The organism is Streptomyces roseochromogenus subsp. oscitans DS 12.976 (genome assembly GCF_000497445.1).
Lineage (GTDB): Bacteria > Actinomycetota > Actinomycetes > Streptomycetales > Streptomycetaceae > Streptomyces > Streptomyces oscitans.
In genome coordinates this window covers 9,382,916-9,439,868 of sequence record NZ_CM002285.1, presented here as the reverse complement: position 1 = coordinate 9,439,868, position 56,953 = coordinate 9,382,916, and the positions used below count along the sequence as shown (strand labels likewise).

At 67.9% G+C, this 56,953-nt stretch carries 48 protein-coding genes and 9 pseudogenes (1 of these 57 only partly in view); 22 read left to right on the top strand and 35 right to left on the bottom strand.

The window, feature by feature from the left end; all coding sequences use genetic code 11:
• Positions 1-16: 16 nt before the first annotated feature.
• Positions 17-1,781: pseudogene (locus tag M878_RS90470) on the top strand (hydroxysqualene dehydroxylase); the annotation flags it as partial.
• A gap of 182 nt (positions 1,782-1,963) precedes the next feature.
• Here M878_RS90470 and M878_RS90465 read toward each other — a convergent pair.
• Positions 1,964-2,806: a S1 family peptidase gene (locus M878_RS90465; RefSeq protein ID WP_031227319.1), complete on the bottom strand. Its 843-nt coding sequence runs from the start codon at positions 2,804-2,806 to the stop codon at positions 1,964-1,966.
• A 186-nt stretch (positions 2,807-2,992) separates the two neighbouring features.
• Between M878_RS90465 and M878_RS90460 the strand changes: the two genes are divergently transcribed.
• On the top strand, positions 2,993-3,586 hold the full coding sequence (locus M878_RS90460; RefSeq protein ID WP_023553690.1) for a lytic polysaccharide monooxygenase auxiliary activity family 9 protein: 594 nt from the start codon (positions 2,993-2,995) through the stop codon (positions 3,584-3,586).
• A gap of 826 nt (positions 3,587-4,412) precedes the next feature.
• Here the strand turns inward: M878_RS90460 and M878_RS90455 are convergent.
• From M878_RS90455 to M878_RS98030, 6 genes and pseudogenes are all read right to left on the bottom strand, one after another.
• A complete protein-coding gene (locus tag M878_RS90455) occupies positions 4,413-5,159 on the bottom strand; it encodes a G1 family glutamic endopeptidase (RefSeq protein ID WP_023553689.1) in 747 nt (248 codons plus the stop codon).
• Positions 5,160-5,365: 206 nt separating this feature from the next.
• Complete coding sequence (locus M878_RS92725) at positions 5,366-6,142, bottom strand: G1 family glutamic endopeptidase (protein WP_023553688.1); 777 nt, start codon at positions 6,140-6,142, stop codon at positions 5,366-5,368.
• A gap of 184 nt (positions 6,143-6,326) precedes the next feature.
• Positions 6,327-6,736 (bottom strand): annotated as a pseudogene (locus M878_RS90445) (transposase family protein).
• Positions 6,737-6,993: 257 nt separating this feature from the next.
• Entirely contained in the window at positions 6,994-7,413 is a 420-nt protein-coding gene (locus M878_RS98035) for a hypothetical protein (protein ID WP_158692873.1), read from the bottom strand.
• Between the two features lie 210 nt (positions 7,414-7,623).
• Positions 7,624-8,631 (bottom strand): zinc-binding alcohol dehydrogenase family protein, encoded by a 1,008-nt coding sequence (locus M878_RS90435; protein WP_209445688.1) that lies wholly within the window; start codon positions 8,629-8,631, stop codon positions 7,624-7,626.
• A 75-nt stretch (positions 8,632-8,706) separates the two neighbouring features.
• Positions 8,707-9,252, bottom strand: a complete 546-nt coding sequence (locus M878_RS98030) for a hypothetical protein (protein ID WP_158692872.1) — start codon at positions 9,250-9,252, stop codon at positions 8,707-8,709.
• A gap of 245 nt (positions 9,253-9,497) precedes the next feature.
• On the opposite strand from M878_RS98030, the gene M878_RS99150 reads away from it, so the two are divergent.
• Positions 9,498-9,797: a GPP34 family phosphoprotein gene (locus M878_RS99150; RefSeq protein ID WP_023553682.1), complete on the top strand. Its 300-nt coding sequence runs from the start codon at positions 9,498-9,500 to the stop codon at positions 9,795-9,797.
• Positions 9,798-10,175: a GOLPH3/VPS74 family protein gene (locus M878_RS99145; RefSeq protein ID WP_023553681.1), complete on the top strand. Its 378-nt coding sequence runs from the start codon at positions 9,798-9,800 to the stop codon at positions 10,173-10,175.
• 34 nt (positions 10,176-10,209) lie between these two features.
• On the opposite strand, the pseudogene M878_RS000000100830 reads toward M878_RS99145, so the two are convergent.
• Positions 10,210-10,341: pseudogene (locus M878_RS000000100830) on the bottom strand (IS630 family transposase); the annotation flags it as partial.
• Between the two features lie 208 nt (positions 10,342-10,549).
• On the opposite strand from M878_RS000000100830, the gene M878_RS90420 reads away from it, so the two are divergent.
• The 3 genes and pseudogenes from M878_RS90420 (at position 10,550) to M878_RS90410 (ending at position 13,107) form a co-directional block, all read left to right on the top strand.
• A complete protein-coding gene (locus tag M878_RS90420) occupies positions 10,550-11,578 on the top strand; it encodes a S66 family peptidase (RefSeq protein WP_037730281.1) in 1,029 nt (342 codons plus the stop codon).
• Between the two features lie 46 nt (positions 11,579-11,624).
• Positions 11,625-12,537 (top strand): annotated as a pseudogene (locus tag M878_RS90415) (IS256 family transposase); the annotation flags it as partial.
• Between the two features lie 81 nt (positions 12,538-12,618).
• Positions 12,619-13,107, top strand: a complete 489-nt coding sequence (locus M878_RS90410; RefSeq protein ID WP_158692871.1) for a hypothetical protein — start codon at positions 12,619-12,621, stop codon at positions 13,105-13,107.
• A gap of 146 nt (positions 13,108-13,253) precedes the next feature.
• On the opposite strand, the gene M878_RS90405 is transcribed toward M878_RS90410, so the two are convergent.
• The 3 genes from M878_RS90405 to M878_RS90395 form a co-directional block, all read right to left on the bottom strand.
• Complete coding sequence (locus M878_RS90405) at positions 13,254-13,511, bottom strand: transposase (RefSeq protein WP_023553677.1); 258 nt, start codon at positions 13,509-13,511, stop codon at positions 13,254-13,256.
• A gap of 73 nt (positions 13,512-13,584) precedes the next feature.
• Positions 13,585-13,878: a ribosomal protein L7/L12 gene (locus tag M878_RS90400; protein WP_023553676.1), complete on the bottom strand. Its 294-nt coding sequence runs from the start codon at positions 13,876-13,878 to the stop codon at positions 13,585-13,587.
• Between the two features lie 16 nt (positions 13,879-13,894).
• Positions 13,895-15,511 (bottom strand): ISL3 family transposase, encoded by a 1,617-nt coding sequence (locus M878_RS90395; protein ID WP_280923698.1) that lies wholly within the window; start codon positions 15,509-15,511, stop codon positions 13,895-13,897.
• Positions 15,512-15,633: 122 nt separating this feature from the next.
• Here M878_RS90395 and M878_RS90390 point away from each other — a divergent pair, with 122 nt between their 5' ends.
• On the top strand, positions 15,634-16,023 hold the full coding sequence (locus M878_RS90390) for a VOC family protein (RefSeq protein ID WP_031227314.1): 390 nt from the start codon (positions 15,634-15,636) through the stop codon (positions 16,021-16,023).
• A gap of 811 nt (positions 16,024-16,834) precedes the next feature.
• On the opposite strand, the pseudogene M878_RS50365 reads toward M878_RS90390, so the two are convergent.
• Positions 16,835-17,119 (bottom strand): annotated as a pseudogene (locus M878_RS50365) (transposase); the annotation flags it as partial.
• 178 nt (positions 17,120-17,297) lie between these two features.
• On the opposite strand from M878_RS50365, the gene M878_RS90385 reads away from it, so the two are divergent.
• The 3 genes from M878_RS90385 to M878_RS90375 all read left to right on the top strand — a co-directional run bounded on the left by M878_RS90385 (position 17,298) and on the right by M878_RS90375 (position 20,811).
• Positions 17,298-17,618: a hypothetical protein gene (locus tag M878_RS90385; protein ID WP_023553671.1), complete on the top strand. Its 321-nt coding sequence runs from the start codon at positions 17,298-17,300 to the stop codon at positions 17,616-17,618.
• Positions 17,619-18,625: 1,007 nt separating this feature from the next.
• Positions 18,626-19,804, top strand: coding sequence for a Cmx/CmrA family chloramphenicol efflux MFS transporter (locus M878_RS90380; RefSeq protein WP_023553670.1), 1,179 nt, complete (start codon positions 18,626-18,628; stop codon positions 19,802-19,804).
• Entirely contained in the window at positions 19,801-20,811 is a 1,011-nt protein-coding gene (locus tag M878_RS90375; RefSeq protein WP_031227312.1) for an IS481 family transposase, read from the top strand. Before M878_RS90380 ends, M878_RS90375 begins: the two co-directional genes overlap by 4 nt.
• Positions 20,812-21,102: 291 nt before the next feature.
• Here M878_RS90375 and M878_RS90370 read toward each other — a convergent pair whose 3' ends face one another.
• Genes M878_RS90370 through M878_RS90360 form a run of 3 tightly spaced genes read right to left on the bottom strand, consistent with a single transcriptional unit; the run spans position 21,103 to position 24,983 of the window.
• Complete coding sequence (locus tag M878_RS90370) at positions 21,103-22,254, bottom strand: 3-oxoacyl-[acyl-carrier-protein] synthase III C-terminal domain-containing protein (RefSeq protein ID WP_023553668.1); 1,152 nt, start codon at positions 22,252-22,254, stop codon at positions 21,103-21,105.
• Positions 22,255-22,295: 41 nt separating this feature from the next.
• Entirely contained in the window at positions 22,296-23,369 is a 1,074-nt protein-coding gene (locus tag M878_RS90365; protein WP_023553667.1) for a methyltransferase, read from the bottom strand.
• Between the two features lie 21 nt (positions 23,370-23,390).
• Positions 23,391-24,983, bottom strand: coding sequence for an HAL/PAL/TAL family ammonia-lyase (locus M878_RS90360; protein WP_023553666.1), 1,593 nt, complete (start codon positions 24,981-24,983; stop codon positions 23,391-23,393).
• Positions 24,984-25,332: 349 nt separating this feature from the next.
• Between M878_RS90360 and M878_RS50360 the strand changes: the two genes are divergently transcribed.
• Genes M878_RS50360 through M878_RS90350 form a run of 3 tightly spaced genes read left to right on the top strand, consistent with a single transcriptional unit; the run spans position 25,333 to position 27,877 of the window.
• The gene (locus M878_RS50360) at positions 25,333-25,932 is read left to right on the top strand and encodes an NADPH-dependent FMN reductase (RefSeq protein ID WP_245238335.1); all 600 of its coding nucleotides are present in this window, start codon (positions 25,333-25,335) and stop codon (positions 25,930-25,932) included.
• A 48-nt stretch (positions 25,933-25,980) separates the two neighbouring features.
• Positions 25,981-26,388 carry a MoaF N-terminal domain-containing protein gene (locus tag M878_RS90355; protein ID WP_158692869.1) on the top strand — a complete coding sequence of 136 codons (408 nt, stop codon included), beginning with the start codon at positions 25,981-25,983 and terminating at the stop codon, positions 26,386-26,388.
• Positions 26,381-27,877 (top strand): AMP-binding protein, encoded by a 1,497-nt coding sequence (locus M878_RS90350; RefSeq protein ID WP_023553663.1) that lies wholly within the window; start codon positions 26,381-26,383, stop codon positions 27,875-27,877. The genes M878_RS90355 and M878_RS90350 overlap by 8 nt, the downstream gene beginning before the upstream one ends.
• On the opposite strand, the gene M878_RS90345 is transcribed toward M878_RS90350, so the two are convergent.
• The 5 genes from M878_RS90345 to M878_RS90325 all read right to left on the bottom strand — a co-directional run bounded on the left by M878_RS90345 (position 27,822) and on the right by M878_RS90325 (position 33,386).
• Positions 27,822-28,706, bottom strand: a complete 885-nt coding sequence (locus M878_RS90345) for a LysR family transcriptional regulator (RefSeq protein ID WP_023553662.1) — start codon at positions 28,704-28,706, stop codon at positions 27,822-27,824. The two genes, M878_RS90350 and M878_RS90345, sit on opposite strands and share 56 nt — an antisense overlap.
• 117 nt (positions 28,707-28,823) lie before the next feature.
• A complete protein-coding gene (locus M878_RS90340) occupies positions 28,824-29,915 on the bottom strand; it encodes a prephenate dehydrogenase (protein ID WP_031227308.1) in 1,092 nt (363 codons plus the stop codon).
• A gap of 82 nt (positions 29,916-29,997) precedes the next feature.
• Positions 29,998-30,813 carry an NAD(P)-dependent oxidoreductase gene (locus M878_RS90335; protein WP_023553660.1) on the bottom strand — a complete coding sequence of 272 codons (816 nt, stop codon included), beginning with the start codon at positions 30,811-30,813 and terminating at the stop codon, positions 29,998-30,000.
• A 12-nt stretch (positions 30,814-30,825) separates the two neighbouring features.
• Entirely contained in the window at positions 30,826-32,106 is a 1,281-nt protein-coding gene (locus M878_RS90330) for an acyl-CoA dehydrogenase family protein (RefSeq protein WP_078630532.1), read from the bottom strand.
• A complete protein-coding gene (locus M878_RS90325) occupies positions 32,103-33,386 on the bottom strand; it encodes a multidrug effflux MFS transporter (RefSeq protein WP_063750635.1) in 1,284 nt (427 codons plus the stop codon). Before M878_RS90325 ends, M878_RS90330 begins: the two co-directional genes overlap by 4 nt.
• A gap of 141 nt (positions 33,387-33,527) precedes the next feature.
• Between M878_RS90325 and M878_RS90320 the strand changes: the two genes are divergently transcribed.
• Positions 33,528-34,049: a MarR family winged helix-turn-helix transcriptional regulator gene (locus tag M878_RS90320; RefSeq protein ID WP_023553657.1), complete on the top strand. Its 522-nt coding sequence runs from the start codon at positions 33,528-33,530 to the stop codon at positions 34,047-34,049.
• A 16-nt stretch (positions 34,050-34,065) separates the two neighbouring features.
• Here the strand turns inward: M878_RS90320 and M878_RS98025 are convergent, their stop codons facing one another.
• On the bottom strand, positions 34,066-34,209 hold the full coding sequence (locus M878_RS98025) for a hypothetical protein (protein WP_023553656.1): 144 nt from the start codon (positions 34,207-34,209) through the stop codon (positions 34,066-34,068).
• A gap of 339 nt (positions 34,210-34,548) precedes the next feature.
• Positions 34,549-35,333: pseudogene (locus M878_RS90315) on the bottom strand (transposase).
• A 548-nt stretch (positions 35,334-35,881) separates the two neighbouring features.
• Here M878_RS90315 and M878_RS90310 point away from each other — a divergent pair.
• Positions 35,882-36,163, top strand: coding sequence for a hypothetical protein (locus M878_RS90310; protein ID WP_023553653.1), 282 nt, complete (start codon positions 35,882-35,884; stop codon positions 36,161-36,163).
• 11 nt (positions 36,164-36,174) lie between these two features.
• On the opposite strand, the pseudogene M878_RS95645 reads toward M878_RS90310, so the two are convergent.
• Positions 36,175-36,380, bottom strand: a pseudogene (locus M878_RS95645) (ATP-binding cassette domain-containing protein); the annotation flags it as partial.
• A gap of 162 nt (positions 36,381-36,542) precedes the next feature.
• On the opposite strand from M878_RS95645, the gene M878_RS98020 reads away from it, so the two are divergent.
• The gene (locus M878_RS98020; protein WP_158692868.1) at positions 36,543-37,355 is read left to right on the top strand and encodes a hypothetical protein; all 813 of its coding nucleotides are present in this window, start codon (positions 36,543-36,545) and stop codon (positions 37,353-37,355) included.
• Positions 37,356-37,385: 30 nt separating this feature from the next.
• Here M878_RS98020 and M878_RS98015 read toward each other — a convergent pair whose 3' ends face one another.
• The 7 genes from M878_RS98015 to M878_RS000000100825 all read right to left on the bottom strand — a co-directional run bounded on the left by M878_RS98015 (position 37,386) and on the right by M878_RS000000100825 (position 44,582).
• On the bottom strand, positions 37,386-37,535 hold the full coding sequence (locus M878_RS98015; RefSeq protein WP_023553651.1) for a hypothetical protein: 150 nt from the start codon (positions 37,533-37,535) through the stop codon (positions 37,386-37,388).
• A gap of 284 nt (positions 37,536-37,819) precedes the next feature.
• Complete coding sequence (locus tag M878_RS90305; RefSeq protein ID WP_023553649.1) at positions 37,820-38,521, bottom strand: metal-dependent hydrolase; 702 nt, start codon at positions 38,519-38,521, stop codon at positions 37,820-37,822.
• Between the two features lie 74 nt (positions 38,522-38,595).
• On the bottom strand, positions 38,596-39,099 hold the full coding sequence (locus M878_RS90300) for an LURP-one-related/scramblase family protein (RefSeq protein WP_023553648.1): 504 nt from the start codon (positions 39,097-39,099) through the stop codon (positions 38,596-38,598).
• A gap of 936 nt (positions 39,100-40,035) precedes the next feature.
• Positions 40,036-40,143 carry an ALQxL family class IV lanthipeptide gene (locus tag M878_RS99140; protein ID WP_023553646.1) on the bottom strand — a complete coding sequence of 36 codons (108 nt, stop codon included), beginning with the start codon at positions 40,141-40,143 and terminating at the stop codon, positions 40,036-40,038.
• A gap of 5 nt (positions 40,144-40,148) precedes the next feature.
• Positions 40,149-42,917, bottom strand: a complete 2,769-nt coding sequence (gene lanL, locus M878_RS90295; protein ID WP_078630530.1) for a class IV lanthionine synthetase LanL — start codon at positions 42,915-42,917, stop codon at positions 40,149-40,151.
• 55 nt (positions 42,918-42,972) lie between these two features.
• On the bottom strand, positions 42,973-43,968 hold the full coding sequence (locus M878_RS50345) for a radical SAM protein (protein WP_031227303.1): 996 nt from the start codon (positions 43,966-43,968) through the stop codon (positions 42,973-42,975).
• Positions 43,969-44,177: 209 nt separating this feature from the next.
• Complete coding sequence (locus tag M878_RS000000100825) at positions 44,178-44,582, bottom strand: hypothetical protein (RefSeq protein ID WP_023553642.1); 405 nt, start codon at positions 44,580-44,582, stop codon at positions 44,178-44,180.
• Between the two features lie 1,002 nt (positions 44,583-45,584).
• Here M878_RS000000100825 and M878_RS90285 point away from each other — a divergent pair.
• On the top strand, positions 45,585-46,340 hold the full coding sequence (locus M878_RS90285) for an IclR family transcriptional regulator (RefSeq protein WP_023553639.1): 756 nt from the start codon (positions 45,585-45,587) through the stop codon (positions 46,338-46,340).
• Between the two features lie 649 nt (positions 46,341-46,989).
• On the opposite strand, the gene M878_RS90280 is transcribed toward M878_RS90285, so the two are convergent.
• On the bottom strand, positions 46,990-48,492 hold the full coding sequence (locus M878_RS90280) for an ArnT family glycosyltransferase (protein WP_023553638.1): 1,503 nt from the start codon (positions 48,490-48,492) through the stop codon (positions 46,990-46,992).
• A gap of 1,306 nt (positions 48,493-49,798) precedes the next feature.
• On the opposite strand from M878_RS90280, the gene M878_RS90270 reads away from it, so the two are divergent.
• The gene (locus M878_RS90270; protein WP_023553636.1) at positions 49,799-50,767 is read left to right on the top strand and encodes a TolB family protein; all 969 of its coding nucleotides are present in this window, start codon (positions 49,799-49,801) and stop codon (positions 50,765-50,767) included.
• 711 nt (positions 50,768-51,478) lie between these two features.
• On the opposite strand, the pseudogene M878_RS000000102060 reads toward M878_RS90270, so the two are convergent.
• Both M878_RS000000102060 and M878_RS50330 read right to left on the bottom strand, forming a co-directional pair.
• Positions 51,479-51,960, bottom strand: a pseudogene (locus M878_RS000000102060) (winged helix-turn-helix domain-containing protein); the annotation flags it as partial.
• Positions 51,957-52,832 (bottom strand): hypothetical protein, encoded by an 876-nt coding sequence (locus tag M878_RS50330; protein ID WP_023553633.1) that lies wholly within the window; start codon positions 52,830-52,832, stop codon positions 51,957-51,959. The gene M878_RS50330 and the pseudogene M878_RS000000102060, both read right to left, overlap by 4 nt.
• Before the next feature lie 152 nt (positions 52,833-52,984).
• On the opposite strand from M878_RS50330, the gene M878_RS92700 reads away from it, so the two are divergent.
• Positions 52,985-53,365 carry a transposase gene (locus M878_RS92700; protein ID WP_023553632.1) on the top strand — a complete coding sequence of 127 codons (381 nt, stop codon included), beginning with the start codon at positions 52,985-52,987 and terminating at the stop codon, positions 53,363-53,365.
• A gap of 720 nt (positions 53,366-54,085) precedes the next feature.
• Positions 54,086-54,601 carry a hypothetical protein gene (locus M878_RS50325; protein ID WP_158692866.1) on the top strand — a complete coding sequence of 172 codons (516 nt, stop codon included), beginning with the start codon at positions 54,086-54,088 and terminating at the stop codon, positions 54,599-54,601.
• A gap of 750 nt (positions 54,602-55,351) precedes the next feature.
• On the opposite strand, the gene M878_RS90250 is transcribed toward M878_RS50325, so the two are convergent.
• Positions 55,352-55,603, bottom strand: coding sequence for a competence protein CoiA family protein (locus M878_RS90250; protein ID WP_023553629.1), 252 nt, complete (start codon positions 55,601-55,603; stop codon positions 55,352-55,354).
• Between the two features lie 367 nt (positions 55,604-55,970).
• Positions 55,971-56,391 (bottom strand): annotated as a pseudogene (locus tag M878_RS90245) (IS30 family transposase); the annotation flags it as partial.
• 70 nt (positions 56,392-56,461) lie between these two features.
• Between M878_RS90245 and M878_RS90240 the strand changes: the two are divergent.
• A protein-coding gene (locus M878_RS90240; protein WP_023553627.1) for a trypsin-like serine peptidase crosses the window boundary here: on the top strand, positions 56,462-56,953 show its 5' portion. 378 nt of this gene lie beyond the right edge of the window; 492 of the gene's 870 nt are visible here — the first part of the coding sequence; it begins with the start codon at positions 56,462-56,464; the stop codon falls past the right edge of the window.

The following is a 56,953-nucleotide window of genomic DNA, read 5'->3' as shown; positions in this document are numbered from 1 at the left end:
TGCCAGGGAGCATACGGGTACCACGAGACGCGCGTTCGTCAAGGGCGCTGCGGTAGCGGGGGCCGCCGCCGCTGTGGGGGCCGGGACCACCGTCCCGGCCCTCGCGCGCGAGCTGAGCGCCGGGGCGGAAGCGCAGTCGGTCGCGGTGTTCGGGGCCGGGGTGGCCGGGCTGACCGCCGCGCACGAGCTCGCCAAGCGTGGCTTTCGGGTCACCGTCTACGAGCGGCGCGCCCTGGGCGGCAAGGCGCGCAGCATGGACGTGCCCGACAGTGCCAGGGGCGGCCGGTCGCCGCTCCCCGCCGAGCACGGCTTCCGGTTCATCCCCGGGATCTACCACAACCTGCCTGACACCCTGCGGCGTATCCCCTTCCCGGGCAACCCGCACGGCGTCCGGGACAACCTGGTGGCTCCCAAGGAGATGATGTTCGCACGGACCGGGTACGAGGACCTGCGCCTGCCCCTACCGTGGTCGGGGATACCGCAGCCACTCACCCCGGATGCGCTGCGGCGCGTGCTTGAGGGGTTCTTCGGCACGTTCGGACGCCTTCCGCCTCGGGAGGTGGCCTACTTCGTGGGCCGTCTGCTCACCTTCCTCACCAGTTGCGACGAGCGCCGCAACGACCAGTGGGAGGCCACCCCCTGGTGGGCCTACACACGGGCTGCCCAGATGTCGTATGAGTATCAGCGTCTCCTAGCCGTGGGAGTCACCCGCAACATCGTGGCCACCAAGGCCGAGGAGTCGAGCACCCGCACAGTGGGCTCGCTGCTGGAGGCGTTCATCTTCAACGCTCTCGGCCGGGGTGCCGACGGCCCGCTCGACCGGATCCTCAACGCGCCCACCAACGAGGCGTGATCGACCCGTGGGTGGACCATCTGCGTTCACTCGGCGTGCAGTTCCGCGTCGGCTGGACGCTGCGGGAGTTCGCCTACGACGGTGCCGAGGTGACGGCTGCCCTCGTCGAGGACCCGGAGGGGGTGCGACGCAACGTCAGTGCCGACCACTACGTGTGTGCGCTCCCGGTTGAGCATGCCCGGCTCACCTGGAGTGCCGCCATGCGCGCCGCCGACCCGCAGCTCGCCCGCTGCGACAAGCTTCGCACCGACTGGATGACGGGCATTCAGTTCTATCTTACGGAGCGGCCGGACACCGTCCGAGGGCATCTCGACTGTATCGACTCGCCCTGGTCGCTCACCGCCATCGCGCAGGCGAGGCACTGGCCGCACCGCGACTTCCGTGCCGACTACGGCGACGGCAGCGTGGTGGACTGCCTCTCGGTGGACATCTCCGAATGGGACAAGCCCGGTATCCTGTATGGCAAGACGGGCAAGCAGTGCACCCGTGAAGAGGTCGCCCGCGAGGTGTGGGACAGCTGAAGGCTGCGCTCAACGACACTGGCAAGACCGTCCTCAGCGACCGCACGCTGCACTCGTGGTTCCTGGACCCGGGCGTGTCGGACATCGGCACACCGCACCCGCGTAACGACGACGAACTGCTCATCCACCCCGTCGGCACCTTCCACAACCGGCCGTCGGCCGCCACCGAGATCCCCCACTTCTATCTGGCGGGCGACTATGTCGCCGTCCCCATCGACCTGGCGACGATGGAAGGCGCCAACGCATCGGCCCGGCTGGCCACCAACGCTCTGCTCGACCACGTCGGTTCACCAGCCCCGCGCTGCACCGTCACCCCGCTGTACAGTCCGCCGGAGCTGGCCTTGGTCAAGAACGACGACAGGCTGCGCCACCAGCTCGGTCTGCCCAACATCTTCGACGTGGGCTGACCTGCCATCGCCGCCCCCTCACCGCAAGCACGCCGGGAAGAGCCTCAGGGAGGCCCTCAGCCGCCTTCCACCACGGGGTGATTCGTGTCCGGCCCCACTGTCCATGAGGGTCAGTCCTCCCGTGCCGCGCAACGTTGGAGGGAACGCCCTGGCGCTGCGCTCGCCAGGGCGTTCCGGACGTGTTACGGCTTCGGGAGGGCGCAATTCGGCAGGGTGAGGTCTATCTGGTTGCCAGAGCCCACGCAGGGGGCGATCAGGTACGTCTCCTCGGCGTAGCCGATGCCCTGGTGGATGGTGACGTTGCCGTTCTGGTCCACCTCACAGGGGTTGTCCAGGGTGCACTGCCCGCCGTTCTCGTTGGTGGTGTTGTTGACCGCCACCACCTGGCCGGTCGAGGTGTCTATGACCGGTGAGCCCGAAGTACCGCCGATCACATGGCAGTCCGGGGTGTACCGCACGGAGTCCTTCCAGGTCCAGTCGGCCTCCTTCACCTCGTAGGCGAAGCCGTCTATCGTGCAGGAGTAGGTGGACTGCCAGTACCCGGAGACCACCTCGATGTTGTCCCCCTGCACCGGGTGCGTGGTGGCCAGCGGCAGCGCGTCGATCTGGTACTGCTGGCGGATCTGGGCGTAGGTGCTGCTCAGTTGGTACAGCGTTATGTCGGTGTCGGTCATCGTCGCGTACACCACTTTGGTGGCCTGTAGCGTGCCGGCCTGGTTTCCGCCTGCGTCCAGCAGCGTGAACGTCCGGCTGGACGGCTGGTCGGTGATGACCTGACCCGCGGCGGGCATTCCGCTCTCCAGGCAGTGCCCGTTGGTCATGACCATCGCCGGGTCGTCATCCGCCGCGGCGGGGGTCCGTATGACGGACCCGGAGCAGTCGTCCAGCGCCACGGTCCCGGCGAAGCTGACCTGCGCGTCCGCTGGCCTTGCCGCGGCCTCGGCAGGTGCGGCGGTCACGCCGAACAGCGTGACGACGGCGAGACATCCTGCCGACAAAGCGGCGATGAGAGAAGGCCTGTTCATGTGGGGGGATCCTCTCCGTACCCGGAACGCTTCCGGATTTGGCATGCACATTGTCGGATGGTGGAGCCGGGAAGAGAACCCCTATGGACATGACCGCCCGTCAGGCCTATCGTGCGTATTGGTCCGGACCAATCGCTGGGCGCTCGCGCCACCCCTGGACCCCCACGTTTTCACAGGAGTTGCGCCATGCGCGGAAAGCTCGGTGCGGTGATCGTCGGACTCGGTGTGCTTGGGGCCTCCGCGCTGGCCACCGGTAGTGCGAGCAGTCATGGGTACATCAGTCAGCCACCCAGCCGGCAGGCGCTGTGTGCCGAGGGGACCGTGAGTGACTGCGGGGACATCCAGTACGAACCGCAGAGCGTCGAAGGGCCAAAAGGGTTCCCGGAAACGGGGCCGCCGGACGGCGCCATATGCAGCGGCGGGAACAGTCGGTTCGCGCAGCTCGATGACCCACGGGGCGGGCAGTGGCCCGCCACCCAGCTCACCGGTGGACAGACCTACGACTTCACCTGGACCTTCACCGCCCGGCACGCCACCACAGACTTCGAGTACTTCGTCAGCAACGACAGCTACGACCCCACCAAGCCGCTGACCCGCGCGGAACTGCAACCACAGCCCTTCCTGACCGTCCCGTACGACGGCGAGCCGCCGTCCAGTGACACCGTAACCCAGCAGGGCACCGTCCCCACCGGGCTCACCGGCAAGCACCTCATCCTCGCGGTGTGGAACATCGCCGACACCGGCAACGCCTTCTACGCCTGCTCCGACGTGCAGTTCTAACACCCGGGCCGGTTACGAGGGCCAGTGTGACAGCGCTCCTGAGACCGCGTCAGCCGGTCCAGAGCAGGGAGAGCAGCGTGATCCGCTCGGTGTACGGGTTCACGAACAGCACGGCCAGGCCAGCGCTGCCGAACTAGGCCTGCCGGGTGGTCTTGTCGTCGATGCCGTACGGCTCTCGTGTCCAGCAACGGCCTCAGCTTGTGGGGCTACAACGCCACCAAGAGCTACGATCTGGCCTCTGGCAACGGCACTATGAAGGTGGCCAGGTTCGTCCCCGCCCTCGCGGCAGCGGCCGGCAGGCGCAAGCCATCCAGGTCGAATAGTCGTAGGGTTCGACGAGGTGCTGCTGTCCGGCGAACCAGACGGTAGCCAGGAGTGAGGCGGCGGTGTCCCGCAAGGCCGCAGCGCCAAGACGGCTGCCACTGCTCCGGCCAACGAGCCGCTGGCTCCACAGGGCACGGAATAGGCCAGCGCGCCGTTACGCGGCGGTAGCCGTGCTGGTCGGCGGGGTGTTGGGGAGTAGCGCGCGGGGTCGGGTTGGCGGCTGGCGTCGGTAATCCGGGCTCGACGGAAGGCGATGATCACGTCTTCGAGTGCGACGTGTTGCTTGCGGCGGTACCAGGGGGCGGCTGCGCGGCGGGCTTGGACGTCGCTGTCGGTGTTCCCGGCGGGGCGTACCAGAGCACGAGTACGGTCTGGCAGATGAGTTGGAAGGGGACGGTGCGTTCGACCGCTGTGCTGGTGCGGCTGCGGGCCTGGCCGGTGCCGAGCAGGTTCGAAGAGCGACGGACGGCGGGGGCTGCCGGGCGCCCCCGCCGGTCGTCGGTCAGTAGCGGACCGCGCCGGGCCTGGAGGCGTGCGGCGCACGGGGGCCGGCTCCGCCCGGCGTCATGGTGAACGAGCCGCCCTGCAGCGGACCGGGTGTGTAACCGCCGCTGGTCAGGGACTGCGGGCCGAACGAGTCGAACGACTTGCCGTCGACCGTCACATTGGAGAAGTCCAGCCGGTCGAAGGACGGGTAGCTCTGGGTCGGCGACTCGATGACGGCCTCGGCGCTGACGTTCTGTGCGTCGATGGACTGGTCGACGTGCTCCGTCCACCCCTGGGTCGTGTCGCTCAGGGTGAGCGTGTAGGTGCTGTCGCCGTGGGAGACCACCGAGGCGGTGATGGTGTCGCCCTCCGACACGGAGTCGTTCCAGTAGACCGGAGCGGCCGGGTACATCTCGTACCAGGCGGATAGCACGGGGGAGCCGCTGGAACAGTCGGTCTGCACACCGGTCTGCTCGACGGTCTGCGAGCCGTAGCCGTCGATGCCCACCCAGGGGGCGAACAGGTCGTTGGACGAGTTGCAGGTCGCGTGTGGCTCGACCCAGGAGCCGCTGATCGTGGAGAAGGATCCCTGGGCCACGTAGCCGCCCCAGAGACTGTCCTTGATGCGGGGGGAGTTGGGGCCGAAGGCGTGGGCGGTGGCGGTGCTGGCGCCCACCGGTGCCAGCGCGGCGGTGAGCAGCAGGACGGTGGCGGTGGCCCGCGCGGTTCTGGATCTGCCGGCAGCGCCGATGGATATGCCCATGGGGCACGCTCCTTGGGAGAGAGAAGTGCATGTGGGGGTTGGCCGACCGACCGGGGCTCATGGTCGGCTTGTCGGGTGCGCCCCTCAATGGACGGCGCACAACCGGGTTATGGCGGGAACATGCCATGATGGCGGAACGGTGGTTCAAGAAGGGGCGGCGTCGGACTTCTCACCGACGGTGTGCGCCGGCGGCTGTCGTGGGTGGCTCAGCGAACGGCCCGGCTCCTGGCCGCGAGTGAATTGGCCTGCCAGCTCACAGCGAAGTCAGTGCCGTTGCTCAGATCGCTGGTGGTGGCCAACGTGTCCCCGTTGCGGGCGAGGTCGATGCGCCGGGCGTTCATCTCGCCGATCGGTTTGCCGTCGACGAGCGATCCGGTGAAGTTCTCGGTGCTGAAGTCCGGCAGTGACGCGTACCGTCCGCCACTGTATCCGGGAGTCTCACCTACCACTTCCGCGCTGGCGTTGCTCGCGCCGGAGGCGCCTTGGACGACCTGGTCCTCGCGCCAGCCCGCCGTCTTGTCCTCGATGTACAACTCGTAGTTGGTGCCGCCCTGGTAGGTGACCTTGGCATAGAAGGTGTCACCCGGTTTGACAGGGTCGTTGTAGGGGTTGATCGGATTGTCCGGGTACGTTTCCCACCAGGCGTAGTAGTCGGCCCGGCCGTTCTGGCAGTCCGCTCCGGTTCCGGTCTGCTCGACGGTGCGGCTGCCCCAGCCGTCGAGGCCGACCCAGAAGACGACGGAGCCGTCGCCCCGCGAGCAGTCAACGGGGCTCTGCGTCCAGGTGGATTCGACGCTGCTGTAGCCGCCGCCCGAAGCGGCGTAGCCGAACCAGTTCGGGCTGGTGGCACCGGTGCTGTCGGGGCTGGCCGGGTTGAGCACGAGCGGGTCGGCCGCGGCGGTCGCCGGCATGCCGGCGCCGAGGAGGCTCGCCGTCATGATGACTGGCGCCAGGCATATGCCGAGCTTGCCTGAAGGTCTCATGAGGCTCCTTGTGTGTGGGGGTCTCCATGTTTTGTCGCGAACATGGCAACACATGGCGCCTCTACCGTCCGCGCACGTCCCTCGGACGTCAAGGATTCAATCAGGCCACAACCAACCGCACCGGCCTCTGGAGCACTTCGACGCCCGTAGTACTTCTGAAACCCAGAGGCCTATTCACAGGGCCTCACCAGCCCTTCTTGTAGAAGGCGAGGGCGGTGACGGTCCTGGCGATGGCGGGGAAGCGGGTGAGGGGGCCGCGGTAGCGGGTGGCGAGGATCTTCCAGTCCTTCAGGTGCGCGATCGCGCGTTCGACGGCGGCACGGAGCTTGCCGAAGCTCCGGTTGAACACCTTGTCTCCAGCGGGGCGTTCTGACCAGGGGGTTTGCGCCGTCCGGTGAGCATGCCGGAGCCGACGTAGCCCAGGTCGCCCACATTCTCCCGGCCGGCGAAGGCGTCCGGGAAGTGGGACTGGCGCCAGGCGTACACGTCATGCCGCGAGCCCGGCACCGGAGCGGAGACCGCGAGCAGGTCCCCGGCGAGGGTGGCGGCGACCTGCAGGTTGAAGCCGGTGTCACGGTGCTTGCCGGAGAACATCGTGGTGCCCTCGCTCGCCCACACACGCCTCATTTGACTTGACACGCACCGGTCGGAGAGACCTGGAGGCCGTGCGTGTACTTCACTGCATGACCCTATTGAGCCCGGGAGGGCCGATGCTCAGCACTCCGAACGTGGACAAGGCCTGGAAAGGCATGACGAGGTCATTCCCGGCCCCGCAGGCGCCAGGCCAGTCCTGGAGTGCAACGGGGGCGCTGTTCGGGTCGGTTCCGGGCGGGCCGAGAGGCACGGGCCTCTCAAGAGTGGACACCTGGTCGTCGTACTGGCTGGGTGAGATCGCCGAGACCATCGACGGCCGCGACGACGCAGCCAAGCGCGCACGCTTCACCAGCTGGGTGGAGAGCTTCGTCCGCGCCGTCCATGGCCACGCTCGGGAACGCACTCAGCCCTCCACCACCAGCGAGGAAGCGCGCCGGGCCCTCGCGCTCGCCACCGAGTTCACCTTCCAGGAACGCCCCAAGATCCCCGAGCAGATCCAGCGTTCCCAAACTGGGAACCCACCAAAGCGCGAGCGCCATCGAACGCGCAGCGGCCGCCCGGCCCGCTGGCCCCACCCAGCGCATTCCGTCACCCTGCAAGGGCCATTTCGTCGGTTCGCCGCTCCGGCGAGAGGTACTGGGCGTGCCGATGACCGCCGCCGTTTCTGTCATGGCCATGCAGGACTGCGTTGCGCTGACCGAGCCTGTGCTGGGGCATGACGGCCGAGCCGGACACCGAGGCGCAGCGGCCGGACTGCCGTCGGCCGGCCGGGTGGCACGGGCCGCGGGCGGACTGGTGTCTGGCCGACCGCTACACCCTTGCGGCGCTGGACTGGCTGGCCAATGTGCAGCGCCTGGTGGCGGCCGTCGCTGTGGCGCACGAGCCGGTCAGGACAAGTCGTTCACGAGTACAGCCGCCCCGTCGAACCGCCCCGCCTTGAGATCCGTGAGCGCCTGACCGGCCTGCGAGAGCGGATAGGCGTGTGTAGTCGCGTGCACTCCGTGCCGCGCGGCCAGGGCCAGGAACTCCCGGGCGTCCTCACGGGTGTTGGCGGTGACGCTGCGCAACTCCTTCTCGTAGAAGAGATCGCTCTCGTAGTGCAACGGCGGCGTGTCGCTCAGGTGGATGCCGGCGATGGCCAGCACGCCGCCACGGTCCAGGGCTCGCAGCGCGACGGGTACCAGGTCACCGACGGGGGCAAAGAGGATCGCGCTGTCCAGAGGCTCGGGCGGCACGTCGTAGGCGCCCCGCGCCGAGGCAGCACCCAGTTCCAGAGCCAGTCGCCGGGCGGCCGCACCTCGTGTCATGACGTGCACGGTGGCACCCTCGGCGATCGCGACCTGCGCACACAGGTGGGCACTGCCCCCGAAGCCGTACAGCCCGAGACGCCCGCCCGGCGGCAGCAACGCCCGGCGCAGCGCGCGATAGCCGATGATGCCCGCGCACAGCATCGGGGCGAGCGCAATGTCGTCGAGTTCGCCGGGCAGCCGGTGCGCAAAGGCGGCCGGCACCGTCGTGTACTCGGCGTAACCCCCGTCGGCGTCCCAGCCCGTGTAGAGCGAGGCCGGGCACAGATTCTCGGACCTCCGCCGGCAGTACACACAGTCCCCGTCGGTGCGACGCAGCCAGGCCACTCCCACGCGCTCCCCGACCGTGAAGTCCCGCACCGCGGCCCCGAAGCCCTCGACCACACCGACCACCTCGTGACCCGGCGTGACCCCGGGACGGTGCACCGGCAGGTCACCCTCGATGACGTGCAGGTCCGTGCGGCACACCCCGCACGCGCGCACGCGCACCAGCAGCTCATCGTCCTCCGGCACCGGAACGGGCTTCCCGACCAACCGGAGGGGATCCTCCTCTACGGGCCGGGGCCCGTCCACTACCCACGCCTGCATCGTCATTCTGTCCGTCATGAGACTCCTTCGGGCCGGGATGGTGAGCAGCGGGCCACCGTTGCGGCTCGCGTTATGTCAGTTGTCGGCTTCGTTCTCGGGCCCGGGTGCGTCCCCGATGGCGACGCGCAGGTCATGCATGCCTTGCAGGACGTCGATGAGGGCCTCTTCAGCCCCGCTCAGAGCGCGTCGGGTTCCCTCTGTGTCGCCGCGTTCGGCGTGCAGATGGGCGCTGAGCGCGTACACCGCTGTCATGGAAGCCGCGAAGGCTGCCTCCCGGCCCGGTGGCACTTCTTCTGCCCCGGGTTCGGAGACCTGCAGCGCGGTGCGCTGCAGCCGGTTCGTCAGGACGTTGACCGCGAGACCGGGGTCCGCTCCCAGCTGTTCCCCCCAACCGAGCAATGTCTCAAGGACGTCCTCGATCTCCCCTTCCTCAGTCAGACGGGTTGCGGCGGTGATCTCAAGCTCCGTTTTCGCCAGAAGACTGCCCAACAGGTGCAGGCGGTCGTCTTCCTGCGGCGCTTCGGGGCGCTTCTCCGGATCTGCCACTGGTACAGCCTCAAGAGCGGCCAGAGCCGCGTAGATCTGCTCAGCACTTACCTGGCGCTCGCTACTGATGCTCACGCCTTCAGCTTCACCCAGCAAAGGCGTATCCGCCCGCCCGGACACACGGAATCTCTCCACAAGGAAGCCGTCCTAGTTGACCGCGAAGGTTCACCGGGTCACGGTTCGCAGTGGAGGACGGGCGCGCGACGCCGGGCGCACCCCACCGAGGAGACCGCCCACCGGCCGTAACGCTGTGTCACAGAGCCTCAACAGGTGGATCGGAGCCGCTTTTTACGGCTGCCGTCATCGTGCAGGATGGGCCCATGGCTGGTCCGCTCACGCTGCCCGAGGAATTCACTCTGCTCTCACTCGCCGAGACCGGCAAGGTGATCGACTCCGACCAGGCCGGGGTCGGCTGCGCGGTGGCTGAACTCGGCGAGCTCGCGCTGCGCGGCAAGCTGGCGGTCCGGACACGCAAGTCCACCGTGTTCGGCCTTGACGCGTATCGCCCGTACCGGGCCGAGATCGAGCTGGTCAACGCCGACTCCACCGGCCTGGCCTGGGCCGATGAACTGCTGGCCGAACTGGCGCACGCGGGCGAGGTGGTGGTGCCCTACAAGTGAGTGCGGAGGCGGCGCATCGCGTTCCTGCAGCACCGCGGCGCGCTGGTCGCGCGCGGTCTGATCCGGCGCGTGCCGGGCAGGGGGCTGTTGCGGCGGGAGCGGTACTACCCGGACCCGACGGTGCGGCATAGGTTGATCAACGCGGTGCGCCTGGCCAAGGCCGGGGAACATCGGTTGGACGAGCACATGATGTTCCTTTCCGACATGGTGACCGCAAGCCAGCTGAGCAGGGACCTCGGGGGTTCGTGGCCCAAACGGCACATACTGGACCGAGCTCGGGGGACCGGAGCCGTGGAGTTCGTACCCGAGTCGCTGCGGGACACCAGCGCCGTGCTCGCCGCGCTGGTGCCCAAGCGGTCACGCAACCAGGGCGGCTAGTGCGTTGGGTGTGAACGTGCGCCGGGTGGGTTGATCATGCTGCGGTGTGGTGTGGTCGGCCCCAGCGGTGCCGGCGTTCGGATCGGATGCGGGCGCGTTCGCGGCGCTGGGCTTCGAGCACGCGGGAGTGGCGGCGGTGTTGGCTGCGCCAGCGCAGGTAGGCGTGCTGCTCCGCGCCGGCGCACCGTGGACGACCACATGTTCCGTGCGGGGCGGACGTCGTTTCGGCTGCAGTTGTTCACGGCACCGGGGCAGCGAGCGGTGGCGGTGGCGACTCACTAGGTGTTTTTGAACCTGGTGAACGGCATCTGGACCGTTTGGAGCGCATAGAACTCGGTGTCTTCAGGACGCGGCACTATGTCAAAATTCAGCGCATGGCTGTTCGATACCCGTCCCCCCTGTGTCCCGGCGACCGTGTGGGTGTCACCTCTCCGTCGAGCGGGGTTGCGAAGGAACTGCGTGAGCGCCTCAATGCCGCCGTTCATGACGTTCAGGACCGCGGGTACGAGGTCGTCATCGGCCGGTGCATGGACGGCTCCGGGCACGTCAGTGCTTCGGCCGCTGACCGCGCGAGCGAACTGATGTCGATGCTGACCGACCCCACCATCAAGGCCATCGTGCCGCCGTGGGGCGGAGAGACGGCGATTGACCTACTACCACTGCTCGACTGGGACAAGCTGCGGGAGGCAGAGCCCACCTGGCTTGTCGGATTCTCCGACATATCGACTCTGATCACGCCGATGACTCTGCTCACCGGGACGGCGACCGTCCATGGCAACAACCTCATGGACACGCCCTACCGAGTGCCCGGAGGACTGCGGTCGTGGCTCGACATCGTCGCAGCGCCCCAGGGGCACCGGTTCACCCAGACGCCGCCCGGTCGCCACCGGACCACCGGCTTCGACGACTTCGCCGCCTGCCCCGACGTACGCGAGTACACGCTTGACTCTGCGGGCGCGTGGACCCGGCTCGACGGCGGCGGTGACGTGGACGCTGAGGGAAGACTGATCGGCGGCTGCATCGAAACTCTCTGCAACCTCGCGGGGACGGCCTACCTCGACGTCTCGACCTTCGCTCGCAACGAGCCACCGGATGGGCTCCTCGTGTATGTGGAAGCAGCAGGCGATGATGCCTTCACCATCTGCCGGAACCTGCATGGCATGAGGCTCGCCGGTTTCTTCGACCGGGCAAACGCGGTTCTCGTCGGCCGGACCAACGCACCCGACAACCGGTCACTCAGCCAACACGAGGCCGTCCTCGACGCACTCGGTCCTCTCAACGTTCCGATTATCGCCGACATCGAGTGCGGCCACGTCCCGCCCTACATGCCGATCGTCAACGGAGCGTACGGCCGTATCGTTCACACATCAAGCCGAAGCGAACTGACGCAGACCTTGGACTGACGCATCAGACCGGTCGCTGACCTCTGACCGAGGGTCGGCTCAACAGGGCGTGTCGACTCGTTCGGTCGATGACCTGGTCAAAGCACTCGGGTCGGACAGCGGGATCTCCAAGTCCGAGGTCTCCCGGATCTGCGCCGAACCCGATGCCGAACTGGATGCGTTCAAGGAACGGCCGCTGGATCACACCGTCTTTCCTTGCGTCTTCCTGGACGCCACCTACTGCAAGGCCCGCGTGAACCACCGGATCGTCTCCCAGGCCGTGGTCATCGCCACCGGAATCTCCGCCACCGGGCACCGCGAGATCCTCGGCCTGATGGTCGGCGACAGCGAGTCGAAGCCGTTCTGGACGAAGTTCGTGCGCTCGCTTCGGGCCCGAGGGCTGGAGAACGTCCAGCTGGTCATCTCCGACAGCCACAGCGGGCTGGTGGCTGCGATCCGCACCGTCTTCCTCGGCACGGCCTGGCAGCGATGCCGGGTTCACTTCGTCCGCGACGTCTTTTCGGTGATCGACAAGGTTTCGGGCGAGATGGTGGCGGCAACGATCCGCACCATCTTCGCGCAGACCACCGCCGCAGCCGTCCGCACCCAGCTGGACGTGGTCGCCGACATGCCCGGACGGCAGTTCCCACACGTCAAGACCATGCTGCTGGACGCTGCCACCGATATCACCGCGTTCGCTGACTTCCCGCCAGCGCACTGGAAGAAGATCTGGTCCACCTACCCGCTGGAGCGGTGGAACCGGGAGATCAAACGACGGGCCGACGTTGTCCAGGTCTTTCCCCAACCCCGCCGCCCTCGGCCGACTCGCCGCCGCGGTCCTGGCCGAACTCCACGACGAGTGGCAGGTCTTCGACCGCCGCTACCTCTCCGAAGGCTCCATGGCCGAACCTCTCAACCCCAAACCAAGTGAGGGCAATCGCCGACTTCCTCCACAGCGAGCGAATCAGCTCGGCCAGTGACTACGCACTCGATGGGGCACGATCGCCCGCGTGTCGGAACCGCTGACCGACGGCCACCGTCCTGACCGGATGGGAGGGGCAGTGACAGCTGAACAGGAACCGGGCTCCCAGCCTGACTCGTGCGGCGGGTGGGGCTGCCTGCTGCCGCTCGCCGGACTAGTGCTCGGCCTGCTGGCCGAGGCCGAAGCCGGCGCCTTCATCAGCGACACCTGGTCCTACTGTATGAACATCGCGTGGCCGGCGGCGTACGACATCGCGGACAGCCCGCGCTTCTACCTCCTCACCACCCTTCCGCTCATCGCGGCGTACTGTTGCGCCTTCCCGCTGGGCTTCCTCCTGGCCAGGCGCTTCCTCCCGCGGTCGCGCCGCCGCCTCGTCCGGGTACTGACCGCAAGCCTGGCCGGGCTGCTGGTGCTCTCGGCCGTCTTGGTCGGCGACCTGGTGTACAACGTCGCCCCACCGGACGGGAAGTACCTGAGCGCCCGCTGCCCGCACGGACGGCCGCCCTGGTGGCCGAAGCCCCTGCCGCTGCGCGACTCACCATTCGCGGACTTTGAGCACCAGGGCTGACCACCCGGATCGGCGCGGGGAGCTCATCCGGGCACCGTCGCCAAACCGAGTGGCGTGCATCTGTGCGTAGCGACGCCGTGACCGGGGCTACGTCGAGATCTCTGCTACACCACTCGGCGGACACCGTTGGCGAATTCGGCGGTGCGTTATGCAGGGCGAAGGCGCGTGAAGCCAGAGGTCCTGGTCTTGGCCAGCGGGGTCTGGGTCAGCCAGGCGTCCGTGCGGATGAGGTTGAGGGCCGTGGCGGTGAGTACGTGCTGGAGGCAGGTCTTGTCCATGCCGGTGTAGCGGCTTCTGCGCAGGCCGCAGCGGCGTAGTCCTTGGGCGATGGCGCCTTCGACGCGGAAGCTGATCCCGCCCTTGAAGTCCAGACGGACGACTCCCTCGTTGATCTGCAGTGGCACGTTGGCGGGCGTAGCCGCTGCACGGGATTTCTGGGCTCTGTCGGGGATCTTGTGACGATGAGGGGGCCGAAGCCTACTGATTCGCCTCGGCATGGGCGTCGGCACCGGCTTCGTGGAGTTCGGCCACCATGGCGGTGGCGACTTCTTCCGGCACGTTCTCGAGGATGGTCGCGGGCAGGTGGCTGATGAGGGACTTGCAGCGCCACAAACTCTGCCCGGTTCGCCGGTGCAGTAGCTTCACGATCTCGATGGCCCGGGGGCCGGCGTCAGTCAGGACTACGGTGTGCGGCAGGTCGTCGCAGACCAGCAAGAACGATTCGCTCACCGTGTCCGATCCCTCCGTCAGTCCGCAGATGGCCTGCAGCATATGGCGAGCTCGGCGATCACGTCCTGAGGAGGATGCGTCTGCGGAGGAGGTCGAGGTTGGCCCGGCCGAAGCCCATGCGCTTGAGGAGCTTGGCTCTGGTCACGTGGCCCTCGACCTGGCCTGAGCTCCATGGCGTCGACAAGCCGACGGTGACAGCGTCCAGGTCCCGTTTCATGCCGTTGACCAGGGAGTGCAGGGCGGGCAGGTCGTCGGCGAGGACGCGGTCCATCCAAGCGGGCAGGTCGTCGCCGCGCAGGTCGCGCATCATGGCGGCGAAGTCGCGGACGTGGCCTGCGGTGGCGTCGAGGTGCGGGCAGGCGGCCCGGATCTGTTTGAGTTCGGCCGCATCGCTCTCGGCGAGGTGTCCAGGGTTGGTCATGATCCAGCGGACGATGCGTCGGGGTTTCGGGGCGGGTCGTGGCTCGGGAGCAGGCGTGAACGAGTTGCGCGGCTTGGGGCTGTGCGATTTCTTGAAGGGCCGGAAGTAGCGGCGGACGCACTGGATGCTTCCGGCGAAGCCACGTGCGCGCAGTTCCTGGTGCAATTGAGGGATGTCGTGGCAGCCCTCGCGCCAGCGTTCGTGCAGGTAGGGCCTGTACTCGTCCAGGATCGAGGCCCGGCTGGTGGCCTTGACCAGCAGTTCGTCGAGACTTTGGGCGCGGGCGAAGCGCCGCACTGTTGAATGGTCCAGCCGCAGCCGACGGCTGATCGAGGCCAGAGATTCACCCTCGGCGAGCAGTTGCTGCACCGCTGTGTACCGCTCGGTGGTGCGGGCCACCAGCCGCCTCGGGCGCCCGAGGACGTCCCTGGTGCCGTCCGGAGGGACGAACAGCATCTCCTCCGCGGGCGGCTCCGCCGTACCCGTGGACGCGGCGGCGGACTCCGCGACGGCCTGGGCCGTGGTGAACGCCGTCCGGATGCACGGGTGATGGGCGCCGACCGTCTTTTCCACCGCCTCGGCGAGGTTGCGCAGCAGGTGCCAGGCGTCCGCCACCTGCCGGGCTTGCGGAGCCCCGCTGCGGGCGCCTTCGGCATAGGCACCGGCCCGGTCCCGGCAGATCACTTCGACCTCGGGGTGATCGCGCAGCCAGGTGGCCAGCGGCTCGGCGTCCCGGCCTGGCAGCACATCGACCGGGCGCCGCTGTTCCAGGTCCACCAGGATCGTGGCGTAAGAGCCGCCCTTGCGCAGCGCGAAGTCGTCGACCCCAAGGACGCGCACGCTGGCCTGCGGCAACTCCGGTAACTGCCGGAGGAGGTCCAGGAGCTTGTCCTTGGCGACGCGGATGCTCAGCGCGGCCGCGAGCCGCGCACCCGGCCGGCCCGCCAGACATGCGGCGATCGAGGTGAGCAGCGTGCTCAGCAGCGGCGTGTACCGGGCATGCGGGCTGGTTAGCCCGTCGACCTGCTCGGTGAACGTCACCGCCGGACACGGCGGATTGAGGCACTTGAACCGGCGCACCACGAGTTCGACCATCGTCGAGGCTCCACCGAGGGGCGCGTCAGCGAGCCGGCGCGCGTACCGGCCGTGCACACGCCACGACACCACCCCGCATCTTGGGCACCTCGCCGTCGGCCCTGCGGCGTGCGCGCAGAACGTGACCGTACCGGCCGCACGCTCGATCGACTCGACCACCACACCGGCTAAATGCGGCAGCAACCGCCCCAAACCCCCTGAACCGCACACCCGGTAGATGCCCAGTTCAGACTGGGTACGTCACAAGATCCCCGACTGTGCCGAATATCGCCGTGGTTCTCATGGCGGACTCACCTATGCGGATCAATGCCCTCATCGTCGATGCCAGCGCCCCGGAGCGGCTTGCTACGTTCTGGTCTGAACTGCTCGGCAGGCCGATTGCGGGCCGTATGGGTCCACACGTATGGCTGCGGCGAGAGAACGACCTGGGTCTGGGCTTCCAGCAGACCGCCGGACCCAAGTCGGGCAAGAACCGCATGCACTTCGACGTCAGCTCAGCCGACCCCGCCGCCGAGCAGCAGCGGGTTGAGACGCTCGGCGGACGCAGGCTGGAGCAGTACGCCGACGGCGGGTTCCTGGTGGTGGCGGACCCTGAGGGCAATGAGTTCTGCATCATTCCTGAGGGCCCCTTCGAACTCGACGACGAGGGGCGCGCGGACTATCTCAGCTAACCGGCTTCGTGTTCCCCCCGTGCCGGGCCTGCCCCTGCCCTCCCAGCTCGCAGAACCGTGTGGCGTTGGGCGCCCCAGGGATGTGACGGCCCGGCACTCCAGTCCGCTGCAGGAGTGGGCCCAAGGACCCTGGGGCCTCGTGGCACCTGCTCGCCCCCTATTCCGAGCGGGTGGTCGCGCAATGAGGGGCAGGCAGGTGAATCCCCGTCATCTGCCTGCCCCATGCACATTCCCCCACGAAGGCTTCCAGTCCGCCACGCCCCGCACGCGGCCCTTCAGAAAAGGCCTAGCCAAACGTTTTTGAACATGTTCAAATTGTGGGTGCGGGGACGCATTGAGAACTGCCGTCGCTCATGCGGCAGATGTCACGAGGAGGCAGGGTGGGTTCAGGCGCGGGTGTCATCGGATTCGCCTTCCTGGTCGTCTACACACTCCTGATGACACTGCTCTGCGTCTTTGTCGGGTCAAGAACATCCTGGAGGATGGGCTGGCTCATATCCGTTCCCGTGATCTTCATGCCCTTCGGCCTGTTGGCGATGGGCATGGCCACCCACTGACTTGTCAGCCCAGGAGCCGGTCAGCGCCCGCGACCACAGCTCCAAATCCGGCTCGCGACGCAATTCAGCGCGGCGCACGCGCTCCAGCACTTCCCGATGAGGCCCGGCCAACCCAGCTGTCGGCACTGCGACGGGACTACCCGCGAGGGCCACCCGTCTGCTTCGGCGTCTTCTGCTTCTTCTTGCCGGAGACGAACACCTTGCGGCCGGATCGGCCCGCACGTGGGCGGCGGCACCGGACGGAGCCAATCTTCCGTGCCCGTGCGCTTCTTCAGGTCGCCGGTCTCAACCACGACCAGCACCGCATCCTCGTGATGCAGATGCTCGACGACGAAGCCGCGGATGTCATCGCGTACCGCGTCGGCATCCCACTTGGCCCTCGACAGCAGGTGTTGCAGACCGTACGGGTTCGCGTCCCCGGCCTGCTCGGCGAGTGTCCAGCAGTTCTTGCGCGGCATGTCCGACAACAGTCCGAGCACGAACGCCCGTGCCCGGCGCCGGGGTTCCACCCGGACGAACCGTCCCGCGATACGGCCCATCAGGACCTCGAACGCTTTCTGCCAGCAGGCAGGATCTATGCTGTGACCTGCGGCCACCGCCTGATCTCCTGTCTTCACACACCGATGATCACCGGTGGCCGCACCCGTTCCCGGACCAGCCCCGACCAGCAAGATCAGGCTCTGGGCCCGAGCACCAACTCTGGAGTTGAATCGGCTGATGGACATATCCTCCCGAGAGATCCGCATGCCCCTCAGCGAGGTCGTCGCAGTACTGCAGGACCTGAACGAGTTCGTCGTGTCCCTCGACCGACTCGGATCCCGCCAGGCATCCGGAACCGCCGACGAGTACACCGTCGGCCAATTCATCGCCGACTGGGATGTCGCTCGGCGATTGGCCCACGCCCGAGGCGTCATCAGCGTCGCGCTGGATGCACAACTGAGCGAGGAAGACAACGCCGAGATCGACGCCCTGTGCGACCAGGGCCGCTTCTACGGCACGGACAGCGCCATCAGCCCCTCCACCGACCAGCTCCGCTGAGACGGCAAGGGCATCGGACCAGACCAATCGAGACGGGGATCAGTTCAGCCCGAGACCTGGCACCCGACCAACAAGATCACGATCTACAAACCCGGGTGTCCCGTTGCCGGAGGGGTCGAGCCCCTCAGGGCCGAGGTCAACGGTCACCATCCGGGGCGCGCCCTGATGATCGCCGCGCGCAGTGAACACCGGGGCCCAGGAACCGGGGCACTCCTACTCGGGCGGCCGCCATCGTACGACCACGGCCGACCTCTGCTCGCCACCAACACGCGGAGCAATACTCGATTTCGGGCCGGGGCTCTATTCGCTGTCTATGATCAAAACTGATTGTCCGGTACGGCTTGACTCTGCATATGTCAGCTCTAGACTGCATCGGTCTTCGCATTGGTCAGCGTGACCTTGCATCAAGGTGTCGGACGACGTCAGAGCGTCAGCGGGTGGCGAGCGCGATGCCGTCGGCGGTGAGGGGTCCGTCGGCGTGGGCGAGCGCGGTGATCAGGGTGAGGCGTCGCGGGCCGCACCGGGCGGGCTCCGGTCGAAGGTGCCGTACCGGTCAGCCTCCGGCCGTTGTCAGTGCTTGCAGGCAGGATCACGGGCATGACGCCGTTGCTTCTTTCCGACATCGAACGAGCCGTACGCAGCAGTTGGAGTGCCGAGAGCGCCCTATCCGGCCAAGGATCGATTGGGCACAGCTTCACCCTCGCCCTGCGAGCCGCCCGCGACCGGGTGGTCACCGCTAGCTGTTGCGGGACATGACGTTGGTGACACAAGCCGATGTCGGTGAAACCAAGATGCTTCGACGGGCATCGGTCGGGTAGCGTGCGGGCCATGTCGAGTCCTGAGTCAGACAAGGTGGGGGCTTTCGGTCACGCCGTCAGCCCCCTGAAGCACTGAGCTCATAGCCCTGCCGTCGCGCCGCGTTTTGCGGTCGGACGGGTGCGCCCTTAGGGGCTGGCCGCGGTGACGAGATGACCTTCTCGTGCTTCTCCTCGCCTCGGAGCCACTCGATGCCTCTTCCGCTGTACCTGCTTGCCCTGGCGGTCTTCGCCATGGGCACCTCGGAGTTCATGCTCGCCGGCCTCTTGCCGGACATCACCTCGGGTCTCGACGTCAGCGTCGGGACAACAGGCGTGCTCACCTCCGCTTTCGCGATTGGAATGATCGTCGGCGCCCCGCTTGTGGCCGCACTTGCCCGCAACTGGCCCAGACGCTCCAGCCTGCTCGGGTTCATCCTGGCTTTCGCAGCAGCTCACGCCGTGGGCGCCAGCACCACGAGCTTCCCGGTCCTGTTCGCTACCCGGGTCGTTGCTGCGCTCGCGAATGCAGGGTTCCTCGCTGTCGCTCTGACGGCTGCCGCCACGTTGGTCTCGCCCGACAAGAAGGGACGTGCGCTGGCCGTGCTGCTGTCAGGCACGACGGCGGCCACGATCGCCGGTGTCCCTGGTGGCTCGGTGCTCGGCGCCCTGCTCGGATGGCGGGCCACATTCTGGGCTGTTGCCGCTCTCTGTCTGCCGGCAGCTCTGGGCATCCTGAAGGGCATCCCAGCGGGACGTGTGAAGGAACAGGCGACTGACGGGCCGGCCTTGCGAGCGGAGCTCGCCCAGCTGGCAAGGCCACGGTTGATCCTGGTGATGTTGCTGGGCGCGCTGGTGAATGCGGCCACCTTCGCCAGCTTCACTTTCCTCGCCCCCGTCGTGACCGGCACCGCCAAGCTGAGTGAGCTGTGGGTCTCTGTCGCCCTGGTCCTCTTCGGCATTGGTTCCTTCGTCGGCGTCATCGTCGCCGGTCGCTTGTCCGACCACAACCCCGGCCCGGTCATCGCGGTCGGTGGTCCGCTGCTGCTGATCGGCTGGCCGGCCCTGGCCGTGCTGGCCGATGAGCCGGTTGTTCTGCTTGCCCTCGTGTTCGTCCAGGGTGCTCTGTCGTTCGCGCTGGGCAGCACCCTGATCACGCGGGTCCTTTACGAGGCCGCGGGAGCCCCTACCATGGCCGGTTCGTATGCGACCGCGGCACTCAACGTCGGCGCCGCCGTCGGCCCCCTCATCGCCGCGACCACCCTCAGCACCGGAGCCGGGAACCTCGGGCCGCTGTGGTCGAGCGGATTCCTGATCGCCATCGCGCTGCTCATCGCATTCCCCCTCCGCACGGTGATCGCGGCCGGCCGAACCACCGAGGTGCTCCAGTGACGCATACGAACGCGCCCTTGAACATCGAGGGACGCCGAAGGCTCATCGAACGCTGCCGCACCCGTCCGATCGCCCACGTCGCCGCCGAGGCCGGCGTCTCCCGCGCCTGCCTGTCCAAATGGAAGAACCGCTACGACCAGTACGGCGAAGCCGGGCTGCGAGACCGTTCCAGTGTTCCGCACTCCTCACCGACTCAGACCCCGCCCGACGTCGTCGAGCGAATCGAGCAGCTACGGCGGGACAACAAGTGGTCAGCGCGCAGGATCGCGCTCGAGCTCGCGGGCCAGGGCGTGCGGATCAGCGAACGCACCGTGGGCCGGTGGCTGGCACGTCTGGGCATCAACCACCGCCGGTTCCTCGATCCCTACGGCTCCGCCAACCGCCGCCCGCCGAAACAAATCGTGGCCCGCTACCCAGGCCACACGGTCCACCTCGACGTCAAGAAGGTCGGACGCATCCCCGAAGGCGGAGGACGGCGGGCACATGGACGCGGATCCGAGCAGGCCAAGGCAGCCCAGCGCGCGAAGACCGCCGGCGACAAGGGCGGGGACGTCTACCTGCACTCCGCCGTCGACGGATTCTCCCACCTGGCCTATACCGAGCCCCTTCCCGACGAGAAGGCCGCCACCACCGTGGCGTTCTTGAGCCGCGCCCGCGCGTTCTTCGCCGCCCACGGCATCCACAGGGTCGTTCACGTGGTCACCGACAACGGCGCCAACTGCCGCGCCGCAGCCTTCACGCGCACCTTGGCCCTATGGGCCTCCCGCCACCAGCGGACCAGACCCTACACACCCCGCCACAACGGCAAGGTCGAGCGATACCGGCGCATCCTCGCCGAAGAACCGCTCTACGCCCGCAACTGGACCTCTGAAGCAGAGCGAGCCCGAGCGATCGCAGTCTGGAACGTCCACTACAACTACCACCGGCCCCACACCACCGCCGGAAACCGTCCTCCAGCCTCACGCCTCCGCACGAGCGTCACCAACGTCATGGCCAGCAACAGCTAGGTCATTTGGCGACGACCGCCGAATTCGCCAACGGTGTCCGGCTCGGGACGCCATCCGGGCTCAGCCCGGTAAACGGGGCTGGCCGGGAAGGCTCCGACGCCGTGATCACACCAGTCACAGCGTGATCACGGCATCACACCGGCCGGGGAGAGGTGATTACCCTCTTCGCCATGGAGATCGCGGTCAAAAGGGCCGTTCGCTGCTGCAGCCGCCCGCCCACAGACCGGGTCTTGCTCGTCAGGCAGCAAACCTGTTTCTTCTCGCCAGGACTTGAGACCACGGCCGGCGACCCTAGGGCATCCAGCCCTCGGCGGGAATGTTGATCGTGAAGGCGCCGGCGGAGAAGGACAGGCCGAAGGCGCACACCAGGCCCTGCCCACCGGGACGGCGGACCTCTTCGGCGACCATGAGGGGGACGGAGCAGCCGAGAGTGTTCGCGTAGTCGCGCAGCACATTGTAGGAGGCCGCCGCGACCGGGCTGTTCTTCTCTATGAGGAACCCTTCGCACAGGGCGTCGAGGATGCGTGTGCTTCCGGTGTGCATGAAGAACACGGAGGCGTCGCCGGGTGTGTTCAGGGTGCAGGCGGGGTCGTCGAGGACGGCTGCGATGGTCTGCTTGGCGTAGCGGGAGCCGCGTGGGGTGACCTCCGGGGAGAGGGTGTACAGGCGTCGGCCGTGGTCTGCCTGGACGACGGGGATGTCAGATCCGCCGTCGGGGACGGTGCCGAGTTCGGTGTCTTCCGGGAGATCGTTGGTGAGGTTCTTCACCGGACCGAAGGAGGGGCCCTTGCCGTGCGCACCGAACACCATCGCCACGCTCGCGTCAGCGAAGAGGAAGGCGTGCAGGGCATCCACGGTGGACTGCCGCTGGGCGGTGGGGACTTCGGTGAAGTGCCGGTAGCTGCCGGACAGCGGCGGCGAGAGGGGGGTGATGGCCTCGGTGAACACGGTCAGGACCTGCTTGCCGGGGTTGGCGGCGAGATACCAGCGGCAGGTCTCCACCACCTTCGCCATCGCCGAGCAGCCCATGTACTCAATCGACAGGTTGGCGACGTCGCGAGGGAGTTCGGGCATGCGGGCGATGACGTCGCAGACCAGGGACGGCAGGAGCCGGCCGGGGCTGGAGGTGACGCCGAGGACGAGCCCGATCTTGCCCGGGGCGATGTCGGCCTTCGCCATAGCGGCCCGCGCGGAGGCAACGGCGAGGTCGGCGGTTTCGGTGTCCAGCTTCGGATCGGCGCCGTGGAAGATCACGTCCGGGTAGTTGGCGAGGATGGAATGCCGCTTGGTGATGCCCAGGTTGCCGACCATGTCCAGCAGCTTGTCCGAGAACTGCGGGCGCGCATGGTCGAGGAGTTCGGTGGTGGAGAAGACGGGTTTGGGTACTTCCGCGGCGACGGCAAGGAGCACCGGGTCGGTTTCGTACGGGGGGCGCAGGGCCATGGGGATCCCTTCAGGCAGGTAGAGGGGGTGGCAGGACACGCTCAGGCGGCCTTGGTGGCGCAGATGATGCTGTGCACGGGCACCGTGTCGGCCGGAAACGCGGTGGTGTCCTGCTCGGTGATGCTCTTGATGGCGAACCCGGCCTCGGCGATCCAGGAGGCGTAGGTGGCGGACGTCTGCGGGCCGCCCTGGGCCATGGTGCAGGCGAGGAAGTAGGCCGGGAAGAACTCCTCCACTCCGCTTCCCCCGGCTTCGGGGAAGACGAGGTGCACCGCGTACAGGGTGCCGCCCGCCGGAAGGGCCTCGTAGGCGTTCGTGAGTATCTTGACGGCGTTCTGCCGGTCCCACATGTCGAGGAAGTGCTTGATCATGATGACGTCGTAGCCGGTGGGCAGTGGCTGGAAGGCGTCACCGCCGATGAAAGAGCACACCCCATCCAGCCCTGCGGCCTTGAAGGCGGCGACGGCTTCGCTCTCCTTCTCGGGCAGGTCGAGGCAGTCGACGCGCAGACCCTTCCCGGGGTGGTACTTGTGGGCGAGGATCGCGCCCTGCCCGGTGTTCCCCGCCAGATCCAGGACACGGGCGTCCTGCGCGAAGTCGAGCTGGGAGAACAGCCACGGGTCGACCAGGCCGGTGACCTGTGCCATGGCCTTCGCCCACACCGCATGCTGGGCGGGCATCTTGTCCATGTTGCTGTAGAAGATGCCTTCGACGTTGAAGAGTTCCTTCAACGCGATCACCCGACCGGTCCTGGCGCTCTCGGTGAGGTGGTAGACCTGCCGCAGGCACACTTCCTTGATCAGGTCGAGCCAGGGGGTGATGCGGGCAAGGTCCTCGTGGTCGAGGAGACCGAGGCCGTCCAGCCGGTAGTGTCCCGCGCCGTCGCGGGCGAGGAGACCTTCCTTGACGGGCAGCTCAAGGAGTTGGGCAAGGTTGTGGGCGCCCACGCCGGTGACGGCCGAGAGCTGCTTGATGTGCATGCCGTCGGAGCCTGCTGCCTTCAGCTGTGCGGGGATACCGAGTTCGAAGACGGCGGCGATGGTGGCGAACCGGGTCGGACCCACGACGATGTCACGGAACCGGGCCAGAACCTGCTCTTTGCTGTGCTGGGACATGGCGTGTGCTCTTCTCCGGAATCAGGCGGCGGCTTCGGCGGGAGCCGTGGCGGTGTCGGTGATCTGGGCGGCCCGCTCGATGGATCCGGAGGAGATCAGGGCGACGACGGCCTTGATGTCTCCGTCCATGCGCCGGTCCGCGTCCACGAACGGCGCCACCGTACGGATGAGTGCGTGCACGGCCCTGGTGCGGGGGCTCATGCCGTCGATGCCGCGCAGGTCGAGGGCCTGGCACGCGGCAAGCAGATGGATCGCGGCGACTTCGCGGGTGAGTTCGGTGATGCGACGCGCGTCACGGGCGGCGATCGGTGCCATGGACACCTTGTCCTGGTTGTGGGCCTCGGTGGAGCGGGAGAACACCGTCGCCGGACCCGAGTGTTTGAGTGCTTCCGCGGTGAGGGAGGAGCAGGCGATCTGCATGCCCTTGAAGCCGTGGTGCAGACCCTTCTCCCACGCATCGCCCTCCACACGGTGGATAAGGTTCTCGGTCAGCCCGTTGTTGAACTTGGCGTCGACCATGAGCTGAAGCTGCCGGTCCAGCAGATCCGCGACTGATGCGGTGGCCACCTTCAACGAGTCCATGGCCTGGACGACGTGCCCGGCGTAGAAGTTTCCGCCGGAGTGCACCGCGCCTGCTTCGACGTCGAACAGCGGGTTGTCGGTTGAGGCGTTGATCTCCGTCGTCATCCAGTCCTCCACCCAGGTGAGGGTGTCGCGCAGCACGCCGTTGACATGGGGGGCGCAGCGCAGTGAGTAGCGGTCCTGGATGGACCGTTTCAGCCGGCCGTGCCCGGCGCCGTCGAGGGAGTCGTTGAGGCTGACGACCTGGTCGTGGGGAAGGGAGAGCTGTGAGCCGTCCAGCAGAGCGAAGAGCAGGCCGGCGGAGGTGATCTGGCCGCGGTGGGGGCGGTTGTCGTGGATGAACGGCGCGTAGTGGCCCCGGTTGCCCAGCAGGGCTTCGGAGGCGAGCGCGGTGCACACGTCGGCGGCGTTGGCGATCCGCTGCGCGTCCCGGATGGCGAGGGAGGCGAACGCGGCGGAGAAGGACGTGCCGTTGATGAGGCCGAGGCCGTCCTTGGCCTCCGGGACGATCGCTTCCAGCCCGAGTTCGGCCAGCACATCCCCGGCGTCACGGGTCTGACCTTGGTAGGTGACCTCGCCTTCGCCGATCAGAGTGGCGGCGACGTAGCACAGGGGTACCAGGTCGCCGGAGGCGCCGACTGATCCTCGCTCCGGGACCTGGGGGAGCACGTCGTGGCGCAGCAGGTCCAGGAGGCGTTCGACGACGTCGGGCTGTACGCCGGAGTTGCCGCGGGCGAGGCAGTTTGCGCGGATGAGAAGGGTGGCACGCACGACCTCGGCCGGCGCGAGGGGTCCGGTGCCGTTGAGGTGGTAGCGGATCAGGTGCCGCTGTAGTTCCGCGGCTTTCTGCGGGGCTATCTGGTTGGTGACAGAATCCCCGAAGCCGGTGGTGACTCCGTAGATGGGCTGCCCGGTGTCGATCAGCCCCAGCTTCAGGTCCCGGGAGCGACGGGATGCCTTCAGCGCGGAATCCGCGTAGACGAGGGTGGTGCCGCCTTGGCGGGCCACGACCTCGACAGCGTCGAGAGTCAAAGATCGTCCATCGATGGTTACTTCACTCACGTCCATGCCCTTTCCGCACAACAAGTCGTTGTGATAGAGGAGATGTTGAAAGCGCATTCCCCCTCCAAGGGGCTGCGATTTCTGCGCCCTTACGGACCTTACGGACAACGTCTGCGCTCCTGCCAACAGGCGCTGGTTATCGGGGAGATAAGCAGCGCTGATCACCAAGGTCGTACCCGGGAACGTATCCTCGACCGCATTCCCTCCTTCTTCTCCTGCGCTGCAGGATGCACGGCCCGGGCACGACACTCCCTTGCACCTGCTCGAGCTGCGGGAACTTCCCTGCGGGAAGAGGGAAACCCGACGAAAGGCAGGCTTGGTGAGTGATGTGACGGTGGCCGGGATCGGCGGCTCCCTTCGGCCCGGCTCGGCCACAGAGACGGTCCTGCGCGTAGCACTGACAGAGGTTGAGCGGCTGGGAGGGCGCACTCTGTGCGTCACCGCCGGTGACCTGAACGTTCCCCTGTACGACTGGGGATCACCCCGAGGCCCCAAGGAGCGCTATCTGGTGGAGGTGATGGCCTCAGCGGATGCGCTGATCCTGGCCACGCCCACCTACCACGGAGGCATGTCAGGACTGGTGAAGAACGCCCTCGACTACGCCGAAGACCTCCGCGGCAGGCGCGCCCCGTACTTCAGCGGCAGGCCGGTGGGCCTGATCGCCTTGGCGCAGGGAGCGCAGGGCGGAGCATCAGCGCTTGCCTCGCTGCGCACGACGGTGCACGCACTGAGGGGATGGCCCACTCCCTTGGGGGTGGCCGTGGATACCTCCCGGACCCGGTTCGATCCTGACGGGCGCTGCCAGGATCCGCATATCCAGTCCCAGTTGGAGATCCTCGCCTCGCAACTGGTGGATTTCGCCTCCTGTCGCACTGTGCGCTCACTTCCCGGTGCGAACACGGAACCCGCCTGGGCGTGAATCCGATATGCCTACCCGAAGCACTTATCGAAAACAGGAGATTTAGCCGTGCCAAGTATTCCCTTGCCCCCACCGCAAGAGGACCAGATATTCGGTCCCTCGACGGGTGAACTGTCGGGGACCGTCATGGATTACGCGTACTCCTCTGGGCGCCGCTACCGGATGACGTTCGACGTTGGAACCCTCTCGTTCGACCATCTCAACGGTCCGGCCCGGGGCGTGCGTGTGGGCCCCGTCCCGTATCGTGCCCGCGCCCTGCGGGACGGCCAGTTCCTGGTGTGCTGGACCCTGAAGCAGCCTTCCCTCGTACACGTGACGCTTATCGTCGACTTCGCCCGGGGGCAGATACACGTGTCGGGGATGATGCCGCCGAACCAGTGGGAGTTCTTCGACATCGGTGAACTCCGGCGCGTCACCCACACGGACCCGGCCGGGGAAAGGGCCGCGCATGCCTGACTACGGGATCGGTTCCTGGCCCTGGCGGCAGGCCCGCATACGCCCTCACAAGGTGGCCTTCACCCAGCCCGGCCACGCCCTCAGCTACGTCCGTCTGGCCGAACGCGTCGAGCGGCTGGCTGCTGCTCTGCTCGCGCGCCGGATCCGGCGTGGCCACCGCGTGGCCTACCTCGGCTTCAACGACATCGCCGCGTTGGAGGTGTTCTTCGCCGCCGCCCGCATCGGAGCGATCTTCGTCCCCCTCAACACCCGACTGACTGGCTCTGAACTGTCCGTCCTGCTCCAGGACTCCACACCGTCGCTGCTGTTCCACGACAGCGGGCACCACCAGCTTGCCCAGGAGGCCAGTCACGGTCTGGTGTGGCTGGTCGGCCCGGACGAGCGGGAAGCGATGACGGCTGAGCCCTCACCGGAACTGGTGGATACGGATGTCGGCCTCGGCGACGACGCGGTCATCCTCTATACCTCCGGCACCACTGGGGTACCGAAGGGTGCCGTTCTCACCCACGGCAACCTCACCTTCAATACGATGAACCAGCTCGCCCACGTGGACGTGCTCTCCACGGACACGGCTCTCGTCGTCGCCCCGCTGTTCCACGCAGCCGGCCTGGGGCAGGTGACCCTGCCGACCCTGTTCAAGGGGGGAACCCTTGCTGTCTCACCCCGCTTCCAGGCCGCCCAGGCCCTTACGGATATCGCCGAGCGGCACATCACCTCCTTCGCCGCTGTGCCGACGATCCTGAAGATGATGTGTGACCACCCCGCCTTCCCCACTGCTGATCTGTCGTCGCTGCGGTACGTCATCTACGGCGGATCCCCCGCCTCTCAAGACGTCGCCCGCGCCTGGCAGCAGCGCGGGGTGACCCTGTTGCAGGGCTACGGCATGACCGAGGCATCCCCCGGTGTCACCCTCGCCGTCCTCGGCGACGCGGCAATGGCCAAGCCCGTCTCGCCGGGGGTACCGCACTTCTTCACCGACGTCCACCAGCGCCCCTGCGAAGCCGGCGGGGCGCCGGAGCTGCTGGTGTCCGGGCTGAACGTCTTTCGCGGCTACTGGAAACGCCCAGCCGACACAGCCGCAGCCATGGAGGGGCGCTGGCTGCGTACCGGCGACGCGGTCACCTTCGACAAGGACGGCTGGGCAACCGTGGCCGGCCGGATCAAGGACGTCATCATCTCCGGCGGGGAGAACATCTACCCCGCCGAAGTCGAAGCCCGCCTCGACGCCTTGCCCGACGTCCGGGAATCCGCTGTCGTCGGTGTCCCCGACGAGCGGTGGGGGGAGGTCGGCCTGGCCTACGTCGTCCCTGCAAGCGGCGCCGCTCCCACCGTGGAAGGGCTGCGTCAGGAACTGAGCGGGCAGCTCGCCCCCTACAAGCTGCCCCGCTACGTACGCGTAGTGGACCATCTCCCCCGCAACGCGACGGGGAAGATCATGCGGAAAGCGCTCCGTGATCGCCACCCAGATAGGCTTCCAGCGCGGTCCTGACCGCTTCCAACGCCGCCCCCGCCAGTTCCGCCGACAGGCGGGGGCCTGCGGTGAGGGTGACAGGAAAGTCCCGTACCGGATCGGGCAGCGCACCGGCCGGAACGCGCGTCAGCCCCCACAACCGGTCAGCGGATGAGAACAGCAGCCCAACCCCCAGGCCGGAGCGGGTGGCTGTCACCACATCCTCCACCCCCAGACCCTCGTACACGGTGCGCCACGGCACGTGGGCGGTCTGGAGGGTCTGTTCGGTCAGTTCCCGCAATGGTGCGGTCTTGGACGCGCACACCGCGACCGGCACGGGGCTGGCCTCGGCGAGCTGTGGACGACCGAACCAGGCACAGCTGATGGTCGCTGCCACCTTTTCCTGCGTGCCGGCCGGAGGACTCATCTTGAGAACGAGGTCGATAGTTCCTTCGGTGAGGTCGTCGGCAAGTCGGTCACCGGGGCCGGTCTGGACGGCGAGCCGGGTGAGCGGCACGTGGTTCGTCAGCCCGGCGAGCAGGCCAGGGATGACCCCGATGAGGGTGTCGCAGATGCCGAGCGCGAGACGTCGGCGGCGTTGGGCTGCGCTGAGGTGGAGGACGAGTTCGTCGTTGGTTTTGACGAGCTGTCGGGCGTAGCGGAGGAGTTCTTCCCCGATGGGGGACGGGCGCAGGAATTGCCCAGTCTCCAGGAAGACGGGTTCGCCGACGAGGGTGTCCAGGCGGCGGATGTGCTGGCTGATGGCGGGCTGGGAGATGTTGAGTGCTTCGGCGGCCCGGCGGAAGCCGCCGGTGTCGACGATGGTGACCAGAGTTCTGAGCAGGCGGATATCGAGATCGCGGCGCAATGGACAGTCCCCCGTGACTGCAACTCAATGATCGAACGAGTGATCTCATAGTGGAGCCGCGCCCGCGCCAACGTCGGTGCAACGATTACGAGTTGGGCGGGCGGGCAGGCGTCACTGTTATGCGGGTGCGGCCTGTTCGCAGCGCCACCCGCGGCGGCCCAGCTCCTTGGAAAGCCGGGCGGCGTTTCCTCGGCCGACCATGAGCTCGACAATCCCGGAGGGTGCCGCTGTGTGGTCGATGGCCATGTCCTCGATGTTGATCCCGGCATCGGAGGCGCAGGCCAGGAGGCGGGCGAGCTCGCCGGGCTGGTCGCCGACGTGCACCATCATGCTCTCGTACACGGTGTGGGGTCCTCCATGTTTGCCGGGCAGCCGTTCACGGCCGGCTTGTCCTGCGCTGAGCAGGTCGATGACGACCCGCTTGCCCACGCAGGCGTCAGATCCTGCTACCGAGGCCATCCGCAGGGCGGCGATCATTTCTTCCAGGTCGGCGGCGACGCCTTCGAGGACGTCGGCGGTGGCGCCGGCGTTCGCGGCAAGGATCTCCACCCACAAGGCCGGGTGCCCGGCGGCGATACGGGTGACGTCGCGCAGGCCCTGACCGGTCAGTTTCAGATCGGTGGTGTCGGCGTGCTGAAGGCGCGCAGCCATCAGCGCAGCCATGACGTGGGGGGCGTGGGAGACCAGAGCCACGGCACGGTCGTGTGCGGCCGGGGTCATCACCACCGGGACGGCGCCGCACAGAGCGATCACCTCGCGGACGGCGATGAGGGTGTCGGGGTGGGTTTCCTCGTCAGGGGTCATCACCCAGGGGCGGCCCTCGAACAGGTCCGCTTTGGCCGCCTGGGGGCCGGAGCGTTCGCGACCGGCCATGGGGTGACTGCCGAGGTAGGTGCCCATGTCGCAGCCGAGCGCCGACGTGGCCAGTGCCGGCTTGGTCTTGACAGAGGCGACGTCGGTGTAGGCGCGCGCGAGGTTCTGCTGCTGGCACGCGTACAGGGTCGCGGCGACGTGGTCGGGGGGTACGGCGATGACGGCCAGGTCGACAGGGTGGGAGGGCGTCTTGGTGGTGCCCGCTCCCATGTCCTGGGCAGCCTTGGCGTGGACCGGGTTGCGGTCGGCCAGGTGGACGCGTACGCCGTGTGCGGTCAGAGCCAGGGCGATGGAGGTGCCGATCAGGCCGGTTCCGATGACGGTCACTGTGCGCAGAGGACGCAGCCCGACCCCGGCCCCGTGGGGCAGGGGTCCGGCTGCGATCCCCGGCAGGGGGATGACACTGCTCACGCCCGGCTCAGCCTTTCGCGTCGAGGGGACCGGCGACGGTCCAGTGCCGGTGGCTGAACTCCTGCCGTTCGACCTCGTCGGCGACGGCGAGAGCGAGATCGGGCAGGGCGATCCCGGACGGGATGCCCTCGTCGAAGATCATGTAGTCGACGCCGGTGCGGTAGTGGCCGGTTCCCGGCCCCGGCCGGTACAGCCAGGGCGGTGACAGGAACGACCAGGCGAAGTCGGTGCGGCCCTCGAACAGATCGAGGGCCATCCGGCAGCCCTCCAGCAGCGGAACCCGCCCCCACCCGGACACGAACTCCTCCAGCTCCAGGTCGGTATGCCCCGGCGCGATGGTTCCGTTCTCCTTGCGCTTGGCGGCGTCGTGGAAGAAGCCGATCCCGGTGATCTCTGCAAGCCAGTGCAGGTGCTCAGCAGGCATGATCCCGAAGTACCAGGACGGGAACCGCTCATCGTCGAACATTTGCACGTCCGGCTTGACGTACAGGCTGGCCGCCCCGCCCACGTACAGCAGATAGCGGCCCTGGGCTTGGCGGAAGGCTTTGATGAGCCGGCGGGTGCCTTCGGCCTGCCGGTAGTAGACCTCGAGGTCGACTTCGTGCCCGCCGGAATACATCGACACCACCGCATCGTGACCGCCCAGGACCTCAGTCATACGGTCGGTGTCGAAAACGTCCGCGGCGACGTTCGTCAGGCCCTTGCGGTCCGCGTCCGGCTTCGCGCTGCGGGAGATTCCGGTGACCTGGTGTCCTCGGGTGATGAAGAGGTCGGTGAGGGCTTTGCCGCCCATCCCGGTATGGCCGATCACGGCTATCTGCATCGATACGGTTCCTTACGGTGCGGCGGGCAGGGACACGGCAAGAGCCGGGTTGACCGGGTTCGGCGGCTCGCCGCCGAGGCGGACGACACCAGCCATCTGAAGAACCGCATCCTGTGCCACGGCGTGCTGGCACATGGTGTTCACATCCCGCAGCCACCGGTCGAACGGGGAGGCGGCAGCGTAGACAGCGGTACCGCCCAGCAGGTCGTACAGGCGCTGGACGATGGTGCGGGCGGTCTGGAAGGCGTGGTAGCGGGCGAGAGCGGTGGTGACCCGCTCCGATCGAAGGTCTTCCTTGCCGGTGGTGAACCCTTCCCACTGGTCTGCGAGGGAGGTGTAGACGGAGGCACGTGCGGCGTGAAGTTCCATCTCGCAGCGGCCGATTACCTCATGCACGCGCATGTCGGACGTCCACGGTGTGCCGGTCTCCCGGTCGCGGCGCCCGCCGGCGACGTCGACGGCATAGTCGATCGCCGCGCGCGCCAGGCCCAGGGGGATGCCGGGCATCTTGCGCTGGATCGCATCCGGCGTCCGCAAAAGGATCCGGTCCTGACGGGGCAGGGACATGGTGAAGGCGTGGGACTCGGGGACGAACAGGTCCTTGACCGAGTAGTCGTGGCTTCCCGAGCCGCGCAGGCCGGTGGTGTACCAGGTGTCGTGGATCTCGAACTGGTCGGGGCGTGCGGCGAACACCCGCCACTGCTTCGGCTCGCCGGTGACCGGATCCCCGACCGGAACGCCGTTGTCGTGGACGATGCAGGAGGCCATGAGCACGTCGGCGTGGCTGATGCAGGAGGCGAACCGCCACCGGCCCGATATCCGGTAGCCGCCGTCGACCTTTTCCGCGGTGCCGGTCGGGAACAGGGCACCGGCTGTGATCAGATCGATGTCGTGGTAGATCTCCTTGACCGCGACGGGGTCGAGGTAGCCGGAGTAGATGCCGGAGTCCATGGCGATCATCGAGCACCAAGCGGCCGACGCATCACCTTGAGCAAGTATCTCCAGCAGTTCGACCTGTTCCATCGATGTCAGGTCCGGTCCGCCCCACGCCTTGGGCATGCAGGCCCGCCACACCCCCGTGTTGCCGAGGAGGTCGACGATCCGGTCGGGAAGCCGCCGCCCGTCTTCGATCTCGGCTGCTGCTTCCCGCAGAAGCGGGGCGGCCTTCCGCGCCCGGCACAGCACCTGTGCGGCCAGGTCCGGCGCCCCCTTCCACGTTTCCGGGGCGCCCTCGTCGCACTGACACTCCACGCCTTCTCCCACCAGATGCTCCTTCGATGTCTTCTCTCTCATTCGGCACCTGCACCCGCTGTCGCATGCTGCGCCGGCTCGCTGGGCTCGCCGTGGCCCTCCCGGGGACGGGCGATCCCAAGTAGTGCCACCGTGGCGAGGGCGAAGCCGACCACCATCAAAACGGCCATCGGCTTGTCGCTGTTCGTGCCGAGTGCCCCGACCAGCGGGGCGGTGATGCCGCCGAGCAGGCACTGACCGGCGCCCAGGAGAGCGGAGGCGGCGCCCCCGGTGTGGCGGCCGATCTCCTGCCCGATCGTCATCACGGACGGGATGGTGGCACCGACGGCGAACATGGACAGGAACATGAACACCAGCGAGGTGACCAGGGTGTTGCCGACCGTGACCGCGATGACCAAGTGAACGGCAGTCGCGAGCAAGCCGACGAAGATGCCCATGGTGAGGACCTTGTTGAACGCCACCCCCTTGCCGGACAGGGCGCCGAACAGCGCCCCGCCGATGAGGACACCGATCGCGGTCAGTGCGAAGGTGAGGGAGAACATCGTCTCCGACAGGCCGTAGACGTCCTGGAACACGAACGACGATCCGGAGATGTAGGCGAACAGGGCGATGTTGGCGAAGGAGAACGTCAGCACGTAGCCCGTGAAGGGCCGCTGCCCGAGCAGGTCCTTCATGCCCTTGAACGCCTGCGACACGCCGCCAGAGGCGCGGCGCGCGGGCGGCAGAGATTCCGGCAGACCGGTGGCGACCGCGACGGCCAGGACCAGGCCGAGGATCGCCAGGACGATGAACATGGTGCGCCAGGAGCCGACGGCGAGGATCCCGCCGCCGATGATCGGGGCGATGATCGGCGCCACCGCGAAGATCATGGACAGGGCGGTGAACCGCTTCGCGGCTTCCTGGCCCCGATACCAATCGCCCACCACCGCACGGGCAAGAACCATTCCGGCCGCGCCGGTCAGGCCCTCCAGGACGCGGACCGCGTTCAACAGGGCCGCGTTCGTCGCCACCGCGCACAGCAGAGAGAACACCGCGAACAGCAGCGACCCCCACGCCAGCAGCTTCTTGCGGCCCACGCCGTCACTGACCGGGCCGATCAGCAACTGGCCGACCAGCATGCCCGCCAGATACGACGTGAGCGTGGCCTGGATGCTGGACGTCGAAGCGTGCAGCCCGTCCGACATCTCCGGGAAGGCCGGCAGAAGCATGTCGGTCGACAGCGGCGTCAAAGCGGTCAGCAGCGCCAGCAGGAGGATGACCGGCCCCCCGCGTCGCGGCGCAGCCGCATGTGAGGGAGGAGAGGCAGTCAGGGGGGCTTCCATGCGTCAACTCGCCTTTCATGTACGGGAAGTGCCGTCAGGTCGGTGTCAACCCAAGGTAGTTACACTATGGTTCAGTGGTTAACAACTAGATATATACTATGGTTCAGTGATTAACAACGTGGAAAGGCTGGAGGCCCACCAGTGATCCCGTCCACCCCCGCTGACACCGTCAGCGCCTGGTGGCGTCAGGCACGCCCCGACCTCGACACCCGCTCCATGGACGTCTTCGGCCGCCTACGCCGACTGCACGTCCTCGCCGAACTCGAGGCCGGCTACCACCTCAGCGCAGCCCAACTCACCAGCAGCGAACTCGACGTCCTCATCACCCTCCGCCACGCCGACTATCCCCTCATCGCCCGCAACATCGCCGCCCTTCGCGGCTGCTCCCGCGCCGCCATGAGCAACATCCTCGCCAAGATGGAAAAACGCGGCCTGGTCACCCGCGAACCCAACCCCGCCGACCGACGCGCGGCCCTCATTCGCCTCACCGACGAAGGAGCACGACTCACCGACGAGATCTTCCCCGAGCGCCTCGCCATGGAAGCCGACCTCCTCGCACACCTCACGGAAAGCGACCGGAAGGACATCACCCAAGCACTCGACCTGCTCCTGAACGCCCTGCTACGCCGCTCACCCCTCGCTGCTGATCCCGAACCCACCTAAGAGAGCTTCGAGGCACTCAGCCGTGTGAATCGGTCTCCAGTTCGTCGGTGCGCTGTGCGTCCACGGTGACCGAGAAGAGCCGGTACTTCAGGCCGAACAGCAGCAGAACCGCAGCCGCGAACGCTTCGCCCAACTCGTCCGCGAAACCGCTACCCGCCATCGCGGCCGGCTCATCTGACGCCGCCTGCCGGTCTGTGGCACGGCAAGCCACAGACCGGCAGGCGCAGCTCTCTCCCCTGGGCACAGAGCCCAGTCACGGGCCTGTGGTGCGCGTTTCCCGTACGCATGACGGCCCATCGGGCAGAGCACCGTTTCCGTCCGCCTCACGGGCGACCGAGATCGCGCAGCCGTCCAGAGCACACACCGAGGGAAGCCGCGCGGCGGCCTGTTGCCGCGGGCCGTGACCGGCAGCACGGGGCCCGGGCCTCTGGGTTCGTCGCAGCTGCCGTGTCAGTGGCCGCGGTTAAGCTCAAGGGCTTAGAGAGTCCGGCAGTAGGCGTTACTTGAGGCGCTGGGTGGTGGGGCGGGTGTCCCAGCGGTAGAGCGGAGTCGCGCGGCGGATGAGCATACGCAGCGTGATGGTCGCGGCGGACAGGTAGAGGTAGAAGTCCACGACGCAGCTGCGCTTCTCGATGCACCGCCGCAGCTTGCCGAAACCGTTCATCCAGGCGTGACCGCGTTCGACCACCCAGCACTTGCCAGCCTGGATCGGGGCGGGCAGGCCTTTGCGGGCGATCTCGCCGGTGAAGCCGAACTCTGGCAGGGCGGCACGGGTCTTGTCGCTGTCATAGCCGCGGTCCAGATCCACGTCGACCTGCTCCTTGGCGGCTTCCAGTGTGGGCACGAGCAGCGGGGAGTCGTGGCGGTCGGCTCCGGCCGCCACCATGCCGAGCGGGACGCCGCACGCCTCGGTGGCCACCGAGCGCTTCAGCCCTTGCTTGCCCCGGTCCACCGGGGACCGGCCAGCTGCCTCGCCGCCGCAGGGGCCTTGGTAATGCAGCCGTCCACGGACAACTCGCCGAGTTCCAGGCCGATCACGCGGTCGTACACCCGCAACGCCAGCGCATACAGCTGCGGGGGCAGCCCAAGCTCCGCCCAGTACTTGACGCGACGTCGGATGGTGCGGTCGGAGCAGTCGGGACCAGCGATCCGCTCGTAGCCGGAACCGTGCACCAGGGCAGCCATGACACGCTCGAAGACGATTCGGTCGGGGATACGCGGGTTGTAGCAGCCCAGCGGGTGGGCGGTCTTGACGATCTTGGGTAGCGGAGACCACGGTCGCAGGCACGGTGACCATCCGAACGAGATGGCTCCGGACCATCGCGACGGCATTGCGGACCTCCGCGCGTTCAGCCCCGAGCTGAGTCCAGCCTATGACGAGGAGTGGGCGGGACATGCTCCAGAGCCAGCCGGGGTCAAGCATGGCCTCCACCCGCCGACGGTTAAAAGTTTTACCTAGAACCCATTGACTCGCACCGCAATGCGTGGAGGGTGGTGTCTAGACCACAACACCGAAAAGGCTGCAAAGCCGACGAGGACGTCTAATCGGCGGAGCGACTCGGACAGGATGTGGTTCAAGCCCCCGGCAAGCCGGCGCGACACCGAAGCAACGGTGACGACTGAAGCTTCAGGACACGCGCAGCACTACCGGGGACTGCTTTGCCCTCGGAGCCTTCGCAGCGCAACCTGACCGCAACGCGAAGGCTTTACCGCGCCCACTCGGAGCATTGTCAGTGCCACGAGCAACGACGGGCACATGACGATCAGGCACTGCGCGGCCGGCGGCGGCCCTCCCTGCCAGCCCTTGGTGAGACGCCCCGGGCAAAGCCCTGGTGGAGATCGACGGGGAGACCGTGCTGCGCCCCGTCCACCGTCGGCACCGCAAGACGAAGCACACCCGGCTGCTGCGGGCCACTGTCCACTACGACCTCGACCGCGAGGGCTCGCTCGACGTCAACGAGTGCCTGCACCTCCCCTACGACGGCATCCCGCCCGGCCTCCAGCCGCGCAACCTGCACCCCGGGTACCGGATCCGCGACCGGCACCCCGAGCCTCGCCAGCCCGCGCCGCGGCCCCGCCGCACGCTGCTGAAGCGCCTGCTCGGACTGCCCTGATGGCCACGTCAGCCACAGATCCGCGCCTGCCCGCCGTCGGCGGAGATCAGGGGGACAGGACGTTGACCGCCGTGGTCTTGCCCGCGCCGTTCGGCCCGAGCAGGGAGAAGATCGTGCCCCCGGGCACGCGGATGTCGATGCCGTCGAGGACGGTGTTGCCTGCGTAGGACTTGCGCAGCCCGGTGGCTGCGATCGCGAGTTCGAGGTCCGTCGTCATGCCGCAGAGCGTGCGGGCGGGGCGGTTCAGCGTGGTTTCAGCCCCGGGTGCGGTCCGCTGGGGTGCCCTCGTCCCGCTTCTGGTGCCGGGTGTCGTCCAGCGCGTGGAGATCCACAGGCATAGGCTGGCATCGGTGGGATTGTCGGAGCTGGGGATGCAACGATGCCCAGATATAAAAGCCTGCCGGCGCTCGGACGGCGAATTCTCATCTGGATCGCGGCAGCAGTCCTGGCCGGACTGGCCGCTGTCATCTCTGACAAGATCGTGGCCGGTGAGAAAAAGGTCGAAGAGTTCCTCGGCGGGAAAAGTATCCAAGCCACGCTGACAACGGCGACAGGGCCCTCACTGCGTTTGGAGGCGGATCAGGGGATGGGGTGTGCCAGTTCTGGGTGGGTATTTCCCATGAAGTCGAGTCGGGCGACGGTCCCGCCCGGGCACGGCCCGAAGCGTAACGGTCACACCTGGGACCAGGATCCCGCGGCCTTCGGCGCTGCGCCGGCCAGCCCGGTCACCCTGTATGTATATGCGACCGGAAAAGTCGATCACGCCATTGTCCTCACCGGATTGAAAATACATGTGACGAGCCGGAAACCCGCCATCAAGGGCACGATTCAAAACGTGGCGTGGGGTTGCGGTGGAGGCGGTGCATATCGATATGGAGAGATAGACCTGGACAGGAAGGCGCCGTACTGGGTTCCGAACCCCAAACTTCCGGGAGATGTCCAGGCGGATGCGCTCAAGTTTCCGTACAAGGTGACGGCGGGTGATCCGGAAATGTTCATGGTCACCGTGAACACCACGTCGTGTCTGTGCTCCTGGTACGCGGACCTGACCTGGATCGACGGTTCGGTTCAAGGGCACAGTGTGATCAAGGATTCAGGAGAAGACTTCCACACGACAGCGACTCAAGGTCTCCCGGGCTTCTCGTGGAGTGAGGGTGGAGCCCGGGCGCCCTGGACGCCCGGGGCTCCGTGATCAAGAGCGGGATCGTGGACGACTCGGGCGTCAGACCGCTCGCTGTTCGACGTCGCGCACCTCGGCGAGGATCTGATCGACCAGGGCGTGGGCCCGCATCGGGTCCGGGGCGATGTCGGCGAGGCGTCGCATGCTGTCCTCGTCGAGCAGCTGGTGGGTGGCTCCGTTCTCGTCGGTCACGGTGCTCGTGTCGATGCCGGTGGGCGGCGAGCCACACTTTGCGGTCGGCGTCGCTGTTCATGTGGTGATCGTGCCCGTGGGGCGGTGGGGTATCTGGCCTGTTCGGGTGACGGCGGTGGCTTGTCAGCAGCTGTAGCCGATCTGCACGACGTGATCGTCTTGGCGTCGTGGTCGAGGAGTACGGCGAGGGTGACGTTGTCGTGGGTCAGAGTGCGGGTGACACCGTCGTCGACACCGGAGGGCTCGTGCGTCGCTCGTACGACGACCGCTGACGGTATCCAGCCTCAGTGCAGGGGATACGGCGACAGGACGGTCAGCCAGAGCAGGGCGATCGTCCCGGCGCCCATCAGCGGCGTCAGTATCTCGGTCTCCAGCTTGTTGCCGCTGCTCTTGATCAGCACGATCTCGTACCGTGTCTTCAGCGGCCACAGCCACGGCGCGCCCTGCTTGGTGATGGAGTCCCCGAGGAGATGGGCCAGGCAGCCCAGGCCGATCGCGTAGGGCAGCCAATCCGGCGCGGAGGGAATGAACTTGGCGATGGCGGCGGTCCCCAGCGCTGCCAGCGCCACGTTGGTGCCCCAGGCATGGAAGCCGTGCCCGGGCGGGCAGAGGTTCAGTGCCCGCACCGCAAGCGCCAGCAGGAGGAAGCACATGCCGAGCGTGAACGGCCTGCCCAGATAGGCGATTCCGGCCCAGGTACCCAGGGTCGCGAAAGCGACGAAGAACAGGGAATGGGTGGCATGGCGGTGACCGCCCGAGATGAAGGCGACGAACCGGCACAGCATCCGGGAGACCGGACCGAGGAAGTTCGCGATCGTGCCGTCGTGGTGGTCCAGGTCGGGCAGCAGTGCGGCGCCCGCGCACAGCACCGTGCCCATGAGGATCTCCTGGGGCGACAGATGTGTGTGCAGCAGCACAGGTGGAAGGTAGGGAGCGGTGCCGGCGAACAGCAGGGCGCCGCTCACGGCGTGCGAATGGCCCATCATGGAAGGTGGTTCTCCCCCGATTCGGTGCCGCGTCAACGGCGCGTAGATGTCCGAGCGTCACAGATGTGCTTGGGTCAGAGGTTGGTGAGCTGCTCGCCCTCGCGGTCCTCGATGATGTGGTCCACACACACGGCGAGGATGACCAGCAGCAGCCAGTCCGGTTCGCTCATCACGTCGATGGCGTAGGCGTCACGGATGGTGAACCACCGGCGCGAGATGTGTGCCAGGGTGCCGCTGTCGTCCGCGATGTCGAACTCGCGGTCCCAGAGGTTGCCGGCGATGCGCAGCCGGCGTCCCCCGCGCAGGGTCACCTTGTAGCGGTCCCCGAATATCCGGAACTTCCGCTTGCTGATGCGGCCCACGTTCTCGCCGTCCTGCTTGATGAGGATCGTGTGGTGGAAGGTGAGCGCCTTCTTGACGATGCTCGCCATCTGCCGGCCCTCGGTGTCGACGAAGTCGAACGTGGTGCGCAGGCGCAGCAGTTTGCGATTGACCTTGAACAGCCTCTGCCGGTGTTCCGTCTCGACCCAGGCCTCCTCGTGGAAGGCCAGCATGCGGTCACGTACCAGGTAACGCATCAGAACCCCGTCATGATCCGGAGGTGGGAAGAATCGCTGTCCGTCGCGATAATAGTTGCTAAGTTGCGCAAGGTGACAACCGCATCCGCACGTACCACATGGAGGCATGAATGACCATCACACGCCGGCAGGTCCGCAAGGGCGCGCCACGACCGTCCTTCTGGCACTGCTGCTCGGCTTCGGTCTAGGGGCTGTCCGATTGGTCGAGTGAAGGGCAACAGTGGTCGTTCGGTTGTGGTGGCTACGGTGGGTGAACGGCGTTGCCGCTCTATGGGGGTCGGGGAGCAGAAGCCCCAAAGGGCCCTCGTATGCGCTCCCTGCGGCGAGAAGCGCAACTTCAACACGGCGGCTTCAACACCAAGTACCGCTTCGCCTGGAAGAAGTGCCCAGGCCACTGACCAACAGACACGCACCGGCAGGCTGAAAGCCAGGCTCTGAGAGTTTGCATCGCGGATTCCGCCAAGCGGACCCGTGCCGAGCGCCCGTGCTGCCCCTCCGCTGCTGCCTGCCGCAGTGAATACGTGATGTACCGCAACAGACCAACAGGGCGTCACAGCTCACTGGCCTGCGGACCCTTGGGGCAACGGCAGGGTTCCGCCGCATTCCGGCTGGCCCCGTGTGCGCCCCGTCCGCCCCCGTTGATGGACGGGACGCCCACGGCGTGCGGGTGCTCCGGAGATCAGAGCGGAGTGGTCACCACTGGGTGTTCCCGCAGGTGATGGGGCATGGCCACAGGCCGTCGTTTTCGGCGTCCGGGAGCAGGTGAAGGGCCCGCACCTCAGCGGCGGCCCTGTCAGTGGCGTCCGTTACATCCTCTTCGTTCATCTATATCGCCGTCCTTCCGTCGCTGGACGCAGGGGTGTGCGAGGTGCACGAGCGCGCCGGCCGTCCCCAAGAGTTCTCCTGGAGAAGGCCGGCGCGCCTGGTGCGGTCCGATCACTCCGCGGACGTCGAGGTCCACGGGCAGGTCCAGGTGCACGGGTAGAGGCCCGTTTCGGGCTCCTCCTCCTGCAGGTGCTGCAGAGCCTTCACATCAAGCTCCATCTGTCTCACCTCCCTTCGGTTCCGGTCCGGTCTCCTGACTCACCGGCCGTGTGTGCCGTGTACGGCCCGGCGAGCGTCCTTGGCAGCCACAGGCGGGGCCCGCCGTCCCGCAGGCGCAGCAGGAAGGCCAGCACTCCGCTGAGGCCGGTGCCGTAGTCGGTCACGACCGACGTTCCGGTCTCATCCGGTGCGAGCACGCGCCCGTCGCGGATGGCGTGGCGGGTGTGAAGGGCGACCGCCAGCTGCTCGGCCCACCGGGTGTGCCGCGGCTGTCCGCAGGCCTGGGCCAGGTCGAGCAGGAACTCCCCGTCGCCCGCCAGTCCGTGGCACTGGGCGGTTCCCGCGTGCCAGCGGGTGCGACGGACAGCGATGGCCGCCGCCTCAGCGCCGGCTCGCAGCCGGGCGTCCCCGTTCTGCTGCCACAGCCGCAGCAGGAAGGTGCCGATGCCGGAGGAGCCGCTGCACCAGTTGGTCTTGCGTGCCCCGCCCGAGGGCCCGGCGGTCCAGTAGGCGGCGCCGCCGTCGTGGTGGGCTGTGGTCAGAAGTGTCTGTGCGGCCTCTTCCGCGAGCTCCGTGTACGCGCTCTCGCCAGTGGCCCGGCCTGCGGCGAGCAGGAACGTGCCTGTGCCCGCGACGCCGTGGGCGAAGCCGTAGTGGACGAGTCCGGCGAGGTTGGACGGCCAGTCGCGCGGGATGGGCCACAGGAGCCGGTCGTCCCGGCGGACGGCCGCGGCGGCCACGGATTCGGCGGCCTCGCCGGCTCGGCGCAGGAAGTCCTGGTCGCCGGTGGCCTCCCAGAAGCGGAGCTGGGTCATTCCGGCGCCCGCTGAGCCATGGCAGATGTCCGGGTTGGGCCACCGCAGCGGTATGCGGTGGGCGAGGTCGGCCGCGGTGTCGGCCAGTGTGTCGTCCCCCAGGGCCTCGGCGGCGTCGAGGAGGGCCCACGCGGTGCCGGAGCGGCCGAAGTACAGGCCGGGCAGCGCACGCGGCTCCCGCCCGGTCCGGCGGACGATCCAGCCGGCGGCCGTGGCGACGGCTTCCCGCAACTCCGCTCCGGGTTCGGCGCGCAGCGCCCGGGCGAGCACGCCCAGGACGCCTGCGGCGCCGTGCTGGATGTTGAGGGGGTCGCTGGTGGCGCCGAACGGTGAGGGCGGCCAGAGCCGGTCGGCGTCGGGGGTCATCGTGGCCAGGAGATGTTCCAGCGCATCGCCGGTGAGCTGCTTGAGCTCGGGCCCGGCCGGCCGCCTCGGTACCGCCGTGCTCACCGCGGGTGGCGCCGGCCGGGCCTGGCCGGACAGGGCGCGCCGTACGTCCGCGAGGCCTGGCCGCTCTTCGGGCCGCTCGTGCAGCAACGCGAGAACGAGGGGCGCGTACCGCTGCGCGGCGGGGTTGTCGCGGCTCAGCTGGTCGAGCAGGCCCGCGATCCGCTGCCGGCCGGGACGGGCGGGCGGATCATCGGGGGCGAGCAGTGGGTCGACGCCGGTGAGCAGGTACAGCAGCGTCGCACCGAGGCCGTAGAGGTCGGCGGTGGGGTCGGGACAGCCGTCGCAGGCGCGGGCGGCGGCTTGTTCGGGGGCCGCGTAGCCCGGTGTGTGGGCGTGCACCACGCGTTCGCCGGGACGGGAGAGGAGTTCGAGGTCGATCAGCCGCAGCTGGTGGTCTTCGGTGACCATCACATTGTTGGGGTTGAGGTCGCGCAGGACGAAACCCTCGCAGTGGACGAGCTCCACCAGGTCGGCCAGGCCGGTGGCCAGCCGCTCGGCGAGCGCCATGGGCAGGCCCCACTCGCCGCCGCCGTCGTCCACGGCTTCCAGGGTGATGTTCCCCGCGACCCACTGGCGGAGGGTGACTCCGGCGATGGCCTCCTGGACGAGGAAGAGTTCGCCTTGCTGCTCGAAGAGCGCGACGAGCTGCGGGGTGCGGCCGGAGGACGCGAAGTGCTCCAGCATGGCGGCTTCATGGCGCCGGGCGTTGCAGATGTCCGTCCCGGTCGCGGTGGCCCCGGTGTGGGGGCGCGCTTGCTTGATGATGACAGAGCGGCCGTCTCGTTCGTCGGTCGCCCGGTAGACGCCGCCGGTGAAGGCGTGGCGGACGACGTCGCGGACGACATAGCGGTCGTTGAGCCGTACAGGCCGGGGTGCCGTTGTTCCGGAGGCGGGCGGTTCGGGCCGCTGTCCGGTGAACGGATCGCGCGGCGCCCAGGGCGGTGGAGAGAACCATGCCTCGCGCCGGTCCCGGTCCAGCGAGCCGTCCGGGGCCATCAGCATGACCTCGTACGATGCCTCGTTGCCCAGCATGGGCACCCCCTGGAAGGCGCCGAAGCGGTAGTGCACCAGGCTGCCGGGCCGGTAGGGGCGGTCGGAGAGGATGCCGGGCCCGGGCAGGCCCTCGGTGACGCGGTGCAGTTCCTCCGCGAGTGCGCGCAGCCGGTCGTCGTCGCCGTCCGGGTAGGCGGTGATGAATTTCCCGCCGCTGCTCCGGGCCGTTTGGCGCGCGCAGAGTTCCGCCACCCGGGAGAGGGTTCCGGCGAATTTGAATGGGCAGTGGTGGTCGGCCAGGACCTCAGCCGTTCGCGCCAGCACCAGCGGGGCGGACAACGGTGTCGCCGAGATGTGCAGTTTCCATCCTTGAATGCGTGCTGAAGCCTCCGGCAGCCTGACATGGCACCAGAATTCGCCCGGCCTGATCTGCCATTCGTGCGGTTGGTGACGAGAGAGAACGGAACGGACGCAGTCCACGAGCAGCGACCGTTCCGCGATGCGGCCGGGTTCCATGGGCTTCCACCTTCGTCCGGTACCGACAACGCGAGACAGAGAGGTCAGTGAGGGGTCAGCGATATTCGGGGCGCCGGGCTATTCTGGCGCGGTCCTCGGCGGTGCCGAAGTGGTGGTCGATGCGGCGGGCGGCCTCGGCCCATTCCCTCATGGTGCGCACGGGCGTCAGCGTTTCGACGACGAAAGGGTCACTTCGCCGGGCAACCGCCTTTTTCCACAGGGCGTTCGGGTCCTCGTCCAGGATGTTTCCCACCGTGCCCTCGTAGATCGGCATGGCCCGCACTCCGCCGTCCGGTTCAACCTGCATGGCCGGCAGGGCCCAGCCCTTGGCGAGATCGTCAGGGTGCATCATCAGCATGCGGTTGTCCTCGACGGTGATGTCCAGCGTGCCGGGCGCGAGCGACTGAAGTCGTTTGAGCTGCCAAGCACTTGCCGTGCGGCGGATCAGCGCGTCGTCGAGGAGCTCGCGTTCGGCGAATCCGGCGCGGTTGGCCAGGCCGGAGGGTACCGTCACCCCGAAGACCAGGTGCCTCATGGCGGGAAAGCGCGGCACGATGTCGGTGCAGAATTTCTCCAGTTGGTGGATGTTGCTCCGCATCAATGAGCAGTCGATCCCGAAGGTGCCGACATGGGCATGAAGTTGCGCGGCGAGGTCCCGGGACGCCTCGTCCAGAAGACTGAGCGTGCTCAGCGCGCTCTCGAAGGAGCGGGCCCGGCCCCTGATCCTGTTGTGCACTCCGGCGGTGGCGCCGTCCAGGCTCACGGCGATCCGGTGAAATACTTTCAGGAGTTCTTCGGCCAGGGCCCGGTCGACATTCCACCCGCTGGTGTAGAGGACCACCGGGATTTCCGCCCGAGTGATGCGTCCGGCGACTTCCAGAAGCCCCTTGACAAGGAGAGGTTCTCCGCCGGTGAGGGCGATACCCAGTGGGCGCAGGGATATCAACGCGTCAGTGACTTGGAGCAGTTGGGCGTGATCGAGTTGCCGTGACGGCCGTCGGCCGGACTCCGAATAGCAGTGCGTACAGCGCAGCGGACAGGAATACGTCATGTCCCAGATTACATCTGTGGGGCCGCTCAGCGTATTCACCGAAGGATTCCCCTCCCAATCATCCCCCATGGATGGGCCGTCTGGAGCGCCGGCCACAAATTCACCGTAATGGCGCGGCAGTCGGCCGCACGAGTCGCGTTCCACTGAGCGGAACAGCACGCCAGGCCCCAGGGCGATTGCAAAGTCTGGTGATCTTGTATCGCTGCTGGTCAGCTGAGTCCGAGGACGTTCAGTGGCCACTCGAAGGGGCGGAGGGACATCTCGCGGAGGGCGGCGGCGATGTTGGTGTGACCGGCGGCGAGGAGTGGGTTGATGGCGGGCTGCGGAGGGTGGCCAGGTTCTCTGGGCCGTGTCCGGTGCGGACTTGGGAGGCGTCCTCGTGGGAGGGCGGTGTCGCGTACGAAGTGGAGCCTGTTTTCGATCACCAAACGCGATCGGATGATCTTCGCGATGCGCTCGGGCGTGGCCTGGCGGCTGGTGAGGTCGGGGATGACGTAGACCGTCTCACGGGTGCGCTTGCCGGTCTTGGCGCCGGCGCGGTGCCGGACGATCCGCGCGACCTGGGCGGCGTAGGGGAATTCGATACCGGGGCCGGTGACGGTCAGGGTCTTCACGACGCGGATCTCCAGCCGGCCGTGCCCCGACTGCGGTCGTAGTACTTCGCCCGGACTTCTTGTCAGGGCATGGCCTTGAGCTGGGTGTATAAGGTCGGCTGGTTGGCTTTCACCGTGAAGGCGCAGCGGGTCTTCTCCTCCTCGGCAAGGCACCAGGCCTGATCGCGCTGGGTATGGAGGGCGCGTCCGCGGTCACCGTGACCCCGACCAGGTCGTAGGATTCCAACAGGGCGGCAAAGCTGGTGATTTCGTTGGTCTTGTCCGGCACCAGCAGCTGGGCGACCGCCTGCCCGGCATCCGTCATCGCGGCCAGCAGGGGCGTGGCCGGACTGCCGGAGGTACGCGAGCCACCCGCGGTTGCCGTCTACGGCCAGGGGGTCGGCCTCTGGAGGGTCGCATCCAAGCAGGTCGGCCAGGCCGCCTAGACAGGTGCAGTTCATCAGGGGCCGGACGGTCGACCCGCTCGGTGTCACCCGGATACCGACACACCGTCGCCGTGCGGGCACCGAGCCGGGCGAGCGTGTCCTGCGGAGCGTTCTTCTCCCACCGGCCGGGCAGGCAACCAGCAGCACACTCAAGAACGGGTGAGGCTTCCCCTGTCGGTCCCGAGGATCCGCCAAGGTCGCAAGCCGCTCCGGCAAGTCCGCGATGGCGCGGTGCCAGCAGGCGGGCGAGCTGACCAGACAGACACGGGCAGACCGACTGAACCTCGAAGCTCCTGTTGTGAACGGAGACTTGGAGAGTCATCCGTCCTCAACGGGAGCTTCGTTGCATGGGTGACACCCCCGGCGGGCATCGTCACACGGCGGTGACCAGCACATACTCAAGATCGATCCGACCTTGTCATCGCCCTGCGCCGGGCCCGACCACGCGGCCGAACCTGCCGTACCACTCCCCCACTGGCTCCCCAACGGCAGTCCCATCAGCCGATTTATCCCCATGACATGGGACGTTTATCCCCGCTGCCTTGACTGGTTCCCGGAGCGGAAGGGGGTCGGGCCCATGGCGGGGCGAGGGTCGGCGGTCCGGAAGCCGGATGAGGATCCGTTCCCCGGACGGAGCGTACTGGAAGGGGCGTTCGCGCTGCTGGAGACACTGGCGGAACGCAACGAGGCGGGTCTGGCCGCACTTGTCGCGGGCAGCGGCCTACCCAAGACGACCGCATACCGCCTGCTGGAGCAGCTCACCGAACTCGGCGCCGTGGAACGCCATGGCACCTGCTACCGGGTGGGGTCACGGATCTTCCGGCTGGGGCGCCAGTGGCAGCCGCATCCCGGCCTGCGGGCCGCAGCACGGCAACCGTTGCAGCGGCTGGCAGGCACCACCGGTGCCAGCGTCTGCCTGTGCGTACTGCGCGAAGGCCGCACCATGGCTGCCACAGGTATCTCCGGCATGGTGGACGAACTGGCCCCCCTGCAGGCGGGCGCGACCTGGCCCTGGACCACCGCGGCGGGAAAACTCCTGGTGGCGACGGGACCCCCGGCCGTCCCGCTGGGCCCACTGCCGACCTCTTGGAAGCGAGAGGCGAAGGCCATCCAGGAGAGCGAAGTGGCCGTGGATCGTGAGGAGTTGATCCCCGGAGTCTGCTGTGTCGCCGTACCGGTGAGCCTGCCGCGCGGCAAGGTCGTCGGCGCCCTGTGCGCCATGGTCGACCCCGCGCAGGACCTGCGACGGCTGGCCCGGATCGTCACCCAGGCCAGCCGGGCAGTCGGCGCGGTGTTGTGTGACGGAAGAGCCACTGCCTTGGGGGCACGCTGACCGCGATGAAGGCGGGAAGCGGAAGCAGCTGCCGAGGACGTGAATGGGCGTGTCCCTGACCAAGGCACGGCAACGTGTCGCTCAGCAAGCAGGTCCCGGCTTGACTACGGTCACGGTCGGACTGGGCTGCCCGGAGACTTGGGCGACCCGACCCAGGCAGAAGGAGAACTTTGGCACCACGGTTCCCGGATGGAAACGCAGGCGACCGACCCGGACTTCCCGTTCTTTGCCTACAGTCAGGTGCCCATCGGGCTCGTCTGAGCAGAAGAGCCGCCTTTCGGCGTGCTCAGCCGGAGCCCATCGACGTCACAGCGGCAGTAAGCCAGGGCTCCGTCGTCCGTCCCGGCTACCAACAGCCGATCGTGGACAAGGGCGGATCGTTCCACGTGCCGCTCGGGTTGGAGAGCGGCACTGAGGTGCTAGCGCTCAACCACGTCGTCGCTTCGGACATGCTCGTCGAGGCGATCCGCCAGCCGGAAGGTGACTTGGGCAAGACCGGCTTGGAAGTGTTCCCCAGCGCGTTGAGAGGCGGCAACACACTCGGCAACGGGGTGAGCGGCGGTCATGGGTTGATCATGGTGCTGAGTACCAAGAAAAGGCTAGGAGTACAGAGCCACCTACGGGTGAACGTGCAGAGGAACCTGGCTGCTCAGTATCGGCGCAGCAGCGGCCAGAGCACGGGCCATGGCCGGTCCGGCCCCGCGCAGAGCACCACGGCCGCGTGCTGCTCCTGGTTCGCGGTGCCGTGCCCGTTGTCGACGCGTGCCACCGTGTGGCAGGCGGTGAAGTGCTGCTCCAGCTCGGGATAGCCCGCCGGGTGGACGAGCAGCACCGGACCGGTGGCGGTGGCCGACGGCGGGCCCCAGGCGTGCAGGCCCATGTGGCCGGAGTACGATGCGGGCAGGCCGAGGGCGGGCCCGTACCGTGCGATGGCCCCGGCCTCGCCGTAGTTCGCGGTCAGCAGCACGGCGGTGGCCCGCCGGTCGGCGGGGATCGCCTCCCAGCCGGTGGCAGTGGCGCGTGCGAGCTGTGGCCAGCCGACCTCCTCGCCGAGGTCGGGGTCAACGGCCATCGGCACGGTCAGCGCCGATGCGGGCAGCACCGGCAGGGCGGCCAGGGCGCTGGTGAGCAGAGCCGCGAGCAGTCCGCCTGCCAGCCTGGCGCGGTGCTCGCGGATCCAGTGGGCGTAGGGCTCGCAGCCAGCGGCGCTGATCGCGTACAGCAGCGGAATCGGGTAGTACCCCTTGCCTCCGCCGGCCAGCACCAGCAGGCACAGCACCACCCAGGCCACCGCGACCGGTCGGGCCCAGCGCAGCTCCGGTCGGCGCGACAGCCGACTCAGCCCGGTCAGCCACAGGGGCGCCAGCACCGGGGAGAACTGGAGCAGCTGCATCGGCAAGGCGAGCAGGCGCCCGCCGATTCCGACATCGGCACTGATTGCGTGAGCTACCGTCAGCTCGGGCCAACCGCGCACGGCCTGCCACCACAGGGTCGGGATCGCGAAGGGCAGCGCGGCGAGGACAGCGGTCAGGGGGCCCAGCAGCGCGCGTGGACGCGGTACGAAGAAGCCGCGCGGTCCGGCCGTCAGCGCACCCAACGCCAGGGCCGGCAACAGCCCCAGCACCAGCAGCTTGTTCAGCAGTGCGATCCCGACCAACGCCCCCAGCGAAGGCCACCAGCGGAATTCGCCCGTGCGCAGCAGTCGGAGCGTCAGCAGAATGATCGCCAGCCAGACCGTCAGGTCGAAAGTCGCGGTGGAGAGCAGGTGGCCGATTCCGAGCGTATAGCCCGAGCAGGCCGCGGCTCCTGCCGCCAGTACCTGCCCGCCCTGTCCGGCACCCAGTTCGCGGGCGACCAGAGCAGTGAGCGTGATCGTGACCGCGGTGAGCAGCGCGGGCAGGATCCGCACGCCGGTCGGGGTGGAGCCGAACAGCTCCGCGCCGAGCCTGGCAAGCAGCGGGGTGAGTGGTGGCTGGTCCGGGTAGCCCCAGGCCGGGTGCTGGCCGGCGAGCAGGAAGTACAGCTCGTCGCGGTGAAAGCCGTAGCGGCCCGACAGTGCGATCAGCAGCGTCGCGGCCGCAGCCGCGATCCCCCCGACCGGCCCGGCTGCGAACAGCCGCAGGCACGGCTGCGCATCCCCCCGAGTGAGCATGCCGGCATTCTGACAGTCCAGACGGGGCCGGAGAAGGTCCCAGAAGGCGATGGGCCGCTCTTCGCCGGTGAGTCCTGGGCTCCTACAGACGGCCATGTATGTTCGCTTGTACCTACCTGTGCACATGGACTCGTACGCCGACAGCCTGTCAAAGCCGCGCGGAAAGTCCGGGCCGGCTCGTCACGAACACGACGAAGCCCCAGCTGAACCGGACTGACCTTCCCAAGTCGCCCTGAACCGCCCAGGCTTCGATGTGCCGTCAGTCTGCTAGCGTCCGCCTCGCCAAGACACCGGCCCGTCAACGCGGCACGAGCGTGGGCGTGGTGGGGCGGTTGCTGCCGGACCGGCGCTGTCGGCGCGGGCGACGCCAACCGTTCGTGAGCGTGCTGCTGATCGGCGCGAGCACGGCGTCGACGGGCGCGAAGTCGTATGCGGCGATCGGGCAGTGAGCCACCTCCGCGCCGCAGCACAGCCCGGCCCGACTCCGCGCACAGGCGGTCGGCGTGCTGAGCATCCGCATCCCACCGAACACGGCAACCATCCGGCAGCTCGCCGGACCCGTCTGCCCCGGCGGGCTGGCCGAGCTCACCGGATACGACCCTGCCGGTCAGGACACGCTCGCCATGGCCGGCAAGTCAGCGCGGGGCTCGCGGGGCACGGTGACAGTCCAGCCGAGCACCTGCCGACAGCAATGACCAGCACCGGGCAAACCGTCACCCAACTGCGAGTATCCGACCGCACCAACGAGACCACCTGCTTCCCCGCCCTGCTCGCCCCGTTCGACCTCACGGGAGTCGTGGTCACGACCGACGCACGGCACATTCAGCGATCCCACCCCCGATTCCTGGTCAAGGAGAAGAACGCGCACCGCCCACTGGGCGTCGAGGCCAGCCAGCCAGCCCTGTCCCAGCAACCGCGTTCCCTGCCCTGGACACAAGTCACCGCCCGCCATTACCAGCACGGCCAAGGACTCCGCCCCCGCGCGACCCAGGCCGTCAGAGCTCCGACCATCACCGATCCGGACCTGAGCTTCCGCCACTCCATCCAGGCCACGAGGATCACCCCCTGCCGCACCGAACTGAACTCGCCACGTCCAACTGCTCTCCCATCCCACGATGAAGGGTCAGCACGTTCCACATGAAGTGGTTCTGTTTGCACTGATTGTGCGCGACGGGTGTCCGTGACGCGTGCGGCCCTTTAACCTGACGCTCAGCTCCGAGGGCGATGGGCCGCAGGGGGCGGCTCGATCGGAGCCTGTGGCGTTCAACTCGCCTTGTTCCAGGGGGGATTCATCGTGCGCTTACGCTTGACCACGCCCATCACCGTCGCATGGGCACTCGCGGTCAGCTGCGGACTGGGCACCACGGCGGCCACAGCCGCCACCGCTTCACACCACATCAGGAACGGCCAGATCGCCACGGACTACGGCGCGGAGGTCATCTATCTCCAGAACACCGATCCCGTCACCGGCGCCACCTCCGACATCGGCGCCCCGAACCGGATCAAGGGCTGCAATCTCGCCGCCTCGCAGGACGGGAAAACGCTGGTCTACAGCACCGTCTGCGGTTACTTCACGGACCGCGGCGGCGACACCGTCAGCGTGATGAACCGCGACGGCACGGGACAACGTGTGGTCTGGCAGATGCCGCCCGACTTCGGCAACCGCCAGTCCGTAGTGGGCAACCCCGCGATCTCCCCGGACGGAAAACGGATCCTCTTCGGGACGTTCCCGCACGGTCCCTCGCAGACGCGCTACTGGACCATCAACACCGACGGCACCGGCCTCGCACCGCTCGACCTCGGTGTCAGCACAGCCCCCGACGGCGTTCCCCGCTTCTCCCCCGACGGCCGCACCCTGGCCTTCACCGTCGGGGGCGTGATCTGGCTGAAGAAGGGCAACAAGCCCGCCGCACCGCTGACCGTCAGGAAGCCGGGACTGCCGAACGACCCGTACGGATGGCTCCGCTGGTCCCCGGACGGCAGGCACCTGGTCTTCGCCGACGGCAAGGGCCTGTACGAGGTGGCCGCCAACGGCTCGACCTGGCGCACCCTGGTCACCAGCCCCAACAGCACCACGGGCTACTTAGAACCCACTTACTCCCCGGACGGGACACAGCTGGCCTTCATGTCGATCACACCCAGTGGCGACCGCGGAGGCGATCTGCTGAGGAGCATCGTGGGCCTGACCCTCGCCCGGCCTGGCACACCACGCACGATCCTCCCAGGCAATCCGGCCTATCAGGTCGCCGACCCCGTCTGGCTCCCGGCGCGGTGACGCTCGTTCGCTGAGCCGTCCTCGGCGGCCGGCATCGGTGAACATCTTCGGTCACCAACAGCCGCCGGAGATACCCGGGTTACCGAACTGCTGGCCGCCTGGGTCCGCCACTACCGCAAGCTGGGCATCGAGCGGTTCCTGATCGCCTTCCACTGCCCCGAGCACGTACCCGAGATCCGTCGGCACGAACTCCAGGCCGTCGCCCGGGACGCGGGCATCATCCCCGGCCGCACCAGCGCCGGCCCCTGGCGCTAGCACACCAACAGCGAACCGCGGTACGCACGTCGGCACCGGGCCGGGCTGGCACCTGCTCGCCGACGCCGACGCGTTTCACCACTACTCCGGCCCGCTGCTCCAAGGTGATTGCCCACGCGCACAAGACCGGCACCACGTCGTCGGTGGGCTGATGCTCGACCGGGTCACCGCGAGCGGACGCCTGACCGGCTGGCGCCTTGACGGCGGCCTGGACAACGCCCTTCCTCTCGGCGGCCACCTCACCCACCTGGCTCCTGCACGCCGCCCGCGCAAGATCGTCCTGGCCTGCCCGCGACGTCACCGTGGTCTTCGGTAACCACCGGGCTCCCGGCCACCACCCGGATCCCGACCGCATCCGCGCGGTGCACAGATTCAATTGGCGCGCGACGGCGTACGACAGGACATCGAACGCGGTGCCGTCCACTCCGCGGACGGCACTTGGCGGACCTACTCCCCGGCGCGCGGCGGCATCATCGAGAACCCGGCCTCGTACTCGAAGACGAGATAGGCCCCCAGCGCCGACGCAGTCATTCCACCTGCGGCCACACATCCTTCTTCCACAAGCCCACTGCCTGCTCGTCGCGTTCCAGCGCCCGGCGGGCGGGACACTGCCAGAACCAGCCGTGCCGGTGCATCAGCCGCCACACCACCGCCGACGAGCAGTCCAGCCGGAACTTCCGGGCGATCAACACTCTGGTTCGGGCCAGGGTCCAGCGTCGGTCCTCCCAGCCATGCACGGCCGGCCCCCTCGCCAGTTCCCTCTCCGGCTCGGCAAACCGGCTATCGGACAGCTTGGGCGGTTTCGGCGGCTCCACGGAGGCGAGGGCGGCCATGCCACCCTCCCGCCAGGCACGCCGCCGGCGTTCCACCGAACGCTCGCTCACCCGCAACGGTCCGGTCCGGGCTTGCCTGCGTCCCCACGATGCCCGGAGGATCAAGCGACGTTCGCGAGCTTCTGGCGCACGACGATCGCATTGAGCCGGACCGCGAACGGTGCGGTGTCAGTCAAGCTCAGAGTCCCCACACGGGACTTGCCGAAGCCCACGGTGACGTCGGCGCAGAAGGCGACGGCGTACAGGTACGCGCCGGCTTGCTCGTCCTGGAGGGCGAAGAACAAATCGCGGTAGTAGCTCGTCTGGTCCGGCCCCTCCTCGTAGTAGGCCAGTCCCGGCTCGCCCTCCTGCGCCGCGAGACCGGTGAAGGCATCTACGAGGTCGCGCTCGACGGTGTCCCAGAACGACGCCTCAGCCGCCTCGGGCGGGAGCGCCTGGCGGACCGCCTCCTTGAGGGAGAGCGCCATCACCAGGACCGGCGCCTCTTCCTGGAGCCCCCAACCACGGACCATCTTGACGATTTCACTGTCGGGAAGCATGGCGGCGGCATCGCGAATGTGGCCGAAGTCGTAGTTCACGGTGGCGGGCGCGATCGCCTCCTGGAAGGCACGCCCCAGGGCTTCCGCCTGGGCAAGATGAGGCTCTCCCACCTCGGTGACGATCCTGAAACAGGCTGCCAACTTCCCCTCCTTAAACATTTTGTTGCACTGGTAGGGCGTCAGTATGCCGTAGCTGTGCGCCACCGCGCCCTGCGGGGAGCCGGTGCGGCAGGCGCCCCGCGTGACAGTGACGCCTGTAGGGGCGGCTGGGTGCACGGCCCCTCCACTTCGAGCAGGACGCGGCTTCCGGAACGCCAGAAGGTGGCCTCGGGTGCGCTTCACGCCGTCCAGGTCCCGGCCGGCCAGGATCCGGCCGATGCAGAACATGCGGGATTCGGCGGTCTCCTCCGCCTGCTTGTCGAGCTTCGTCTGCGCCATCGACCGTGCCCATTCGTTCTGTGTCCCGGGACCTCACACCTGGAGGCGGACACCGACCGTTAGAGCGTTGGCCCGCACCGGACAGCAAGCTCAGGTGAAATGGTGAGGTTGAGTCACCAGCGCGCTCGCTGGCGATACGGCTGCGTGACAGTGTGGGACAGGTCTTCGATGACGCGCTCTTCGCAGCCGCATTCCCTGCTGATGGGCGGCCGACAGCCTCGCCCGGCGCGTCGGCGATGGTGTCGGTGATGCAGTACGCCGAGAGGCTGTGCGACCGGCAGGCCGCCGAGGCCGTGCGGGCGCGGACCGACCGGAAGTACTTGTTGGGCCTGGACCTCGACGGCAGCGGGTTCGACCACTCGTTGCTGGCCCGGCTCCGGGCCCGGCTGGTCGCGCACGGACTTGAAGAGTGCGTCTTGGAGACGGAGTTGGAGGCCACGTGGGCCAGGGGCTGCTGCGCCGGGGCGGACGCCAGCGTATCGACTCCACCCGGGTGGTGGCCGACGTGTGCGTGCCGAACCGGATGGAGTTAGTTGCCGAGACCCTGCGTGCTGCGCTGGAGGCGCAAGCCGCGGGTGCACCGGACGGCTGGAGCAGGCCCTGGCGGAACGGTCGACCGACTGGCTGCGCCGCATACCCGCCCTGCAGATCTTGCGCCAGGTGTGGGTGCAGCAGTACCACCGCGGCCCGGACGGCGTGCACATCCGTGAGGGCGAGGACCTGCCCCCTGGACACTAGAGGCTGGTAAGCCCCCATGACACTGAGGCCCGCTACGGCATTGTCTCCTCGTTCATGGGGCGGTCGGGTCGGCGGACCCGCAGGAACTGGCCGCAGTGGGCGACGGAGGGCATGGGCCGTTTGTCGGGTGGCAGGTCGGTTCGGACGGCTGCGGGCAGTGGGGCGATGGCGGGTCTGGCTGGTGGTGGAGGGCATCTGCGGCGCTTCTTCGGGTCCGGTCCGGTATCGGCGTCGGATGCCTTGCGGGCTTCCAGGGCGACGGCATCGGCGGTGAGAGCACCGGTCTTCAGGGCCGCGGCAAGACCGATGACGAGGTGTTCGTGAGGCAGATGGGACTGGACAGGAGGACCTCGATCAGGGTCCGGGTGTCGTCGCGTTCGCCGTGGGCTTTGACGGCGGCACCCCACCAAGCGTCGTGCATTAAGGTGAACCGGCTGGCGGCACCGGCCTGAGGGGGACTCATGGGATCGATGTCGGGTGCGCCGTGGGAAGTAGTCCTGGGGTACACCTCCTACTTGGCCGCTACGCTGGCAGTCCGCGACGCGCTCGGCATCCGTGACCCGCTGGGCATACCGGCAGTCATAGCGCCGCCGAGCCTGGCTGTCGAATCGACTGTGCACGGTGCCAAGGAAGTTGACGCGGAGTGGCTGCGGTGGTGGGACCGCGCTCTGGCCGCCTCGGAGCAGGATGAATCGGCGGTTCCTTTGTCGCCGGGCGGCTTGCTCGGCCGCGTTGTCAAGGACAACCGCGATATCGTCCGCCTGTGGAGCGCCGAACGCAAACGCGAAGTCGCGAACGCGAGCCGCCCTCGGCGTGGTGCTCCGCGCATGAGGGATGCCGTACGCGAGTACGAGAGGACCACCGGTACCCGCCTCGGCGGATTCCGGATCAAGGTGACCGCGTTGCCCGTCACCGGCACCCTGTTCCTCCCGATCAGCAGATACCGCATCCTCGTCAGCGCTGAACTGCTTCGGCACCGCGAGGCATACATCCGGCGTGTCATCGCACATGTGGCGACGGAAGGCATCTGAATCATCCTCACAGCGCGATCGCCGGCTGGGAGTAGCCGAGAGTCCCCGGCACTCCCCAGACGCGGGTGCCAGGGCCGTCACCGTGACCTGGGGTTACGAGCGCGACGCGGCCATCACTCGGGAGCGCAGCAGCGCGGCCGTGAGTATGTCCGCGCACTGCCACGAGTAGTTGGTGACCTCTTCAAGAGACAGCTCTACGGGCGAGCCGGATTCGAATGCAGAGTGCGCCTCGAGTCCGCCCGCGACCCAGCCCCCTCCCACTGCGCCCCGGCCACGGGCCACGCGCCGGTGGTCTGCTTCACCCATCTCTTGGCCGCCTTCAGCAGCCGCTGCTGGTCTGGGGGCGGCCGCCGCTGGTACCAGGGTGCATCGGCGTCGGGGACGTACGCGGGTAGGGATGCGGGTGCGGGGGGCTGGTGTGCCAAGGCGTAGCCTGCGGCTGCTTGGACGGCCTCGGAAGTGGTCCAGCCGTCGTGGTGGTGTGCAGGTCGGCGGTGATCCAGGGGAACGAGGTGGCCGTGCAGTAGATCGCCGACGATCTCCCCATGGGCCCGCTCCTCGCCGTCGCTCCAGCCAGCGTGTTCGGGACCGTGCCGGGGAAGCTGCGGGTCGCAGACTTCCGGAGAGCTCACGACGCTGAAGGAGTTCACGAGCGGGTGGGTGCGCGTCCACGGTCCGTGCTGGGCTGCCGACCGGTACAGGCGTGCGGCAGGCACGTGATCGAGCCAGCGGGCGGCGCGGTGGGTGAGTTCAGACGACGCCGGCTCTGTCGGCGTCGCAACGGCGAGTGCGCGCGAGGACGTCGACGAGGGACGCGGAGGACAGTTGGGCCTCCAAGGCCGTTGGCCGCCCGTCGGGAGTGGTGACGAGCACGTCGGCCCGCCAGCCCCCGTGGGCGGCGGCCACTTCCAGCTCAGCCTGGTGGCCGGACTCGCGCGCGGTCGCGTCCAGGGCCTGTTCCAGGCTCCGGTGCTCTTCCGTCTTGCCAGCCGCCGCGCACATCGCGGAGCGGCGCTCGTGCTCGAAGAAGCGTCCGCCGCGCTAGGAGACCTTGGCGTGCATGGGCAGAACGCACTGGGCGCAGGTCAGAGCGGGCGCGGCCGGGCCCCGTAGACGGCTTCCCAGGGCAGGTCGCAGCCGAGGTGGTCGAGGGTCGCATCGAGCGTCCCGTGTCCTGCGGCAGCTGTTGCGGTACCCGGAGAATCCACGGTGCTGGCGCGGCCCACGACCTGATCAGCCCACGACCTGATCAAAGGGGGGACTGCCGACTTTCAGGCAATCGCGCCTCCCAGCCGGGCCAGTGCCGCGCCGAGGAAAAAGCGCCGACGGGGGCGGACTCCATTGATCATTGCAACACGTGGTCGGTTGATCAGGCCGCGAGAAGTTCAGACAGGCGCTCAGCTGGAGTTTCCCAGCCGAGCGTCTTGCGTGGGCGGCTATTGAACTCGGCAGCGACGGTGTCCAGGTCATTGCGGGTGTGGACCGGCAGGTCGGTGCCCTTGGAAGTACTGCCGGATCGGGCCGTTGGTGTTTTCGTTGGAGCCGCGCTGCCAGGGGCTGGCCGGATGGCAGAAGTAGACCGGGATGCCGGTGGCGACGGTGAACGCGTCGTGGGCGCCCATCTCGCGTCCCTGGTCCCGGGTCAGGGACCGTCGGAGGTGGGAGGGCAGGGGCTGGACCGTGGTGACCAGCGCGTCCAGGACACTTTCGGCGCCGTGGTCGGCGGGCAGGTGCAGGAGCATGACGTAGCGGGTGGCACGCTCGACCAGCGTCCCGATGGCCGATCCGGACGGTGGATTGTCACGGGAGCCTCCCGGTGAAGCACCTCGCGAATTCCCGGCCCGTGTCAATAATGACCTTGTGCGCTCGCTAGCCAGGAAATCCATCCTGCCCCTGACGCTGGTCATCATCGGGGCAGCCGCAGTGGTGGGCGACGCCGCGGAGGAAACCTATACGCCCAGAAGCAGCGGGCGCAGCGGTTTCGGCAAGTCCGGCGAGCCGGGCCAGTCCCCGCAGGGCCAGGACCAGGACCTCTCCGCGACGGCCTCGGCCGAGGACGGCATCGCGTACACCCCCCGCAGGACCGAGGAGAACGCCCGGATCGGCGCGATCTTCGAGAAGGACGACCAGGGCGACCACTTCTGCACGGCGAGCGTGGTGCGGAGTCCCGGCCGGAACATGCTGATCACCGCGGCCCACTGCGCCTTCGACGCCGACTCCGGACAGCCGGTGAACGACCTGGTCTTCGCCCCCGGCTACCGCGACGGCGACGAACCCTCCGGCCTGTGGAAGGTCAGCAAGGTGGTCGTCGACGACCTCTGGGCCACGTCGCAGGACGAGGCCCTCGACGTC

Excerpts from the sequence above, each read along its gene's own strand:
- M878_RS90465 (WP_031227319.1), bottom strand. The coding sequence starts at position 2,806 with ATGAACAGGCCTTCTCTCATCGCCGCTTTGTCGGCAGGATGTCTCGCC.
- M878_RS90460 (WP_023553690.1), top strand. The coding sequence starts at position 2,993 with ATGCGCGGAAAGCTCGGTGCGGTGATCGTCGGACTCGGTGTGCTTGGG.
- M878_RS90455 (WP_023553689.1), bottom strand. The coding sequence starts at position 5,159 with ATGGGCATATCCATCGGCGCTGCCGGCAGATCCAGAACCGCGCGGGCC.
- M878_RS92725 (WP_023553688.1), bottom strand. The coding sequence starts at position 6,142 with ATGAGACCTTCAGGCAAGCTCGGCATATGCCTGGCGCCAGTCATCATG.
- M878_RS98035 (WP_158692873.1), bottom strand. The coding sequence starts at position 7,413 with ATGGCCATGACAGAAACGGCGGCGGTCATCGGCACGCCCAGTACCTCT.
- M878_RS90435 (WP_209445688.1), bottom strand. The coding sequence starts at position 8,631 with ATGCAGGCGTGGGTAGTGGACGGGCCCCGGCCCGTAGAGGAGGATCCC.
- M878_RS99150 (WP_023553682.1), top strand. The coding sequence starts at position 9,498 with ATGGCTGGTCCGCTCACGCTGCCCGAGGAATTCACTCTGCTCTCACTC.
- M878_RS90420 (WP_037730281.1), top strand. The coding sequence starts at position 10,550 with ATGGCTGTTCGATACCCGTCCCCCCTGTGTCCCGGCGACCGTGTGGGT.
- M878_RS90400 (WP_023553676.1), bottom strand. The coding sequence starts at position 13,878 with ATGCTGCAGGCCATCTGCGGACTGACGGAGGGATCGGACACGGTGAGC.
- M878_RS90390 (WP_031227314.1), top strand. The coding sequence starts at position 15,634 with ATGGCGGACTCACCTATGCGGATCAATGCCCTCATCGTCGATGCCAGC.
- M878_RS90385 (WP_023553671.1), top strand. The coding sequence starts at position 17,298 with ATGGACATATCCTCCCGAGAGATCCGCATGCCCCTCAGCGAGGTCGTC.
- M878_RS90380 (WP_023553670.1), top strand. The coding sequence starts at position 18,626 with ATGCCTCTTCCGCTGTACCTGCTTGCCCTGGCGGTCTTCGCCATGGGC.
- M878_RS90370 (WP_023553668.1), bottom strand. The coding sequence starts at position 22,254 with ATGGCCCTGCGCCCCCCGTACGAAACCGACCCGGTGCTCCTTGCCGTC.
- M878_RS90365 (WP_023553667.1), bottom strand. The coding sequence starts at position 23,369 with ATGTCCCAGCACAGCAAAGAGCAGGTTCTGGCCCGGTTCCGTGACATC.
- M878_RS90350 (WP_023553663.1), top strand. The coding sequence starts at position 26,381 with ATGCCTGACTACGGGATCGGTTCCTGGCCCTGGCGGCAGGCCCGCATA.
- M878_RS90335 (WP_023553660.1), bottom strand. The coding sequence starts at position 30,813 with ATGCAGATAGCCGTGATCGGCCATACCGGGATGGGCGGCAAAGCCCTC.
- M878_RS90330 (WP_078630532.1), bottom strand. The coding sequence starts at position 32,106 with ATGAGAGAGAAGACATCGAAGGAGCATCTGGTGGGAGAAGGCGTGGAG.
- M878_RS90325 (WP_063750635.1), bottom strand. The coding sequence starts at position 33,386 with ATGGAAGCCCCCCTGACTGCCTCTCCTCCCTCACATGCGGCTGCGCCG.
- M878_RS98025 (WP_023553656.1), bottom strand. The coding sequence starts at position 34,209 with ATGGCGGGTAGCGGTTTCGCGGACGAGTTGGGCGAAGCGTTCGCGGCT.
- M878_RS98020 (WP_158692868.1), top strand. The coding sequence starts at position 36,543 with ATGCCCAGATATAAAAGCCTGCCGGCGCTCGGACGGCGAATTCTCATC.
- M878_RS90305 (WP_023553649.1), bottom strand. The coding sequence starts at position 38,521 with ATGATGGGCCATTCGCACGCCGTGAGCGGCGCCCTGCTGTTCGCCGGC.
- M878_RS90300 (WP_023553648.1), bottom strand. The coding sequence starts at position 39,099 with ATGCGTTACCTGGTACGTGACCGCATGCTGGCCTTCCACGAGGAGGCC.
- M878_RS99140 (WP_023553646.1), bottom strand. The coding sequence starts at position 40,143 with ATGGAGCTTGATGTGAAGGCTCTGCAGCACCTGCAGGAGGAGGAGCCC.
- lanL (WP_078630530.1), bottom strand. The coding sequence starts at position 42,917 with ATGGAACCCGGCCGCATCGCGGAACGGTCGCTGCTCGTGGACTGCGTC.
- M878_RS50345 (WP_031227303.1), bottom strand. The coding sequence starts at position 43,968 with ATGACGTATTCCTGTCCGCTGCGCTGTACGCACTGCTATTCGGAGTCC.
- M878_RS90285 (WP_023553639.1), top strand. The coding sequence starts at position 45,585 with ATGGCGGGGCGAGGGTCGGCGGTCCGGAAGCCGGATGAGGATCCGTTC.
- M878_RS90280 (WP_023553638.1), bottom strand. The coding sequence starts at position 48,492 with ATGCTCACTCGGGGGGATGCGCAGCCGTGCCTGCGGCTGTTCGCAGCC.
- M878_RS50330 (WP_023553633.1), bottom strand. The coding sequence starts at position 52,832 with ATGGCGCAGACGAAGCTCGACAAGCAGGCGGAGGAGACCGCCGAATCC.
- M878_RS90250 (WP_023553629.1), bottom strand. The coding sequence starts at position 55,603 with ATGTGCGCGGCGGCTGGCAAGACGGAAGAGCACCGGAGCCTGGAACAG.